Here is a 46263-nt window from a genome sequence, read left to right as displayed (position 1 = left end):
TCTTTGGCTAAAGATTAAAGTGTTGCGTCGACCCGTTAAAATCGCCGCCCATAGCGTTCCTTCAGTCGCCCGTGGTCGGACCAGTTTCCTTGCAAGACCAAGTCGCCGCAAGTTTGGCAACTTTCTAGTACGCCTCGCTTCAGCTTTTAAGGACGGTGAAGGCTCGGCTCCATCGAAATACGAGCATCAGGACAACCATGCACACGATGAGACCGATCAGGTCTCCAACTGCATATATGGCCAAAACTTTAATGATCACCTCCCAATCAATCAGATCGGAGAAGACGAGGGTTTGGCCAAGTGAGTTGATAACAGATGAAAGTGCACCCACTGCAATCATACCCTTCCACCGGAGTTTCACTGAGCCGCCGAAATAGAAATTGTAGCCGACGAAACGCGCGAACTCGAAGGTAATAAATGCGGAGGCTGCCCCAACAAGGAGGCTCTCTATCAGAGCTGGTTCAAGGAAATTCAAATCTTCGGACGGGCTGAACAGCCAAGCAGATAGGCTTGAACCGACTATAAGCGCGGGTATCGCCTTCCAGCCATACGCCCAAGTCGCAAGGACCCTGACACCGTGGGGCAGATACATAAGACTCGCAAAAACCGTCACTTCTGGCAAAAAGATGTTCTGGACCGGAGTAACAACCAGCGCGGTCAATCCATGAGCTAAGACGTAAAGAAGTACGATAATCAAGAAGTTCAAGGACGGGGCCCATTCGTTGAGGATGTCGAGATTTCTGCATTTTCACGACAGCCCGTCGTCCTAATCACATAATCAAAAATCCTGCTAGCTACCAGCAAGATCCCCGCGCACCAAATAGTGCTTCGATTTGTGACCTTCTGCTTTCTCGAGCAAGCCAAGGGAGAGTAAGGAGCGCAGCGCCCTGTGATAAGACGCCTGCGCGATCCCTGCGGTTAAATCATGCTTTCGGATTTCGTCAGACGTAACGACCTCCTCACGCGATCCCGATAAGGCATGCGCCGCGAGAAACACGTCCATTTCCACGGGTGTTAACGCGTCAAGCCCGACCTCATGCTCCATTTCGCGCAGCATGCTGCGGAGTTCGAAAACTGCCGAGAGCGTCCCAAATGATTTGTTCATCAAATTTGTCGCATTCCAAAAGACCTAAACAAGACACCCCACCTTTTAAAAATTATCATATTGACAATTGTGGCAACTTGAATGGATATTCATTAAACCTTGAATAACCGTGAGTAGATTTTCAAGGTTATTTTAGAATTTTCTTCCCCGGTCGATAATCATGACATCGACCGGGGTAATTTAACAGCCTAAAGATACTTTAGCAAAGAAAAGACTAGGCGCCAAATGTCGGCTTTGTCCCGCACAGCAGACCAACAGAAAATCGGGCCCGCGCTCTCCGGAGACCCGCTATTTTTGGTACTTCTATTCGTCGGGCTTATCAGGTTACCAAGGGATCAAGATCAGGGTGATTGCAGGGAACAATACCAGCAGAACCACGCGGAACAGATCGGATGCGACGAAAAACATGACCGCTTTGTAGGTCTCGGACATCGGCGTTTTGCGGTCCATCGCGTTGATAATGAACAGGTTCATGCCCACCGGCGGCGTGATCAGGCCCACCTCAACCACGATCAGCACCAGAATGCCGAACCAGATCGCCACCAGCTCTTCGTTGATGCGGTAAAGCGCGCCAGAGTTCACGCTGCGGATCTCCATCGCCTTGATCTGGTCGCGTGTCAGCTCAACCCCGTCGGCAAGGCTTTGTTGCACACTGGCAAGCATATCAGGCCCTAGTTGCACCCCCGCAGCAAAAGCATCAGCGGCGCGGTGGGCGTGCAAATCGGCCATGGTGACAAAGCCGAAATCAAGGCCCTGAATGACAGGCCAGAAGATCGGAATGGTCAACAAGATCATGGACAGGCTGTCCATCACGCAACCCAGCAGAAGGTAGAACACCAAAATACACACCAGCACCAACCACGGGCTATAGCCCTGCCCGCCGATCCATGCCGCAATCTCTTGCGGGACCTGGGTGAGCGCCAGAAAGCCGTTGTAGAATGCAGCGCCCAGCACAATGAAGAAGATCATCGCAGTAGAGCGCGCCGTCACAAGAAAGCTCTCAGCCAGCGTCTTACGGGTGAGGCCGCCGTTTATCAGGGCGATCAATCCGGTGCCAAAAGCGCCAACAGCCGCGCCTTCGGTGGGGGTGAACCAGCCCAGATAGATGCCGCCGACCACCAGCGCAAAGACCACTAGCACGGGCCAAACCTGCACCAGATCAACCAGCCGCTCTGCCCAAGGGACACGCCCGCGCGTGCCCGCCGAGTTTGGATAAATCCGCACGTAGATCGAGATAACCGCGACATAGCCAAGCGCAGCAAGGATGCCCGGAATGAAGGCCGCAAGAAACAGCTTGGCGATGTTCTGCTCTGTCAGGATCGCGTAAATCACCAGCACGACAGAGGGCGGGATCAGGATGCCAAGAGTCCCCCCTGCCGCAAGTGTCGCTGTTGAAATGCCGCCTTCGTAGCCGTATTTCCGCATCTCCGGCAGGGCCACTCGGCTCATGGTCGCAGCGGTGGCAAGGGATGAGCCGCAGATCGCGCCAAAGCCCGCGCAAGCACCGATGGCGGCCATGGCCACACCGCCTTTGCGGTGACCGATAAAGCCCGCAGCCGCCTTAAACAATGCCTGAGACATGCCGCCGAGCGTCGCGAAGTGTCCCATCATCAGAAACATCGGAATGATCGACAGGGAATAGCTGGAGTAGGTCGTAAAGGTTTCGGACTTAAGCCGCGCAAATGGTAGGCCAACGTCGCCTGTCACCAAAATCATCCCAACCAGCCCGGCCAGAAACATCGCTAATCCAATTGGCACACGCAGAAATATCAGTCCCAGAAGCGCCGGAAATGACAGGATGCCGATTGCAACATCACTCAATGGTCTGCTCCTGTTTCGGACGGCAGCAGCTCATGACCCGACAGGGTTTCGACCACACGCACCCCCGCGACATAGACTGCGACAACCGCTGCGACCGCGGCCGCGAACATGCTGAGCGCATAGGCCCACCAAAGGGGAAACTCCAGCAGGAAGGTCGTCTGACCCGAACGAAATTTGGTCTGCAATCCGCCGAAAAGTTGGGTTGCGATCAGGACAAACACCGCCGCAAAAAGCAGCGATGTGATCAGGCGCAAGATCCGATTAACCCGCTCTGACATCCCTTGGGTAAAGATATCAACCGACGCATGCCCGCCCGACAGGGTACACAAAGGCATGAACGCAAAGATGGCAAAGGCGATGCCTGCTTCGATCAGTTCAAAATCACCATTGATCGGGCCGATACCAAGGTTGATCGCCAACTGCGCAAACCCCGGGGCGATGCCCTCAACGAAATCAGAGTGCAGCATCCCGTTGAGCGACCTGCCCAACACCGAAGCACATGTTAGGAGGATCAATGCCGAAAGCATTATGCCCCCCAGATAGGCCATAAAGCGCGAGATTTTCATAAAGGCTGGATACATCTTGCCCCGTTCCCGAAAATGAGCGGACCAACCATGTCAGACCCCAAAAATGCAAAACGGCCGCAACACACCATGCTGCGGCCTTCTGTTGTTTAGTTGTTGGCTGTGTACTCGGCCATCAATGCGCGTGCTTCATCGATGCGTGCCTGACCGTCGATGCCCTTTTCGGCCATCTCGGCAATCCATGTTGCATAGATTGGCTGAACAACTGGCAGCCATGTGGATTTGGCTGTTTCAGCATCGATTGTGATGATGTTGTTGCCCATCTCTAAGGCCACAGCGCGTGCAGGACCGTCAGAGTCGGACTGTGTACCGCCAGCAAAGACAGAGAATTCCAGACCGGAGTTCTTGTCAATCACAGCTTTCAGATCATCAGACAGACCTTTATACACACCCTTGTTCATCGCCAGTACGAACGTGAGGTTATAAAGCGCAGGACCTTCAAATTCTGTGTGGTTCTCGACAAGCTCTGGCACTTTCAACGCGCCGGTCACTTCCCACGGAATAGTGGTACCGTCGATGACACCCTTGGACAGCCCTTCAGGAATCGCAGGCACAGGCATGCCGACAGGTGTGGCACCAGTGGCTTCCAGCAACTGGTTCACCAGACGCGAACCACCGCGGATTTTCATGCCGCGCAGATCGTCAGGTGTCTGAACCGGATCGGCTGTGTGGAACATGCCGGGGCCATGCACCCATGTACCCAGAATATGCGTGTCGTTGAATTCGTCCTGCATGTATTTGTCGAACATCTTGCTATAGGCGTAAGATGCCGCGCGGGCGTCAGCGACCATGAATGGCAGCTCGAACACTTCGGTGGACGGGAAACGGCCCGGTGTGTAGCCGACAACAGTCCAGACCACATCGGCCACGCCATCGACGACTTGGTCATACAGCTCCGGTGGAACGCCGCCCAGCTGCATGGAAGGGAAACGGTCAACCTTGATGCGGCCATCAGAGTCCGCCTCAACAGCGTCTGCCCAAACGTCCAAAATGAGTTTTGGCACGTTCGCCTGTGCGGGCAAGAATTGGTGCAGCTTAAGCGTCACTTCTTGTGCCATCGCGTTACCCGCTGTCAGCGCAAGCATCGCAACGCTGCTCAAAGCACCGAGGATTGTTCTACGATTTGTCATGTGGTTCCTCCCTTGGATCCGTTTATTCACGATGCGGATCTGCATCGCGGTTGTTAGTCGTTCGAGCGCGTGTTTCTATGACACGCCGTCTCTTTTTCTGTTCTGCTGGCGGCCCTGTCAAAGGGATCACCAACCCGTCTATATCCAGTGCCAAATCGACCCGCTTGGCAAGTGAATTGCAAGCCGCCAATCTGTTTCGATCTATTTGTGCGCTCCGCCCCTCGCCCAAAAACCTCCTGCAGTCGAATCTTGTTATTTATTGACCGACCGGTTGGTTTATGCAAGATTTTTCCAAACGGGAGGACGCGATGTCAAACACAATCACGGTGACAGACCATGGCCTCTGGGTTGAAATTACGCTCAATCCTCCTGACCGACTGAACAGCTTTAACGAAGATATGCACCTGGCTTTGCGCGCCGCATTAAGGAGCGCAGAAGGCAAGCGTGCTGTCCTTTTGACAGGTGCCGGCCGTGGCTTTTGTGCGGGGCAGGATCTGGGAGAGCGCGATCCCGCAAAAATGGACGGGCCGCCTGATCTGGGACAAACAGCACGCCAGTTCTGGGCACCACTGGTCCGACAGTTGCGCGGTCTTGAGATGCCGGTGGTATGCGCAGTCAACGGTGTGGCGGCGGGCGCAGGCTCTAGCCTCGCGCTTAACTGCGATATCGTTCTAGCGGCACATTCCGCCCGCTTCATCCAGAGCTTTGGCAAGGTCGGGCTGATCCCCGACACAGGCGGCAGTTGGCAGCTTACCCGTTTATTGGGCCCTGCCCGCGCGCGCGGCCTCACGCTTACGTCAGAGCCGCTGACCGGCACGCAGGCTGCCGAGTGGGGCCTGATCTGGAAGGCTTATGACGACGAAGACCTGATGGAGGAAGCCCGAACACTAACCGCCAAGCTGGCATCCGGCCCCACCTTTGGCTACGCGAGCACAAAGCGCGCCATAGATGCCGCCGCGACCAACACGCTGGATGATCATCTGGAGTTGGAGGCCGATCTGATGAAGGCCTGCGGAGAAAAAATGGATTACGCCGAAGGTGTCAGCGCCTTTCTCAACAAACGCGATCCAGTCTTTCAGGGCCGCTGACACCTCTCAACGAAGGATACAGCCGTGCCGCGCCCGATTGCCCAAGACCATGACGACAAACGCGCCGCGATTCTGCGCGCTGCCGCCCGGCTGTTCGCCGACGAAGGCTATGGCCGCGCGTCAATGTCCAAGGTTGCGCGCGTGTGCGGTATTTCCAAGGCCAACATTTACCACTATTACCCGAGCAAAGAGGCGCTTTTGTTCGATATGCTGGATACCCATCTGCGCTATCTGCGAGACCGGATCGGCAACCTAAGCTTTCCAAGTAGTGATCCGAACGCAAAGGTCTTGCACATGATCACCGAAGTGCTGCTGGCCTATCAGGGCGCCAACGCCGAGCATGAGGTGCTGCTAAATGCTACCAAAGCCTTGCCGCCCGAGCAGCAGAAAATTCTGCGCCAACACCAGAGCGACCTGATCGGTTACGGGCAGGCAATCCTGACCGCGATCACGCCCCCCTCTGTCGTCGCGGACCGCGACAAAATGCGCGCATTCACGATGTCCGTTTTCGGCATGCTGAACTGGCATTACAAATGGTGCCGCGATGCCGATGCGCAGACAAGGCAGGCGCATGCACAGGTTATCGCGCAGCTTGTCATCGGTGGAGCCCCGAGCCTGTCGTAAATACAACTTGGCCAAGCCGCAGCAACCTACGGAAATTACCAACACGAATCTCTTGCCTCAGTTCATATTTCATATATTCAAGAATTATGGAATATTTGCTTCTTGATCGCCTTTCAACCCTTAGCCACCCCCAGCGCATGGCGGTGTTCCGTCTGCTTATGCGACGCTGTCCTGACGAACTACCTGCGGGAGAGATTGCCGCAGCACTCGCACTTAAAGCGAGCACAGCATCGGTATATCTTTCTACGCTGACACAGGCAGGGCTGATCACAAAACGCCGCGATGGCACGCGACTACTTTATGCTGTTAACCTTGACGCCACACGCGCGGTTGTAGCCGGGTTATTCTCAGACTGCTGCCGTGGACGCGCAGACCTATGCCCACCGCAATTCGCGGACCTGCTTGGCACTCTCGCCTCATCCGAGAACAGAAAGTTCAACGTCCTTTTCGTCTGCACCGGAAACTCCGCCCGCTCGATCATGGCCGAGACCATTTTGCGGGACTTGGCGGACGACAAATTCACAGCGCATTCCGCAGGCACGGCACATCGTTCCGAACTCAACCCGTTTGCTGTCGAAATGCTGAAGTCAAAAGGGCATGACGTGTCCCACCTCCATTCCAAGAACCTGACCGAATTTCAGGGGGCGGATGCACCCATGATGGACTTTGTCTTCACTGTCTGTGACCGCGCCGCGAATGACGACTGCCCCACTTGGCGCGGTCAGCCCGTGTCAGGCCATTGGGGCATGCCCGATCCCGTCAAAGCACAAGGCTCCGAAGCGGAAAAACGGCTCGCCTTCCACCAGACATACGGCTCCCTGCACAACCGGCTCACAGCGTTCACAGCCCTATCGTTCGAGGCTTTGGACGGTGGATCGCTGCAAAAAAAAATTGATGCCATCGGCAAAGAAGCCGTCACAAAGGATCAACCAGCATGACCACATATGCCATCAACGGCCTTGGCCGCATCGGAAAACTCGCCCTGCGCCCGCTTTTGGAACGTGGCGCAAAGATCGCCTTCATCAACGACGCGGTGGGCGATCCGGCGATGCATGCACACCTGCTGGAATTCGACTCGATCCACGGGCGCTGGCCTGCTGCATTTTCTGCGGATGAGACCTCCATCACCATCGACGGCACCCGCATTCCCGTGACCGGCACCCGCAACCTTATAGAGCTGCCGCTGGACGGTGTCGATGTGGTCATCGACTGCACCGGTGCCTTCAAGACCGAAGCCAAGCTTGCCCCCTATTTCGCGGCAGGCGTCAAAAAGGTCATCGTCTCTGCACCGGTCAAGGACGGCCCCACGGCCAACATCGTCTACGGCGTCAATGACGATACCTATGATCCTGACCAACACCGCATCATAACCGCCGCTAGCTGCACCACCAACTGCCTCGCCCCCGTGGTGAAGGTGTTGCTGGAGGGGATCGGGATCAAACACGGCTCAATCACGACGATCCATGATGTCACCAATACCCAAACGATTGTGGACCGCCCAGCCAAGGACTTGCGCCGCGCGCGGTCTGCCCTGACCAATCTGATCCCGACCACCACTGGATCTGCCACCGCGATCACGCTGATCTATCCAGAACTTAAGGGAAAGCTGAACGGCCACGCGGTGCGGGTACCCCTGCTGAACGCCTCCATCACCGACTGCGTCTTCGAGATGGCGCGCGAGACAAGCGCAGAAGAGGTCAACGCCCTGTTCAAAGCCGCCGCCGATGGCCCGTTGAAAGGTATTCTGGGATATGAGGAGCGCCCGCTGGTTTCCTCCGATTACACCAATGATCCGCGCAGCAGCATCATCGATGCCCTCTCGACCATGGTCGTGAATGACACGCAGGTGAAGATCTATGCCTGGTATGATAATGAATTCGGCTATGCCAACCGTCTGGTTGATGTGGCCCTGATGGTGGGCGGCAAGCTGTGACACGTCCTGCGGGCCTTGCTGCATATATGACCGTTACGGCGGCCTATTGGGCCTTCATGCTAACCGATGGGGCGCTGCGGATGTTGGTGCTGCTGCACTTCCACACACTGGGCTTCTCTCCGGTGCAACTGGCATATCTGTTTGTGCTCTATGAGATCGCAGGCGTGGTCACCAACCTTTCCGCAGGCTGGACCGCAGCACGCTTTGGGCTGACAAAGACGCTCTATGCGGGGCTGGCCTTGCAGGTCATCGCCTTGTTGGCGCTGGCACAGCTTGATCCGGCTTGGAGCATCACTGCGTCGGTTGTCTTTGTCATGCTGGTGCAAGGGCTGTCGGGCGTGGCCAAAGATCTGGCAAAGATGAGCTCGAAAAGTGCCGTCAAAATTCTCGCGCCTAGCGATGGCGCTGGCCTGTTTCGCTGGGTCGCGGTTCTGACGGGATCAAAGAATGCGGTGAAAGGGTGCGGATTTCTGCTGGGCGCGGCGCTACTTGGGGCGGTCGGGTTTGTGCCGTCAGTGCTGGGCATGGCTGCGGTGCTTTTTGCCATGCTGATTTGCGTATTTTTCGCTATGCCTGCGGGTCTGCCTAAAGGGCGCAAGGACGCAAAATTCACCGAAGTGCTGTCCAAGAACCGGAACATCAACTGGCTGAGCGCCGCGCGCCTGTTTCTATTCGGCGCGCGAGATGTCTGGTTTGTTGTCGGCATCCCTATCTACTTTTACGCAGTGCTGTCGGACGGCAGCGAAGACGGCAACCGGGCGGCGTTCTTCATGATCGGCAGCTTCATGGCGGTCTGGACGATCCTCTATGGCATTGTGCAAGGCTGGGCACCGCGCATCCTGCGCGCAGCTTCGCGAACCGAGGCAGAAACACTGACGCAGGCGCGCAACTGGGTTGGGTTGTTGATCATTGTGCCGACGTTGCTGGCCGCTTTGGTCTGGCTTGTGCCAACAACCTCGCCCGCGCTCACAGGTGCGATTGTGCTGGGGCTGCTGGTCTTCGGGGGGGTGTTCGCCGTCAACTCGGCGCTTCATTCATACCTGATACTCAGCTTTACCGATGCCAAGCGCGTCACGCTGGACGTGGGGTTCTACTACATGTCCAACGCGGCGGGTCGGCTGGCAGGAACCCTGTTATCAGGGCTGACCTACCAGATCGGCGGACTGGCGTTGTGTCTTGGCACGGCGGCTGCAATGATCGGGCTTAGCTGGCTGGCGGTATCCCGGCTTGAACCCCAAACGCAAAAAGGCGCGATTGTATGAGCATTTTCGAGAGATACCTGTCGCTGTGGATTGCACTGGCTATGGGCGCAGGCATCCTGCTGGGTAACTTTGCGCCAGCGGTGATCACTGCAATCGCTGCGGCGGAAGTGGCCAGCGTCAACCTCGTGGTGGCTGTGCTGATCTGGGCAATGGTCTATCCGATGATGGTCGGTGTCGATCCTGCGTCCTTGCGCAATGTGGCCAAGCAGCCGCGCGGCCTGATGATCACGCTCGTCGTCAACTGGCTGATCAAGCCCTTTACCATGGCAGCCTTGGCCGTGCTGTTTTTCCAGTACATCTTTGCTCCGTGGATCCCGCCCGAGGATGCGATGCAGTACATTGCAGGGCTGATCCTGTTGGGGGCCGCGCCCTGCACTGCGATGGTATTTGTCTGGTCACAGCTCACCCGCGGGGATGAGACCTACACCCTGCTGCAAGTCTCGGTGAACGACCTAATCATGGTCATCGCCTTTGCCCCGATTGTCGCGTTCCTGCTGGGCGTGACCGATCTGACCGTGCCGTGGTCTACGCTTGTGTTGTCGGTCGTGCTGTTCATCGCGCTGCCGTTGGTGGCGGGGCTAATTACGCGTAAACAGCTCGGCTCCCTTGAGGCGATCTCCGCGTTTCAGGCGCGGGTGAAGCCATATTCCATGGTCGGCCTTATTGTCACCGTCATGATCCTGTTCGGCCTTCAGGGGCAGGTCATCGTCTCAAAGCCGTTCATCATCGTGCTCATTGCCGTTCCGATAATCCTGCAAAGCTATGGTATTTTCGCCATTGCCTATGCGGCGGCCTTTGCGCTCAAAGTGCCTCACCGTATCGCAGCCCCCTGCGCGCTGATCGGTACGTCGAACTTTTTCGAGTTGGCCGTCGCCGTCGCCATCAGCCTGTTCGGGCTGAACTCGGGCGCCGCATTGGCAACGGTCGTCGGCGTTCTGGTCGAAGTGCCGGTGATGCTGACGCTGGTGGCATTTGCCAACCGGACGCGGGTGCGCTTTACGTAAGACCGCTGTCAAACAAAGTGTTGCGTCAATGCTGTCCGAGCACTCATGCCCGGGCCGCGATCAATCGCCTGTCACTCAAAGAAAGTTGCATTGCGCCCGCCCACAACGACATCAAAGCGATAGCCCAGCTCGACGTCGCTGTCAGGTGTCTCATACGGCTGCCCGATGTTGCGCTCGAATGCGTCTCCCATGAGGATCGCCATGGGATCGCTAGCATTGTTCTCGTCTCCAGGGAAATACATCTGCGTGATCAACCGAGACGATCCACCAGTGACCGACACATGAATGTGCTTGGGCCGCCAACGCCCGATATCAGGCCGCGCCAGATAGGCACCGGGGCTGATTGTCCAGAACGAGTAACGCCCTGCCTCATCCGTCACTACGCGCCCCAGCCCGAGGAAATTTGGGTCCAGCGGCAACCCGCTGTGATCTTCGCTGTGCGTGTAGCGACCGAAGGTATTGGCGTTCCAAATCTCCAGCATCGCGCCTGCGACAGGTCGGCCCGTTTCACTGCGCAGGGTGCCCGTGACCTCGATAGGTTGGCCTTTGGCGCGCGGACGGCCCGGTGCGATGCGGGTCATATCCGCCTCGTGCTGTCGGCTCATGGCGCGCGCCGGAGCGAAAGATACAAAAGAAGCACGTGCGGCTTCGGGGATTAGACGCAACCGTTGCCGCGGTGTGCGCTGGTCAGACGTGTTGTCCGTGGGGCCGATTTCGAGCAGCCTGCCTTGCTTGTCCATATCCAACACTCCCTTAGCCTGCAAAATCATCAAAGAAGAGAGTTTCACCCTCACCGGCCATGACCACGTCGATCACATAAACCTCATAACCGTCCCGCGTGCGCCCGTCATGACGCGCGATCAGCTTAAGCTGATCTTCATCGGGCAATGCCCCCAACAACGGATCGGACGCATTGGCAGGCTCATCGTCAAAAAACAGTTGGGTGATAATTCGGCTGATCCCGTCCGAGAAGATCGTAAGCGTCATACAAGGCGCGCGGCCCGCAGTTGCCCCGGGTTTGATGCTTCTGAACTCAAACGCGCCACTGGCGGTTCGGATGCGGCCAAATCCATGGAACCAAGGATCCAGATCGGGGTGGTTCGCATTGGCAGGCGTGTCGTAGATGCCTTTGGCATTGGCCTGCCAAAACTCCAAAAGTGCGCCATTCGCCAGATCGCCGTGGCGGTCCAGCACCCTGCCAGCGATGCTCCGCCGTCCCAAGCTTTTGCTGCGTGGTGCGTTGTTGATGGCGGACCTGATGCTGGGCTGCGTACCCATCCTTTGGGCGCATGCCGTGACTTCCGTAACTGGAGAACATGCCGTGAGCGCCGTAGAGCTGCAGGCGGTAGATCACGCTTGGGCACCGCAAGGCGCGGCCCAGCGCTTTGAGGTTGATAGTCTATGTCTTGGCCATGGTCTGATTCCTGCGATCAAGACCGCGCAATTGGCCGGGGCGAAAATTCGCCATGACCCCGCTCTTGGCGGTTGGGTTCCAGTGGTCAAGACGGACGGCAGCACCGATGTCGCAGGGCTCTACCTATGCGGTGATGGTGCTGGCATTCGCGGGGCGGATGCGGCGGAAATCCAAGGCACGCTGGCGGGGCTAAGAGGGGCCAGTGATCTGGGAGCCGAGGGGCTGGCGGAGGAAATGCGCGTGCTCACCCGTGCGCACGGGGAGCGGTCAAGTTTCAGGCGGGCTATGACCGCGTTGAGCATACCGCGCTCTGGCATGGCACAGTGGAGCACGGCGCAGACCATCACCTGCCGATGTGAAAACCTGACGCGCGCTGAAATAGAAGCCGAGATCAGCGCAGGAGCCACTAGCACCAATGCCGTCAAATCCGGTCTGCGGGCCGGCATGGGGCCTTGTGGTGGCAAGTTCTGTCAGACTGCAATTGCACAAATGATAGCCAGCCAGACCGACTGCGCCCTTGGCGACATTCCCCCACCCACGCCGCGCCCGCCGCTGCGCCCTGTGCCCGTCTCGGCCATGTCCAAGGGGTTTGACTATGACGATCTCCCCATCCCGAAACCCGCACCGCTATGAGTCAGCATTACGACATAGCCGTCATCGGCGGCGGCATCATGGGATGCGGTGCAGCACTTCGGGTGGCGGAAGGTGGCATGCGCCCTATCCTGCTAGATCTGGGCGATTTGGGCCAGGGAGCTTCGGGCGTGAACGCCGGCACACTGAGCTTGCAGATCAAGCGGGTCAAACTGATCCCTTACGCGCTGCGCGGACACAAGATGTGGGAAGAGATGGGCGATGCTATCGGCTTTCGCAAAACCGGCGGCTTTACCGTGGCCTTCAACAACCGCGAGGCTGAACTGCTGCAAGAGAGGCAAACGCTCAAGGCGGCGGCAGGCGCGCCAATTGAATTTGTCTCTGTCGAGACGTTGCGCAAAGCAGAGCCTACCCTATCGCAGAAGGTAAAAAGCGGCAAGCTTTTGCGCCGAGGACAGCTATGCCAACGCCTCGCTGACGGGTCAATACTACCGCGCAAAGCTGCGCGCTGCGGGCATCCCCTACCGTGAGCGCTGCGCGGTTACTTCCATTACTCAAAGCGCGCAAGGATTCACCCTTGAGACGGCAAAGGGGCCAGTTCACGCCACCCGCGTACGGCTTGCCGCCGGCGGTTGGTTGCAGCCTGTGGCGCAGATACTGGGCGTTGAACTGCCCGTGCAGGCGCGCATCAATACCGTCTCAGTGACCGAACGGATGCCACCGATCATGTCCCATGTGATCGGCCATGCCACCGGTCTTTTAACCATGAAGCAAAAGGCCAACGGCACGGTGCTGGTTGGCGGCGGCTGGCAAGGGCGCGGCACCCCACAAACAGGGCGCGGCGACGTCACTGCCGAAAGCCTGCTGCCCAATCTGGCACTTGCGCAATTTGCCGTGCCCGCCCTTGGCGATGCCCGCGTTTTGCGCAGCTGGACGGGGTTCGAGGCCAATGTCCCCGACTTCTACCCGCTGGCAGGCGCCCTCCCGGGTGTGCCCCATGCATTCGTGCTCGGTTGTGTGCGCGGCGGCTATACCATCGGCCCGTATATCAGCAAGCTGATGGGCGACTTTATCCTTGGGCGTGAGCCAGAAATGCCCCTATTCGATCCGGGGCGCGACTTTGAGAAAGCACTGACATGACCAAAACTGACCCAAGCCGTCTGGACGGAAAGCTTGCTATCGTGACCGGAGGAGGCTCCGGCATTGGCGAGGCAACGGCACATGTCTTTGCCCAAGCAAGCGCAACAGTTGTGGTTACGGGCCGGAGGCTGGAGCCGTTGCAAGCCGTCGCAAATACAATTGGCGGTCATACGATTGCCTGCGATGTCTCCGATCAGGATCAGGTGCGCGCGATGTTTGCCCAAGCGGTGCAGATCACCGGCCGCATCGATGTGCTGCTCAATAACGCAGGCGGGCCCGGCCCGATTGCGCCGGTGGCCGAGGTCGATATGGCCGAATGGCTAACGTGCATGAACATCAATCTGGTGGGGGCGATGTATTGCCTGCAAGAGGCGGCCAAGATCATGGGAGCGCAGAAATCCGGCTCTATCATCAATATGTCCTCGCTCATGGGCATACAGGGCTATCCCATGCGTTCGGCTTATGTGGCGTCCAAATTCGCGCTCATCGGCATTACTGAATCGATGGCGCGAGAGTTGGGGCCGCTGGGCGTGCGGGTAAATGCGCTGATGCCCGGCGCCGTGTCCGGAGAGAATATGGACCGTATTCTGGCCAAGCGCGCCGCGGCAAAAGGGCGTCCTGTGGAAGAAATAGAGCGGCAGAATTATACGGATGTGGCTGCGCTGAAACGCTGGGTCACCCCCGAAGAAGTCGGCCGCGCCGCGCTTTATTACGCGTGCGATCTGTCCTCTTCTATCACGGGTGACAAGATGAAGGTGGATTGCGGGCGTTTCTGAGAGAATGCCGTCAACGCGGCGCAATCCAACCCGCATACTGCCGACGCAACAGATCCAGTTTTGGGTCAATATAGCGCGTGCAGAACGGGGCCTCGGGGTTGCGCGCGCGGTAGTTCTGAAACTGCGGATCAGAAATTTTGAACCGGTGATGGGGCAATACCTGTGTCACCAGAGGCGCTGCGAAATCGAGCGCCAACCTACTCAGCACCGCTTCGAATTCGTCAACTTGCGCCTGTGAGCAAACATAGACTGCGCTGCGGTATTTACCGCGCATCTTGTGGTTCGAGGTACTGGCATGGGTGCGCAGATGGATACCCACCAGCACCTCTAGCGGGATCACCGCCGGATCAAAGGCGATCTCGACCGCTTCTGAATAGCTATCGTTTGGTGGGTCAGATGTGATGAAGCCCTGAGAAACGCGGCTTAACCCGCGCAGTGCGCTGAACACCGCTTCGGTGCACCAGTGGCAGCCGCCGCCGAAACCGATGCGCTGCACGTCCATCACCGTTTTCCGGACGTGCAGCGCAACCGGATTACATCCGTGCCGCGATCAGGCGGATCAGTTTCTTGTGGTCGGCGTCAAAGTTGCGGATGCCTTCGGCAAGCTTCTCAGTGGCCATCGCATCGGCGTTCATTTCCCAGCGGAACAGCGCTTCGGTCATCTTGACCGGGGCGACACCGCTGGCGCTTTCAGGGGACAACACGCGGGTGAGCGTGCTAGGGTCCTTGGCCATCTCGTCTAGCAGGCTGGGCGCGATCGTCAGGTTGTCACAGCCGGCCAGCGCCTTGATCTGGTCGGTGCTGCGGAAGGACGCGCCCATCACAACAGTCTTGATGCCGTTGGATTTGTAGTAGTCATAAATCGCCCTGACAGACTTCACACCCGGATCTTCATCGGGGGCATAGCTGTCACGGCCTTCGGCCTTCTTGTACCAGTCAGTGATGCGGCCAACGAACGGCGAGATCAGGAAGGATTTCGCATCCGCACAGGCCACTGCTTGCGCCATGGAGAACAGCAGCGTCAGGTTACAATCAATGCCTTCGTCTTGCAGGATTTCCGCCGCGCGAATACCTTCCCAAGTCGAAGCCAGCTTGATCAGGATTTTCTCTTTGCCCACGCCGCGCTTGGCATATTCAGCGATGATCGCCCGCGCGCGTGTGACAGAAGCTTCGGTGTCAAAAGACAGGCAAGCGTCAACTTCAGTTGAGACGCGGCCCGGCACCAGTGCGGCCAGTTCTGCGCCCATCGCAACGGTCAGCACTTCGGTCACCTGCTCGGCGTTCAGGCCAGCGGCTTTGCCCGCTTCGATCTCGCGCTTCACCAATTCCTCTGACGCGGGGTCTTCCAGCGTCTTGAGAACAAGCGACGGGTTGGTGGTACAATCCACTGGTTTATAGGTCTTAACGGCGGCAACTTCGCCGGTATCGGCAACCACGGTGGTCATGGTGCGCAGTTGATCCAACACATTTGTCATATCATGTTCCCTTGCTTTTGCGTCCGGCGCGGGCGTACTGCCTTTGTCGAATCCGTCAGTGTTTGGTTCGGTGTAGCGGACCTGTACCCGTGAATCCATCCATGCCGCTGCGCCGCGCAGCAATCCCCGAAGATGAGGCGAGGATACTTGTGGCAAATCCACGCCTTGCCGCTACGATATTCAGAGCCACCCCTTACAAAGTGAAATCACCCCTATGTCTCGCATCAATGCCCTGACCCAAGCCGCCACTTACTTTGACAGCGGCGCCCTTCAGTCTGAACTGACCCATCTGGTGAGCTTTCGCAGCGAAAGCCAGAACCCTTCACAGGCCGAAGTTATTGAGAGTTATCTGGAAGCCGCGATGCGCCCGCGCCTGGAGGCGATGGGCTTTACCTGCACCCTCTACGAGAACCCCACCGGCCGCGGCTGCCCTTTCCTGCTAGCGCTCCGGATCGAGGATGCAGCCCTGCCCACGGTGCTGTCCTACGGCCATGGCGATGTCGTGCTGGGACAAGACGATCAGTGGCGTGCAGGACTGGACCCGTTCACATTGACCGAAGAAGGCGATGTACTTTATGGCCGCGGTGCCGCTGACAACAAGGTGCAGCATCTGGTCAATATCGCCGCCCTTGAAACGGTGCTGGCGGTGCGCGGCAAGCTGGGATTCAACGTCAAGATCGTGCTTGAGACCGGAGAGGAGATTGGCTCTCCGGGATTGGCGGAGATGATGGAGCGACATCGCGAGACGCTCAGCGCAGATGTGCTGATAGCTTCGGATGGACCAAGGCTGAGCGCGGATGTGCCCACAATGTTCATGGGCTCGCGTGGGGGCGTCAGTTTCGATCTGGCCATAGAGTTGCGTAAGGGCGCGCATCACTCGGGCAATTGGGGTGGATTGCTAGCCGATCCGGCAATGATCTTGTGTCATGCGCTGGCCAGCATCAACGATGCACGCGGCCAATTGCTAATCCCCGAATGGCGCCCGACCAGCCTTACCCCAGTAGTGCGCGAGGCCCTTCGCAAGCTGCCAGTTGGCGCAGCGGAAGGGCAGCCGCAGGTGGATACTGATTGGGGCGAGGAAGACCTCACACCGGCAGAGCGCGCCTACGGCTGGAACAGCTTTGCCATTCTGGCGATGAAGTCCGGCACCCCCGAAGCGCCGCTCAACGCGATTTCGGACAGCGCCCGCGCCACATGCCAATTGCGGTATGTGGTGGGCACCGACGCGCAAGAGGTTCTGCCCGCGTTGCGCCGCCATCTGGACGCCCATGGCTTTCACAAAGTCCGTATCGAGAGTTCGGACGAAGGCATCTTTGCAGCCACGCGACTGGACCCCGAACATCCGTGGGTTGGGTATGTTAAGGATTCAATTATCCAGACCACCGGCAAAGCGCCCCATGTGTTGCCCAATCTGGCAGGTTCGCTGCCAAATGACTGCTTCGCCGATATTCTCGGCCTGCCAACGATCTGGATTCCACACAGCTATCTGGGGTGCAACCAGCACGCACCGGACGAACACGTCCTAAAGTCAGTCTGCCGCGAAGCCATGCAGATCATGGCCGGCCTGTTCTGGGACATCGGGGAAAGCACTCCGGCGCAGGGCTAGGCCGTTTCGACTTGGGCGAATGCGGGAACCGACAATCCACCAGCGGCTAAGATATATTGGACTACGGCTTCGGCCCCTTCCCCGTGGCGCAGCGCGCAAAAGACAAACGGCAAATCGCCGCGCATGCGTTTGGCGTCGCGGTCCATCACCTCCAATGAGGCCCCCACATGAGGGGCCAGATCGGTCTTGTTGATTACCAACAGGTCGGATTTGGTGATGGCAGGCCCGCCTTTGCGCGGGATTTCCTCGCCTGCGGCGACGTCGATAACATAAAGCGTGAGGTCAGCCAGTTCAGGGCTAAAGGTGGCCGACAGATTGTCGCCGCCACTTTCGATCAGGACAAGCTCAAGATCAGCGTGGCGGCGCTGCATCTCGGCCACGGCGGCCAGATTAATCGAGGCATCCTCGCGGATAGCAGTGTGCGGGCAGCCGCCTGTCTCAACACCCATCACACGGTCTTGCGGCAGAATTTGCATGCGCATCAACGCTTCGGCATCTTCCTGTGTGTAGATATCATTGGTAATAACACCCAACGACAGATGCGGGTGCAAGGCGCGCGCGATGGCGGCGGTGAGAGTGGTCTTACCAGCCCCGACAGGGCCACCGATGCCCACCCGCAGGGGGCCATTCATTTTGGTCATGTGCGAAAAATCCTGTGGTTAAGTGTTTCATGCCGCATGGCGGCAATGTCAGAGGCGAAGGTGGCGCTCAGTAGTCCCTCCATCCCCTCGTCGCTTGCCTCGGCGCTTATCTGTGGGCACAAAAGGCTAAGCCGACGCAGCACCGCCTGCCCTTCGGTCTGGCCCAACGGGACAAGCCGCACTGCGCAAGAAACAAGGTTCGCCACGAAGGCCTGTAGGTACAACGTGGCTGTCAGCCCGGCCGGTAGATCAAGCAGCCTTGCGGCATACCCCACGGAAACCGGATGCAGGAGGTCCGGTAGGTCCACCCCCCAAATGTCACGGGTGGTTCGGGCAAAAGCACTGCCCTGCTGGGCGCTTTCAAACAAACGCTCGGCGCTGGGGGAAAACGCGCGCGCCTGTGCATCAAGCACTTCAACGCGGGCAAGATCATCACAGCTATGCGCCACATGCACAAAGATCGCGTCCGTGTGCCCCGTGCCGTGATGCAGCAGATCGCCCAACCACAACTCAAGCTGCGCAGCCGTGCTGATGCCGCCCTCCTGTATCGCCACCTCAAGCCCGTGCGAATAGGCGAAGCTGCCCAACGGATAGGCCGGTGAGAACCACTGGCTGAGGATCAGGATCGGATCAGTGGGCATGGTCGTGATCATGTGCCGTGTGTCCGTGCTCATGACTGTGGGTGCGCCCGTGCCCATAGGCGCCGCCTTCCGGCGTAAAGGGGCGCAGCACCTGCATGACCTTAGCGCCCAGATGCTCAAGCATATGGCCGATCACCGGATCATTCTGGATCAGCAGATGGTCTGTTTCGATCTGGCACGGCGTATGGCGGTTGCCGATGTGCCATGCCAACTGCACAAGGTTTTCGCCCGTGATCTCCAGCAACTCTTCCTCTGCGGCAATCACCTCGACCAACTGCCCTTCTGTCGTCTCGAAGGCATCACCGTGATTGAGCGATGTGGTCTTGGGCAGGTCCACAAGCATGCTTTGCCCATCAAGCGTCTGGATTACTTTTCGCCGTAAAAAGCGCCCGCCATAGCTGAGCTTGCAAGTGTCGGTTGCGCTGGTCCAAGTGCCTGCGAGCCGGATGGTCTGGGTGAGGTGGTCAGTCATATTAAGCTTTCAATTGCAGTGCTCTGGAAACGTAGATTTGTGAAACCTGCGCCGCCGTCAGAACATGAAGTATCGCTGCGCCATGGGCAGCACTTCGGCAGGCTCGCACGTCAGCAGGACGCCGTCGGCGCGGACTTCGTAGGTCTCAGGGTCCACCTCAACCTGCGGCGTGGCGCTGTTGTGGATCAGGTCCTTCTTGCCGATGGTGCGGGTGTTTTTGACGGCGATGGTTTTTTTGGCCAATCCAAGGGACGCGCCGATGCCATCGGCGTGGGCGGCCCCTGACACAAACGTCACCGAAGATTCCGTAAGCGAGCGGCCGAAAGCGCCAAACATTGGGCGGGAATAGACCGGCTGCGGTGTGGGAATGGAGGCATTGGTATCGCCCATCTGCGCCACAACGATGGTGCCCGCCATCAGCACCATCTCAGGCTTCACGCCAAAGAAGGCCGGATTCCACAGCACCAGATCAGCGCGCTTGCCCAACTCGATCGAGCCGATCACATGGCTCACCCCTTGGGCAATCGCGGGGTTGATCGTGTATTTAGCGATGTAGCGGCGCACGCGGAAATTGTCGTTGTCGCCGATTTCCTCAGCCAGACGACCGCGCTGCTTGCGCATTTTGTCCGCCGTTTGCCATGTGCGGATCAACACTTCACCCACACGGCCCATGGCCTGACTGTCCGATGCAATGATTGAAAACGCGCCCATGTCGTGCAGGATATCTTCGGCGGCAATCGTCTCGCGCCGGATGCGGCTCTCCGCAAAGGCGACATCTTCGGGGATGGATTTATCAAGGTGGTGGCAGACCATCAGCATGTCCAAATGCTCTTCCACGGTATTCACTGTGAAGGGCCGCGTCGGGTTGGTGGAGCTGGGTAGGACATACTCCTCGCCACAGATCTTGATAATGTCCGGCGCGTGACCGCCCCCTGCCCCTTCAGTATGGAAGGCATGGATGGTGCGGCCCTTCAAGGCCGCGACTGTATGCTCGACAAAGCCGCTCTCGTTCAGGGTATCGGTGTGGATCATCACCTGCACATCCATGTCGTCGGCAACCGACAGGCAGCAATCAATCGCCGCAGGTGTCGTCCCCCAGTCCTCGTGCAGCTTGAGCGAACAGGCACCGCCGCGCACCATTTCGATAAGCGCTTCGGGCTGACTGGCGTTGCCCTTGCCTGACAGGCCGATATTCATGGGAATACCGTCAAAAGCCTGAAGCATCCGCCCGATGTGCCACGGCCCCGGGGTGCAAGTGGTGGCCAGCGTGCCATGCGCAGGCCCAGTCCCGCCACCAAAACAGGTGGTCACGCCAGAGTGCAGCGCATCATCCATCTGCTGGGGCGCGATGAAGTGGATATGGCTGTCCATGCCGCCCGCAGTCAGGATACGCCCTTCGCCGGCGATGATCTCGGTCCCCGGTCCAATGATAATGTCGACGCCGCTTTGGGTGTCCGGGTTACCCGCTTTGCCGATAGCCGCGATCAGCCCATCCTTCAGCGCGACATCTGCTTTGTAGATGCCCGAGTGGTCCACGATCAACGCATTGGTGATCACCGTATCCACTGCCCCGCCTGCGCGGCTGATCTGGCTTTGGCCCATCCCGTCGCGGATAACCTTGCCACCACCGAATTTCACTTCTTCGCCGTATGTCGTCAGATCACGCTCGACCTCGATGATCAGATCGGTATCTGCAAGGCGGATGCGGTCACCGGTGGTGGGGCCATACATGGCTGCGTATTGCGTGCGGGGGATTTGAACAGGCATATTTTCAGCTCCTCTTGAGGCCACGTTTGCCAAGGCGTTTTGCGTTTGCGCGGGTCTTCTGGCGCAGAGGCTTGATCGCAGCGGCGGTAATCTTGTCAGGCGTTTCGCCCCGCATCATCGCATGGCCTGCGTCAGCGGCAGAACGGGTCACGGCGTGCATTTTCTCGGATACCATGCGGGCGTCTTCCGCCGACGGGACAGACCAGACGCCCGCCATGCCCATGAGGCGCATGCCAATGACCATCTGCGCCTCGGCCATCATATGGGCGACCTGCACAGTATTGGTGAGATAGGCGAAAGGATCGGGTAGTATGTCTTGGTATTTCATAGCGGCTCTCCTGAGCGCTTGACTTAATAGGCGTGGAATTCAAGCAGCATGCGGGTGCGCCGTACGGTCAGTTCGGTCATGCAGGTGCTGTAGACAAGCGGCTGGATCGAGCCGCCTTCATAAGGGCTAGCATGTACCTCGCAGGCTGCATCACGGTACCCAAGCCATGCCCGCTGGGCGGCAAGCAAGGCATCGCCCTGCCCGATGGCATCGGCAAAGGATTTGGCCGGCTTCCACGCCTCATTCAGCGCGTCATCCACTTCTTGGTACTCTTTTGCAGCACACGCGTTCATCAACTGCTGGGCTTTTGGCGCAATACACTCCGCTGCGGTCTGCGCCTGCGCGACAGGTGCTAGGACCGATCCAAGGAACATGCCTGCGGCCAAGACCAACGGGCCCATGACCTTACCGTTGAAGCCGAACACCTTTCGCGCACCGCCAATCGGGATCAGTTGCACTTCGCGGCGCTGGCCCGGCTCGAACCGCACCGCCGTACCTGCGGCGATATCAAGACGCCAACCATACGCAGATGTACGGTCAAAATCGAGCGCGGGGTTAGTTTCCGCGAAATGGTAGTGGCTGCCCACCTGAATGGGCCGGTCACCGGTGTTGGCCACAATCAGCGTGATCGCCTCTGCACCCGCGTTCAGGGTAAGCGATCCGGAGGCAACCAGTACTTCGCCGGGGATCATTTCTGCACCCATCCAATGACTGCCGCACCTGCGATCACAAACAGTCCCGTCAGCAGCGGCAGCCAGTTTGGATCCGAAATGTGGTAGTGCATGTGCGCGCCGTCGTGGGCCGATGCCAAAGAAGCCGAAAGGACGACGGGAAAAGCGGTAAATAGCGTTTTCATTTCAGGAGTTCCTCTTTGGGTTCAGCGGATCGGATTATGGACGGTCACCAGTTTGGTGCCATCAGGAAAGGTCGCCTCGACCTGCACGTCGTGAATCATCTCGGGGACCCCATCCATGCATTGATCTCGGGTGATGACATGGCCGCCTGCCTCCATCATGTCCGCGACAGAGCGACCGTCGCGCGCGCCCTCGACCACGGCATCGGTGATCAGGGCAATCGCTTCTGGGTGGTTGAGCTTCACACCGCGCGCAAGCCGCTTGCGCGCGACCTCCGCGGCCATAGCGATCAGCAGTTTGTCTTTTTCTCGGGGGGTCAGTTGCATGGGTTACAGTCTCCAGACAGCGGGTAGCGGTTGGCTGGAAAGCAATTCCAGCACAGGAATCATAAAACGGCGCAGGCTCAAGCTGTCCTCGGCCAGAGCGCGCAGTACAAGAAGGCCGGGGCTGCGCAGGCTGGCACCTGCATTCTCAGGTAAAAGAGCGCGCACCTTGGGCAGCATCTGTTCCGCCTCGGGCGCGGCGAATGCCAGCGTTGCCACAACACCCGCCCCAGCCGCCATCGCCGAACGCGCCAGTTGCGCGTGGGCATCTCCGATTAGCCGGATACCATCACGGTAGATCGGCGCGCCGTTGCGGGTAACCTGAATGCGGTCGTGCAAATGCAAATCATGCACCCGCTCTCCCATTGCGGCACGCCCGAAGACAAGCGTTTCACACAAAAGCAGCCGCGCATCACCGGTCAAGTTGATGTCCAACCTGCGCGACAGGCGGGCGCGGTCGAACAGGATGGTTTCTTGTGGCAGCCAGTTAAGCCGCGCGCCCTCGTCAACCTCGACCTTAGATCTGATCTGGCCAGTGGTGCCGTCTAACGTCCGGTAAATCCGCTCAGCTGCTTGCGTGGTGATGCTAAGCTGCGCATCTCGCGCCAGCGTCGCCGCAACCTCGATCCGGTCACCACCCGTGACACCACCAGCGGTATTGACCAACACAGCTTCGGCGTCAGGGCGAAAAATTCTGGGGAGAATACACTTGAGACATCCCGACTGGCGCAGCCGCGACAGGTGCGTACCACCATCCCGCACATGCATGGATAGCACCACAGCCCCCCTCGCCCGCGGCGGGAAGGCGCTGTGCGCAACAGGGGCCTCTGCGGGCAGGTGTAGATTATCCAGACTCATTCATCTCTCTTTGCCAAAGATGAACATAGCGGCGCAGCGGGCGGTAGCTTTTTCAGGCTAAAACGGTGCGTGTTTAAGCGCTGTGCTTAAATGTCGGGCAGTTCAGCGATCTTGCGTGATCTCAACCACCGGACGCGTGCCGCCCAAGCCCGCGAAAGCCATCTGGCGGCAGGAAAATACGATCACCTGCTGGTCTGCCGCTACGCGGTGCAGCGCGGTGAACATTGCCAAAATCCGGTTATCATCAGAATAGACCAGCGCATCGTCCAGAATGATCGGCATCGGCTTGCCCTGCCGCGCAAACAGCCGCGCAAAGGCAAGACGCGTCAGGATGGCAATCTGCTCTTGTGTGCCACCGCTGAGCATATCCAGCGGTTCGTCCGCGCCGCCCCGCGCCAGGCCTTGCGGCAAAAGAGAAGTGGGATCGAAGCTGAGCGCGGCATCCGCGTGCAACAATGCCAACAGTGGCGCCAGCTCTTGTCGGACAGGGCCAAAGTAAGCCTCTTGTGCAGCACCTCGCTTGGCACGCAACGCCTCTACCAGCAACATCAGGCCTGCGGCTTCATGCTCGAACCGCGCCGCGCGTTCCGTTGCTGCCTGTAGCAAACCTGCGACCTCGTCGCGTTTTTCTTCCACGCCATCCTCGGCACGGGCACGGATAGTTGCACCCAGATCGGCAATGCGGGTTTTCAGGCGCAAACGTTCCTCGCGGGCATTCTCAGACGCCGATGTGGCGCGGGCAAGATCGGCTTGCGCATTGGCCAGATCGGGCGCGTCTTTCTGCAAGGCCTCCGACGCAGCATTGGCATCCTCCACAGCAACGCCCGCCAGCGCACAATCGCGCGCCGCCTGCGCCTTGCGACCCTCAAATTCATCCGGATCACCATAGGTCGCCGCCGCCAGATCAAACCCGGACTGGGCGGCATCACGCAAGGCTTGCGCACGTGCCAACGCGGCGCGCGCGGCATCGCGTTTGTCGCGGCTGTTGTCGTAAGTCGCACGCGCCGCATGCTCTGCCTGTTGTGCCGCCTCTAGCTGTCTTGCGACTTCAGCTGGATCGTGCTGTGCTTTAGTCCGGCTTGTTGTTGACGCTTCGACAGCCGCCAAAGCTTGTGCAACAGCGGCTTGCAGACGTTCCAAGCCTTCGGGTGCCAGCGTCTCTTGCACGTTTTTCAGCAAGGCGATCTCTGCCATTGTGTCCCGCCGCAGCGCTGCTGAGCGGCGCGCTGTGTCCACGTTCGCCATGCCCACAGCGTCAAGCGTTGTTCGAAGCGCCGTTTTCGCCTTTTCGACAGCCGCCATGTCAGCGGCAGCGTCGCCTGGATCAAGGGTCATCCGCCCGATCCCCGGCAAATCAAAAACCGCGCGCTGGCCGACTCTGTGCGCACCCGCCTCAAGCGGAACATCCTTCGAAGAAACCTTTTGCGCCGTGTCATAATCCAGATGCATCTGGACACCGCCAGCAGCAGCCTCTGCCTGCACCCGCGCGAGATCGGCCTGCGCTTGTTCAATCTGTTCCAGCGTTTGTGGCGTCACCGTTTGTGTTGCAAGGGCTGCATTCGCCTGCTCAAGCGCGTTCCGCTTTTGCATCATCTGCGCAAGACGCGCCTGTAGCTGTTCGTGCTTTTCAACAGCATTCTTGTGCAGCGCTTCGTGCTGCAACGTCTCTTTCGCGGCCTGAGCGGATGCCAGAGCGGAACTTGCCTTCACCAAAGCAGTTTGCGCACTGTTAGTGGCCGCCTCAGCCGTGCGGACATTCTGCGCCGCTTCGGAATAGGCCGCCTGAGCTGTCGAGAGCTGAGTGCGCGCGTGCTCAAAACCTTCCGCCGCCGCGATAAGCTTGTCCAGCCGCGCCTGCGCGCCCTCCATTTCAAGGCACCGCAAAGCGACCTGATCCTGCACCTGCGCCAATTTCTCTGCATGATCCTGTGCAGTCTTGTGCGCTATTTGTGCCGCTTCTAACGCAGCGGTCAGTGCCTCTTGGGTGCCAGGGGCCTCCAGCATTTCCAAGCGCATGGCGACCTCACGGCGCTGGACCAATGCATCGGATAACTCCAGACAAACACGCTCTAGCTCCGCGTGTTGATCGGTTAGGACATGCGCTTCTTGCTCCGCCAACTTCCAAGGACCGTTTGCCTTGGGTATACCCGTTGCGGTGGCGAGACGGCCAAGCGATTGCATCGCGGCTTCGATCACGCGATCCATGCGGCGGCCACCGGTGACCATGTCGATCTCACCAGCGACCGACGAAAGCAGATCACGGCGCGCGCCCAGCAGACGCTCCTTCTCTGTCTTCTCGGCACCGCTAGTACCGCCGGGTTCCAGCGCGGTCGTGCCTTGCCGCACCCACAGCAGACCTGCCGGTCCCTCAATCCCGTTGCCCATCAACTGCGCGATCCAGCGCTCGGCCTCGTCGTCCAGCGCGATCACCGTACCGCTTGCATCTTTCACCGACGCGCGTTTTTGTGCCAAAAACGATTTTTCCAGCGTGAACAAACCCTCAGGCAATTCGATCTGCGCGCTAACCCGCACCGCCCCACCCGAGCGCGGCTGGAGCGATTTAACCTCGCGCGTTGCAGCACCGTATTTGAGAAAGAACAGCGCGTGCAGGGCGTCAAAGAATGTGGACTTACCGAACTCGTTGGCCTCCGACACCACACTGACACCATCGCCGATGGCGCTGATGGTGGCGCTTTGGCCTGCGAACTTGCGGACATTGCTGAGAGTGAGGCTGCGCAGTTTCATGCGTCTGCTCCCGCAACAAAGGAAAAGAGTTGCGCCAGTGCGGTATCCGCCACACGCCGGTCAGCTGCCGATAGATCGCCGTTCTGCGCACGGGCGGCTAGCGCCTCCGCCGTCTGGCGCAGCGCTCCGCCGGAGGGGTCGATCACTTCAAGATCGGTCGCGTCATGGGCCAGCAACACCGCATCCAGATCCTGTGTGAGGTCCAGAAAGTCGGGCGCGACGTGGGACAGTGTTGACCGTAGCTGTTGCATCTGTTGAACGCCCAACCTTCCCTGCGCGCTCACCCGAAGCAGCGTGTCACACCGCGCGACCAACGGCGGCAGAGAGGCATCAAGGATTGTGGTGCAATCGTCTTGCGGCGTCAGCTCAAGCGCGATGTGTTGCCAGCCAATTCCACCAGTGTGCACGGGCGTGACTTCGGGAACCGCACCGGCCTGCGCGATGTTGACGGCCAGAGCACTGCCGCTGTGCGGGTGTTTAAAGCTGTCAGGCTCCGGCGTGCCGGAATACCATGTGTGCGTATTGACCCTGATCTGACCGTGCCAATCACCCAATCCCAGATAATCCAGTCCGGCCTTGGCAGCGCGGTCAGGCGCTATGATCCCGCTTGGCCCTTCGGCCGCGACCGAGCCAAGGCTGCTGAACTCCTGAATACCACCGTGCCCCAGACCGATCCGCAGCGCCCCTTCGGGCGTTGGCTGGTCCATATCTACGGTTAGGTCACGCCCGGGATTGCGCGTTGTACAAGGCGCGGGCAGCACATAGGCGTTGGCCATCGCAATTGGTTGAGGCGTGAGCGCCAGCAGCAGGTTGTCCGGCTTGTCGCGTTGGATGGTTTGCCACAACTCGCTTGCGGCGAGGCTATCATGGTTGCCGGGCATAAGCACCCAAGTAATGTCCTGCTCATGCGCCATCGCATTCAACGCCTGACGCGTTACCTGCGGGGCCGGAGTTTGCTGGTCGAATGTATCGCCGGCCAACAAGACCACGGATGCTCCCTGTTCGCGGGCCGCAACCGCAAGCCGCCCCAACACCTCATGGCGCGCCTGCCGCAAACGGCCACGCACCTCTTCGCTGTGGCGGCCAAAGGGCTTGCCCAGATGCAGATCGGAAGTATGGATAAATCGGAACATTTAGAGCTTTCGAACAAGGCAACCAGAGCAGCAGTCTGGCCATTTACACAGCAGATGGTCAAGGCACGATTGCGCCTATTCGAGCTTGATCCAATGGCATAAAAATAGAGATGAACCAAATGGGCGTTCAGCGCGTTAAATCTGGTAATCGCTCTGGGGGACCGCATATTTTGGAAGACCTCTCCTCGATCCGTCGATCCTTGCAGCTACTTTGCTTGATTGCGGTTTTCGTAACAGCCTATTTCGCAAAAGACCTTGTCTTGCCTATATTACTGGGAGTGCTTTTAGCCCTCACCCTTAGCCCGGTCATGCGCACACTTGGGCGTGCGGGTGTGCCAAGCAGCATTGCGGCTGTACTGCTGGTAGGGATGACTGGCGTCGTAATTATAGCCGTCATCGGCGGATCTACAGGCACCGTGGCGCTTTGGTCGGATGATCTGCCGGTCATGGGCCGCCAGATCGAGAGCAAGCTGCGCGGCGTATCGGACACAGTCGAAACCGTGCGCCGCGCTACCGAAGAAGTAGACAAGATCAATGCCGCCCCCGTTGGGACACAAGAGGTGGTAGTCAAACAACCCAGTCTTCTGAACAGCGCTATGAGCACCAGCGTTAAGTTGGGCGGGACAATCGCCGTGACGCTGGTGCTTGCAACATTCCTGCTGGCGTCCGGCAACATATTCTACATCAAACTGGTTCAGTCGTTTCAGACTCTCACCGGCAAAAAGCGCGCCCTCTCGGCCGTTTATGATGTGGAGCGGCGCGTGTCGCGGTATCTTTTCACCATCACAATCATCAACGCGGTTCTTGGTGTTTGCGTCGGAAGCCTGATGTGGATTATCGGTCAGCCCGGTGCGCATATCTTCGGGATCGCGGCATTTCTGCTTAACTTCCTGCCCTATATCGGCGGGGTCACAGGGGCAGCCATTGCGGGCGCCTAGCATTAATCACCTTTGACAGCGTCGGATACGCCATGCTTGCCCCCGCTGGCTACATGTTCCTTACCTCGGTCGAGGGGCAATTCATCACCCCCTGGCTGGTGGGCAAACGGTTGGAGCTTAACACCGTTGCGGTGTTCTTGACGGTTGTTGTCTGGGGTTGGTTGTGGGGCATTGCCGGCGCGCTGATTGCCGTGCCGTTTCTAGTCGTCTTCAAGGTTGTTAGCGAAAACGTCGAGGCCTTGAAAATCTTTAGCAATTTCCTTGATAACAGAGGTCAGGACGCCGTTCGTTTACCGGAAGAAGAAACACGCGCCCCCTGAGAGGGAACGCGTGTTCCAAATGCACTTCGCCGGAGGCCGCTGGCCTTAGCTCGCCAAAGACGGCAGCCAAAGCACGATGCCCGGGAAGGCAACGAGCAGAGCGATCGTGACCGCATCGGCGAGGAAGAACGGGGTTACCCCTTTGAACACATCCTGAACGGTCAAATCATCCCGGACACCGGCCACAACGAAACAGTTGAGACCGATAGGCGGAGTGATCAGACAGAACTCTGCCATTTTGACCACCAATATCCCGAACCAGATCGCACACATCGGGCCAGACATGCCAAAGGCACTGTCGATGGCGGCGACATTCTCACCACCGTTGAGCGCCATGACAGCGGGATATACCACTGGCAATGTCAACAGCAGCATCCCGATGGCATCCATGAACATCCCCAGCACAGCGTAAGCCAGCAGAATGCAAATCAGGATAACAATCGGCTGCATCTCAAGCGAGGTGATCCAGCTGGCAAAAGCATCAGGCAATTCGGCGAACCCCAGAAAGCGCACATAGATCAGCACGCCCCAGATGATGGTAAAGATCATCACGGTCAGCTTGGCTGTCTCCAACAGTGCCTCTTTGAGCTGGCCCCAGCGCATGCCGCGATAAAGCGCCACCAAGAAGACGATGAACGCGCCCACGGCGCCGCCCTCTGTCGGGGTGCCCCACGCATCGCCGAACGGGTTGTAGACAAAGAAGATGATGATCACGACGACCGCAACGATGGGCAAGGCAGGCGGCAGGCTTTCAAACCGCTGTTTCCATGTGAAACCCGTTACAGGCGGGCCCACGTTCTTCCAGATCATCGCGATCCCGATGATCAAAGCCGCATAAACGATGGCTGAGAACACGCCGGGGATGAAGCCGGCCAACAGCAGCATGCCCACGTCCTGCTCAACAATGATCGCATAGATCACGAGGATCGCTGAGGGCGGGATAAGCGAGGCCAGTGTGCCACCAGCGGCCACAACACCAGCCGCGAACTGCTTGTTATAGCCGATCTTAAGCATTTCGGGGATAGCAATGCGCGCAAACACCGCCGCAGTTGCCACAGAGGCACCGGACACCGCAGCGAAGCCCGCTGTCGCAAATACGGTCGAAACCGCCAACCCGCCCGGCACCCACGCAAACCAGCGCTTGCAGGCTTCGAATAGGGCGGTGGTCAGCTTGGCGTAATATGCAAGATAACCGATCATGATGAAGACAGGGATAAGGCTCAGCACCTGCGCGCTGACTTTGGAGTGTGGCGTCAGACCTGCAATCTTTGTGCTGATCTCGACCGCTTTCCAGAACCGTTCGGGATCATAGTCGAACCCGTTCCAACGCAACCAGACCAGACCTATATAGCCCGCCAGACCCGCAGCGAATGCCACGCGCATGCCCAACACGACCATGCCCAACATCCCGATTGAGACGTAGATACCAATTTCAATAGGTTCCATCAGTCAGCCCCTTCGAGAATTTTCGCTTCGGCCATCGCCTGCTCTGCAACCGTGAGCGACAGCGGCACGGCAACGGGGTTTTCAAGCCCCAACACCAGCGCACGGCAATAGCCCCACGCCTGCAACAATAGGCGCAAGGTCAGCACCCCAAAGGCAACTGGTACGACCAGTTTACTGGGCCAGATCGGCAGGCTCACATCAATCGAACTGTCGCGTGAACACCAAGGGCGGGCACAGTCGAACGAGCGGTCAAAGTGTTCCCATGCGCCGTAGGTCAGACCAACAATCAGCAACAACATCAGCAAAACCGAGATCAACTCAAATAGCCACAAGACGCGGCCTTTGAGTGCATTCACCAAGATGTCCATGCGGATGTGCGTGCCGTCTCGGGCGACATAAGAGACGCCCATAATCGCAATCACCGGCATCGCAGCTTCGATGTAATCCACGTAGCCCATCAGCGGGCTACCGAAGAATTTCCGCGCCGTGACCGAATAGGCCGCCAGAAACATCAGTGAGAAAATCGCAAGGCCGCTCAGCAGCGCGCAAAAGCGTTCTACCGGTAGCAACATGCGGTCGAGTTTGCTTAGTAAGCTGGAATCTTCCAGCACCGCAGCTGAACCTGCCATGGGCTCACCCCCCTTATTCAATTACGGAAAAAGGCTGCGCAACCCAGCATTCAGGGGTGCGCAGCCTATGTGTTTTAGGTCAGGGGCGCATATCGCCCCGGCTCCCGATTAGCTACCGCTTTTTGCGTCAGCCAGTGTTTTCACAACCAGATCATAGAGTTCCTGACCTGGAATGCCTTGTGCTTCCATGTCCGCAATCCATTTGTCACGGATCGGGTCAGCCGCTGTTGTGCGGAATTCGGCAAGAACTTCGGGCGCGATTTCGACTTTGGTCACGCCTTTCTCTTCCAGAACCGAATCCCAGCGCTTCAGCAGCTCGCCGTAGTTAGCAAGGTAGTGATCCAGCGCTTCGTCAACAGACGAATCCAGCGCTTCGCGTTCGGCGTCCGTCAGGCTTTCGTAGGCGTCGATGTTGACGACCACAGGGCAGTTCACGGTGCCGGGGTTCAGGTTCGCTGTCCACCAGTCCGCTTCGTTGATCGTGCCAAAGCTCAGGTGTGCGTGCTGGGCGAATGCCACTGTATCAACAACACCGGATTCCATCGCTTGGAATGCCTCGGAGGACGTCACGGACGTAGGCACAGCCCCAACAGCAGCGAATGCATCACCGATACCGCCGGTGGCACGAACGCGCATACCTTCAAAATCAGCCAGCGTGCTGGGAGCATCGCCTGTGCCGACAAGGTTATACTGTGGCATTGGTGACGTCATCAGCAGCTTTGCATTCCACTGCGCCATTTCTTCGGCAGCCGCGGGGTGGGCATAGACAGCTCTGGACACGGCCAGCTCTTGCTCAAGGTTCTCGACGCCGAGGAAGGGCAGCTCGAGAACTGTCACAACGCGGTTTTTGTCACGGTGATAGCCGGCACAGAACTGCGCCATCTCGAATGCACCGATAGAGATACCGTCGAGGTTCTCACGGTTCTTGGAGAGGCCACCATAGCTCACGTTCATGGTGAATTCGCCGTTGGTTTTCTCTGATACCAGCTCAGCCAGCTTTTCTACGTGCTCTGTGAAGGCGCGGCGCTTGCCCCAGACAGATACATTCCATTCGGTAGCCGCTGCTTCAGATACAAAAGCAAAGCTCAGGGCGCAGGCGGCTGCGCCGCTCAAAAAGTTATTCATTGGAGTCTCCCGTTGATGCACGCCTTCTTTGACGCGCTTGGGTGGTAAGTTAGCGGCTAGCACCCCTACTGCCAAGCCCCTGTTTCACCGTACTGATCCGAATGCGGCCGCTTCATATTTACAGGCTTTACTGAAATTCGGAAATTTATTTACATAAACTCCGACCCACCCCACCCTTGAATATTCCCTTACTCTCTTCCAGCCCCTAAGCTGCGCTCAAACACTGGCAAGACTGCGCGAAACAAAAAGACGCAAGCTGCCCCTCTGGAGGAGACATTTCCATGTCACAAACTGCAAAAACCTACCCGCCCCACGCCGATCTTGCGGCAGCCGCCCACGTGGATGCTGCTAAATATGATGCGATGTACGCCGCTTCAATGTCCGATCCTGACAGCTTCTGGAGAGAGCAAGCCGACCGCGTGGACTGGATGAAGCCGTTTACGCAGGTGCAAGATGTGGATTACACACTTGGTTCGGTGAAGATCAACTGGTTCGCCGATGGGCAACTGAACGTGGCCGCCAACTGCATCGACCGCCATCTTGAGACACGCGGCGACCAGACCGCGATCATATGGGAGCCGGACAGCCCCGAAGAAGCAGCCAAGCACATCACCTATAAGGATTTGCACGCAGGCACCTGCAAAATGGCCAACATCCTCAAAGATCTGGGTGTGACGCGCGGCGATCGTGTCATCATTTATATGCCGATGATCCCCGAAGCTGCCTATGCCATGCTGGCCTGCGCACGGATCGGTGCGATCCATTCGATCGTTTTTGCGGGTTTCTCCCCCGATGCTTTGGGTGCGCGTGTCAATGGCTGCGGCGCCAAGGTTGTCATCACTGCCGACCATGCGCCGCGCGGTGGCCGTGCTACGCCGCTCAAGACCAATGCCGATCAGGCGCTGCTGCACTGCAAGGACACCGTGAAATGCCTTGTGGTGAAACGGACTGGCGGCCAAACCACATGGGTTGAGGGCCGCGATTACGACTATAACGCACTGGCCGTTGACGCATCCGATACCTGTGAACCCGAAGCGATGGATGCGGAAGATCCGCTATTCATCCTCTACACATCGGGGTCTACCGGTCAGCCAAAAGGCGTGGTGCATTCCACAGGCGGCTATCTGGTATATGCCGCGATGACGCATGAGATCACCTTTGACTATAAGGAAGGGGATATCTTCTGGTGCACCGCCGATGTGGGCTGGGTCACTGGCCACAGCTATATCGTGTATGGCCCGCTGGCGAATGGCGCGACCACGGTTATGTTTGAAGGTGTGCCGACCTATCCAGACGCCAGCCGCTTTTGGCAGGTCTGCGAGAAGCATAAAGTGAACCAATTTTACACCGCCCCCACAGCGATCCGTGCGCTGATGGGTCAGGGCGATGATTTCGTCAAAGGCATTGATCTAAGCAGCCTGCGGATCCTCGGCACGGTCGGCGAGCCCATCAACCCAGAGGCGTGGAACTGGTACAATGAAGTCGTCGGCGGCAATCGCTGCCCGATCGTCGACACATGGTGGCAGACCGAAACCGGCGGCCACCTTATGACCCCCCTGCCCGGCGCACATGCGACCAAACCCGGCTCTGCCATGAAGCCGTTTTTCGGGATCAAGCCAGTTGTGCTAGAACCCACAACGGCAGAAGAGCTGACAGGCAATCCTGCTGAAGGCGTGCTGTGCATTGCAAGCAGCTGGCCCGGCCAGATGCGCACGGTTTGGGGCGATCACGACCGCTTTGAAAAGACGTATTTCGCCGATTATCCCGGCTATTACTTCACCGGTGACGGCTGCAAACGTGACGAAGACGGCGACTACTGGATCACAGGCCGTGTGGATGATGTGATCAACGTATCTGGCCACCGGATGGGCACAGCCGAAGTTGAATCCGCTCTTGTGGCACATGCCAAAGTGGCCGAGGCCGCCGTGGTAGGCTACCCACACAAGATCAAGGGTCAGGGCATCTACTGTTATGTCACTCTTATGGGCGGCGAAGAGCCAACGGACGAGTTGCGCACGGAATTGCGCAATTGGGTCCGTACCGAGATAGGCCCAATTGCGTCACCCGATCTGATCCAGTGGGCACCGGGTCTGCCGAAAACACGCTCCGGCAAGATCATGCGCCGCATCCTGCGCAAGATTGCCGAGAACGATCACACCACGCTGGGCGACACCTCAACGCTGGCTGATCCATCCGTGGTGGATGACCTGATCGAGAACCGCATGAACAAATGATCCTTCGCTCACCGCTAACTGAAAGGCGTCCCTAGCGGGGCGCCTTTTTTCATTGCTGCAACGCTGGGGTGACAATCAGTGCGCCTCTTTCCTTTGGCAGAACCACGCTATGTAAGGCGGTAATAACGTAGCTGGTAAATCACAGAGCTTTAGCGCTGTAGGTCAGCGCACTAGACAAACCGCAGCGCCCGTGGCACCGCTCGCCCCTATGGAGACGAATATGAAAAGCTTTGTGCCTGATCCGGCCCGCACCACAGACCTGCGCCGTGCGCTGGGGCAGTTTGGCACGGGTGTCGCGCTGATTACCGCGGAGACGGATGCAGGGCCGCTGGGAATGACCGCAAATTCTTTTTCATCGGTCTCGCTCGATCCTCCGCTGGTGCTTTGGTCTGCGGCGCGGTCTTCCAAACGGCACGATGCGTTTGCAGCGGCATCCGCTTTTTGCATCCATGTTTTAAGCGCCGAGCAAATGCCGCTGGCGAAGCACTTTGCCGCGCAGGGTCATGACTTTTCCCCATACCTTTGGGACTCAGGCCCCAATGGAGCCCCAACCCTGCACGGGTGCCTCGCGATCTTCCATTGTAACGCCTATGCCGTCCACGCCGCAGGCGATCATTCGATCATCCTGGGCCAGATCACATCGGCCGCGATCCAGCCCGAAGAAAGCGACGGGCTGCTTTTCAAGCGGGGCCGGTTTGGCCGCTTCACACCGGATCAATAATCTTTTTCAAAGAATAGGCCGATGGATGAATTCCCGTCCGAGCCGAGCGTCGCCTTACCGATAAGGTGATCCGATATGTCGATGTTCAATGAAACTTCACCGGTGCCGTCAGAGGCGGCAGTGACGTCTGTATAAACATTGTCGCTGATGTATTTACCCACGCGCAGGGCGGTCTCGCCGCTGTCAGTTGTTGTCACATCCAGATCATCCAGACCAAAACGGTCGCGCAAGTCACCGACCATGCCGGTGCCGCCACGCCCCGCCAGTGTCGCCACTGCGTTGGCCAGTTGCAGCGCCTGAAAAGCAGAAATCTCGGACAGGTTCCGCCCGAATAACAGTTGCGCAAGGACTTCGTCCTCCGGGCCCGCAGGTGAGCTTTCGAAGCTCACCACGGGCTCGTCAGCGGGGCCTTCAACGATGATACTTGCGGTGCCTGCTTGTGTCGAAGTGGTAGAGACAAACCGGATATAGGGGATCAGATTGCCCTGAAACTCAGCCGATCCTTCCTCCAGATCAAACCGCTTACCCAGAATATCCAAGCGCCCGCGCTCAAGCTCGAACCGACCTGCGGAGATGATGTTGCTGGTGTCGCCCGTGATCCGCAGGTTACCGCCCAGCTCTGCATCAAGGCCGCGACCGCGTACAAAAATGCGCCCCGGGGCATTCACCGAAATGTTGAGGCTCAGACCCGAACCGGAGGCGCCACTTTGAACCGGATCCCTCGCCGCGCCCTCTTCCAGAAGGCCCGCACGGCGGCGTGTAGCAAGGTTGTCGCCCGGCGCGCCCACGTGGTTGATTGGCGGGATGTCCCCAATGCTTGTGAGGCCAGTGGACGGCACAGTGACGTTCGTTTCGCCGATGGTGATATCACCGCTCAAACCAGCGCCGCCCGAAAGCGGGCCGGAAAGACGCAGCTCGCCGTTGAGCGATGTGCGGTAGAGACGCGGATCAATCAACACAATATCACTTAGCCGGACATCCAGATCGGCAGGCAACCCGCCATCAAGCCCGACAGCGCCGCTGATCGCAAGTCGCCCGCCTGCAGTGGCGTTCGCGGTGACGTCAATCGCGGCACGGCTGTTGGCGATTTGCACGTTCGCGTTGATCCCTTCCAGCCCCACCCTCAGGTTGGGCGCGGTGAGCGTTGCATCAGATGTCTGGATGGTCCCGCTCAGTGCACCAAGCCCTGCCGCCCCGTTCAGCACCAGATCAAACCGCGCCAGACCCTGCAGGCTGCGCGGCGCGATGAACGGCCCCGCAAGGCCCAAGGGCGCATTGCCGTTGATTGCGATGTTAAGCTGACCATCATCACCCACCAGCCCTGCCACGGTGGCCTGCATGCCGGCAGGACCAGTGGCGGAGGTGTCAATCTGCCACCCACTCCCGGTTTTGGCGGCATTACCATTCACACTCAGCGGGCCGTTCAGTTTGGGAATAATTGCAGCAAGGCTGGGCACCGCAACGTTGAAATCAACCAGAGCGTCCGGGCCCGTCACAACACCGCGTGCAGACGCCCGGCTGCTATAAGGACCAGTCGCGTTGGTATCTACGGCAAGCCCATTGGGCGTCTGGCGCAACGTACCTGTTGCGGCCAGCGGACCATCTACTCCGGGAACCAGGGGCGCCACATTCGGCATACGCACGTCAAAATCAAGCGATATGTCTGGCCCTGTCGCCAGCCCCTCAACCAGCGCCCGCGCGCCGTAAGGCCCGCTGACCGATGTGTCGATGAAAAAGCCTTCATCAGTTTGGCGCACCTGCCCAGTCGCACGCAAGGGGCCGTTCACTTGGGGCACCAACGGCTGCACGTTGGGCACCGAGAGGTCAAACTTCACATCAATCGCCGGTGTCAGCGCGCCATTCACCGAAACATTCGCATTATATGGACCGGAGGCGTCCGTCTCGATCACAAAGCCGCTGTCCGTCTGGCGCAGGCGACCTGTTGCCTTGAGCGGGCCGTTCACTTGCGGCGCCACCACCGAAACCTCTGGCATGGCCAAATCGAAGCCGATGTTAAGCGCAGGGGTGACCAAACCGTTGATCCGCGCAGTCGCGTCATAAGGACCGGAGGCATTCGTTTGCAGCAACCAACCCTCGGGCGTCTGGCGCAGCGTGCCGTCGGCGCTCAACGGGCCTTCCACAGCAGCGACAAAACGGGACAGATCAGGCACCTTCGCAGCAAAATCTAACGCGGCGTCAGGACCCGTTGCCAGACCGTCAACCGTCAATGCTGCCTCATATGGGCCGTCAGCGTTTACATCAACCAGCCAACCTGCACCGTTTTCGACCGCGTTCGCCTTGAGCGTCACACGGCCTTCGTATTGTGGCAGCACTGTCGCGATATCGCGCAAGACCACATCGGCATCCACACGGCTGGAAGCCGATGAAAGCTCGGCTGATCCGGTGAAAAGAATCGCGGCATTGTTCAACTCAAGCCCGCGCAGGAAGGTGCCGTTGACGTTGCGGATGGCGTTCATCTGCACATCGGTCCGGCCCAACAGCAGCGCGTCTGCTTGCGCAATGCCCGTCTTGATATCGTCCGCCGTGCCGACGGCTTGTAGATCGAACTCACCGCTTAGCGGTGTCACGTTGCCTTTGAGCGCCAAAGAGGTGGCACCATCCAGCTCACGTCCTGCAAGGGCAGAAAAACGACTGAGATCGGTGGCCTCAAGTGTCGCATCGATCTCTGTCTCCAGCCCCTCGCCCAGACCATTGAAAGCAACGTTGCCCCTGAGGCTATAGTCGCTGCCTTCAAGATCGAGGGTGCTGATCCGGAAAGGTTGGCCCTCGGTATAGTTGATCTCAGTTATGCCTTTGATGCTCTCGCCCAGCGCCTCTGCTAGTGCGGCATCCGCTAGGGCAACGCCTTGCGCTGCAAACTGGACAGCCCCATTTAACTGCCCGACATTGCCCAGCGCCCCAGTCAACGTGCCGGTTGAGCGCAAAGTTGTCTGCGCCACTTCTGCCGCGCTGGTGCTTAGACCTGTGATGTCGAAAACCGCCTCATAGGCGTCGTCATTTTGCACGTCATAATCAATGTTGAGCGCGATCCGGTCCACTTTGGCCCCACCACCGCCCGGCAGCAAAACCGCCGCGCCGTCTGCGCGGGCCACTGTGCCTTCGATATCTATGAGAGCGGGCCATTTCTTATCTGACAACAGCAAGCGGCCTGACAGATCAACGGCCGCTGCTTTGAGGTCAAAAGCCTCCAACGCAATCGCTCCGCCTGCCTCGATCAGCGCATCGGCTGTCAGGCTGACATCAGGGCCAAAAAAGGCGCGGTACTGCGGCACGACCACAGCCGTAATGTCCCCGCTGATGTCGGCGATGATCCGGCGGTCGGGGTCGGATGCATTGCCTTGGGTGATGAGCTGCACCTGACCTGCAAGCCGTTCCTGCCCGTCAGTGTCCAGCTTAAGATCGGTCGTCAAATCATTCAGCGGGCCATTTGCCTTGACCGTCAGCACGACGGAAGGGTTTTCAGGAATCTCCAACAGTGTCGAGACGATGCCGCCCTCGTCCTCGGTTAGTTCCAGCAGCAGATCAAGCGTATCGGCCCCGCTTGCCAGCACTGCCGTCAATCCGAAAACACCCCGCTTGCTGTCTGTCCGGTTCGCCTTGAACGCCAGATCCAACCCGTCATCGTTAAGCGTCGCATTCGCGTTCATCTGAAGCTGGACAGCCTCGCCCACCAAAGGCGCGCCGAGGTTCACCTGCGCGATAGTGATCGCTTTGATATCAATCGCAACCGGCAGTTCGGGAAGCTTGGGGAGCGTGAAGGGCGTGGCCTCTGCATCCGGCAGCGCCTGTTCTTCGCCTACCGGCAGGCGGGGAATGTCGATGCGCCCCGCGCTCAGTTCTTCGACTTCAAGCCGTCCACGCAGCAGAGCAGAACGGTTCCAGTTCAATACGACATCCTCTAGCGTCAGCCAGATGCCATCGCTATCCGAAATCGTCATCCGGTCGAATGACGCCGCAGAGCTAAGTGCCCCCTGAAATCCGTCAAGACTCACCTGTCGGCCAGCCCCGCTCAGCAGTTCCTGTATCTTGCTGATAAGAAATCCCTTTTCCTCTTCATTGGTATGCGCTGCCGCAGGAAGCGAAAGAAACAGCGCAAGCGCCAGCAGTGCAAAACGGATGATATGCATCAAAACGACTGCCCTATGCCGATATAGACCTGAAGGTTGTTGCCTGTTTCCGGCCCCGAAGTGGGCACGGCCACATCCAACCGGATCGGGCCGATAGATGTATTGTAGCGCAGTCCAAGCCCCACACCGGAGTGCCACGTGCCCGAGCCATCATAGAATTGCTCTTCGCCGATATAACCCGCATCGGCGAAACCCACGATGCCGATGCTATCGGTCACCCCGACACGCACTTCTGCCGACAATCCCGCAAAACTGCGGCCACCAATGGTTGCTGTGCCGACAGGGACGCCAAGTGACTGATAATCCTGACCGCGCACAGTGCCGCCACCACCGGAATAAAACAGATAATCCGCCGGCGCCTGCGCCAGATCGGGTCCATAGACCGAACCGAGCTGACCGCGCAGGGCAAAGGTCACAGGGCTGGCACTGCCGAAAGTCTTGTAGCCCCGCGCATCAACAAAGCTGCGCACGCCATTGTCGGAACCTGACAACGCCACAAACGGCATCACGTTGGCTTTGAGATAGTAGCCAGTTGTAGCGTTCAGCCGGTCATCGCGGTAATCAAACTCGGCGCTGAGCGGCATGGTTAGCAAAGTATACTTGTCCTCGCCAAACACATCGCGCGTTTTCGCCGTGCGCAGACCAAGGCCTAAGGTATAGGTGCGCTTTTCGGTCGCGATCCGCTTGATACCAGCTTCCAGATCAAGCTGGCGGGAAAAGTAGGAAACCTCGTCCAGTTGCTCAATCTTCGCCAGCGCGTAAAAGTCCGTGTCTTCGTTAAAGGTGGCAGGGCGTTCGAACCGCGCGGAAAGAGTATAATCTGTCCCGCCCGAGTTACCGCCAATGCCTGCGATCTTGGCGTCAAAGCGCAGACGCTCGGCGCCACCCAGAAAGTTACGGTGCAGCCAGAACGCGCTGAGCGTCAGACCTTCCAGCGTAGAAAGCTCGGCGCCAAATCCGAGACGCCGCTTCGGAGCATCCGTGATCTGGGCGATGACGGGCAGCGTGTCATTTGGGCCGAACTGCTCTGCCTCATTCAGCGCCACCGCACTGAAAGCACCGGTGCGGCGCAGACGTTCGGTCGAAAGGCGGATTTCTTCGGGGGTAAAGACCTCCCCTTCCGGCAAACCGGCAATATCAATGATGCGTTCACGGCGGACATCGCTTTCGCCCTTAATGACCAATGGGCCGAAACGCAGACGCGGGCCGGGATCAAGGGCAAGGTCGGCGCTGATGATGCGGTTGGGATGGTCTGCCGTTAAATCCTGCTTGGTCAGGGCGGCCTTTGCATGCCCCTGCGCGCGCCAGCCAGCTACGCCTGCCGAAACTGTACTTTTCAATACGCCAAGGCTGGCAGTTTTGCCTTCGGTAAAGCCTTCGGGAAGCTCCGTATTCGGCGCCAGCGGCGCAATGCGGGTGCGGCCAAAGCGGAATTTCGGGCCCGGCTCGACGCTGATGTTCACTTTGGAGATATTGCCGGGGGGCTGGACCGGCGGAATAGCCGCGGCTCCGCGCCCATCAACCGCAATATTGATCACGCCGCCAAAATATCCATTATCATAAAGAACAGCCAACAGACGTTTATAATCAGCCTGCGCGGCAGCGAGTATTTCTGCTGTGGTGGGAGGATTGTCTTCTAACAGCGTTTGCTCGACCAAAAGGGAGCCAGCGCGGATATCGTCGCGCAGATCATCGTTCTCGATCCCGGTCACCTGAACGTCGGCACTATGCGCAGCCGCCGCGGCCATCCACACAACAGCCGATGCTACCGCAGCGCGACGCACTCTCGACAGAGCAACTACCTTCACCCTCAGACCCTCAAACTGTTACCGCAGCATTCCGGTTCGCTTTCTGCGCACTCTTGAATCTGTGATTTTGACACACAATTATTCTTTCTGTTTAACCTGTCAGTACCGACAGGCGCAAACCACTTGTTGCAGCAAAGCTTCCTTCATCCCCAATATATCGCGCGAAAGCGCAAATAGGCGACTTACCGCTTAGAGTAAACTCCGAGATAGAGTGATCGACGCCAGAATCCACCAAGCCCTCCCTCCGCTAGGCACGGCATGCTGAATTGACAACGCGCGGCTCCGGTCTCCAAAGACTAACGCTCATTATTCATCGGGAAGTGGACTATCTTGTTCAGACGTCATCTGTTCGCCAGCACTGCCAGCAACAACAGCATCACTCTGGAGGAAGAAGTTGCATGGAGGATCGAGGCGGCCAAGCCGTCATTGACCAAGCCAAGGCTTTGATTACAAAATACGGTGGCTAATGTCATACATAGGACCGAGGGGCGCAATTCGCGTCCCTTCGACATCTTGGGGAGACGGATGATGACGGTATTGATTGCGGGCGGTGGCATTTCCGGTCTGGCATTGGCGCTAAGCTGCCATCAGGTGGGCATCCCCTTTCAGGTCTTTGAGGCTTCTACCGAAATGCGCCCTCTAGGTGTCGGCATCAATCTGCAACCGACCGCCGTGCGCGAACTCTTCGATCTGGGACTGGTCGACAGTCTGGACGAAGTCGGCATCCGCCTCAAGGATTACGGGATGTATACCAAGATGGGCCTGCACGTCTGGACTGAGCCACGCGGGCTTGAAGCAGGCTATGACTGGCCTGCGTATTCCGTCCACCGCGGCCGCCTGCACATGCTGTTGTATGAAGAAGTCCTTCGTCGTGCAGGCCCTGACGCCGTTCAAACGGGTTGGCGCGCCACCGGTTTTGACACGCAGGGCGACGAGGCAGTGCTGATGCTTGAGAACCGCGAAGGCGAGACCAAAACCGCCCACGGATCCGTTTTGGTCGGGGCAGACGGAATTCATTCGGCCATCCGCCGCCAGATGCAGCCGCACGAAGATGAACCACAATGGAGCGGAGCCATCTTATGGCGCGGCACCACCGTGGCAAAGCCGTTCCTGTCAGGTGCCTCTATGGCGCTGATCGGTCATGATGGACTGCGCTTTGTCACCTACCCGATTTCAAAGCCTGATCCCAAAACAGGCCTCGCCGTCATCAACTGGATTTGCAACCTACAGCATGATCCTAGCATCAAATTCCGCAAGGAAGACTATAGCCGCAAGGCCAATCTGGACGACTTCCTGCCCGCGTTCGAGCAGATCCGCTATGACTGGCTTGATGCGCCCGCCCTGATCCGCGGCGCACAAGAGGTGTTCGAATATCCGATGGTGGACCGCGATCCTCTAGAAAGCTGGACAGTCGGGCGCACGACACTGATGGGCGATGCGGCGCATGCGGCCTACCCTGTCGGCTCAAACGGTGCAGGCGCGGGCATTACAGACGCGCGCAAACTGGTTGCGGCCTTCCTTGACTACGGGCTCACCCCCGAAGCATTACTGGCCTATGAGGCCGAAATGCTGCCCGTCACCACCAAAATCATCGTAATGAACCGCACTGCAGGACCGGACAAAATCCTCGACATCGTCGAGAAACGTTGCGGTGGGCAGTTCGACCACATCAACGACGTCATCCCACATGCAGAAATGGCCGAACACGCCGCGACCTACAAACGCATCGCGGGCTACGGCATTGCCGAGACAAACGAACGCCCCCCAATCATCCCCGCCGGCGCGCGCTTTGTCTCTAAAGCAGCCTAAGACACGCCGGAGGTCACTGGAAAACTCGGGGGCGTGAAATCCGTGAGTGGAAGTAACGCAATGAGGTTTTGCTTAAGGTCGCAGCCGTTTTCACCAATGCTCCGCGGGAAATGGTCGTCGATCACACTTTGATGGCACAGCGGCAGGGAGGCGGTTATAGCGCCTTCATCCGCGATGTATCTGCGCGCGGAATCGTCGGCTGACGTGGCAAGCCCACGTTCTACCTAATTTTGCCGTTTGCGAACTGCCGAACCTTACTTGCGGTATATCAGCGGCGGCTTTTTCCGCGCTATCGCTGATTTATTCGTGGACGGATGAGCAGTGGTTCACCTGCCAACCCTCACGACTTACCCAGATATGAAATCGACGGCGGCCAGACCGTCGCAGCTCAGCACACAGCTTTTTTGGCCGACCGCGCAGGTCCATTTCCCCGAGGGACTTCGGCGCGGGGATAAACACACAGATCCTCCAAAAAGACATCATCTCGCTTTGTCCAAAAATAAAACCCAATCGTATTCAACAAATCTAATATGATTAATTCAGATCAATAAACTCTCTTCCGGACCAAGCTAAATCATGGGTGAGGTTCAGTTCTTTCATTTAGGGCTGAAAGCTTCTGACGACTTATTTTGGAGAAAAACAACATGTGCGCAGACAAGGTTTTAAATCTGACACCGACGTTTACGTCGTCTCATACATTCAGTACTGACGATATTACCGGAACATTCAGTGGCATCACGCAAGGTAGCGTGGAAGATGGCGAGGCCCCGGTGATCGACTTCACCGCTATTCCGATTGTCACAAAGGAGGGCGTCAGCCTTTACCCGGTGAACAGCGAGTTCGGATATAACGTTACGGACTTTGTCGGCGCGATTGAGAAGGATTATGTGGACGACCCGGCCTATGAAGAAGGCTATGTTGGCGATCTGAAGGGTGAAGGCGGAGAGCAAGTCGGTATTGTCATCTCGAACACTCCGACAGATTTCTTCAAGACACCGGCACTGCTGGGCACATGGCTCGCAGGTTTGGGGGGCAACACCGTCAAGGCCTCGACCGAGCACTATATCGTCATGCAGAACATCCTGTCTGACCAGCACTTTCCCGAGGATCCGGACGCGGTCTATCAACTCGATGACAACCTCAGAATGGTTGGTGGCGATTATGACGGACAGTACATTGTTGATATTCTGCCGCAAGTCGGCGACGTGAACGGCGATGGCGTCACAGATATCAAGGATATCCTGCTGCCCAATGAGACCACGATCGATTCGAATATCGCCGTTGGCGATGACTATTCGGTTACAATGAAAGACGATGGCAAGCTTCTGTACCGCTGGGGCAACACCATTAAGAAGCCCAATGACATCCGCATCGAGGCAACTCTGGATTTGCCGGACGAATGGTCAGAGCCTGATAACGCGAATAACGGGTTGATTCCGCTTTTCCGGGTCACGCAGGCAGAACTGGTCACAAATCACACGATCACCAACAACCCAAATGATCAGATCCGCCCTGAGGATTTCGAGAACGAATCCGCTACAGGCACTATTCCTACTTATGAGATTCTGGCTGATGGCAAATGGGTGACCACTGACGACTACTATGCTGGTGATGGTACGCTCTATCCTGCGGGAACGGTACTCAGGGATCCGGCTCTTGCTGACACCTTAGTAGGCACGACGATTGCTGCGACTGGCGCGACATCGTCAGACCTCGAAGGCGGCTACACCAATGCTTGGTACACAACAATGGACCGCGAGCCTTTTGAAGCATCGCTGACCCCCGATGGCACCGAATATATCGTCGGGCCGCGCTGGCGCCTGCAGTCTGACAAATACGGTCAGGATTTGCCCAGCGTCGACATGCCACTTGATCCCAGCCTGCCACCCCCTCCTACCAATGACGAGCTGAAATACGAAGTTGGTACTGACACAACAACTGTGATCAATCTTCTTGATTGGGCGCAGCCCGTTTCGCCGCTGTCGATCAGCGCTGGTTATCAGCACATGTCGGGAACGGTAACGGAAAATGGCCTGAACATGACCGAGGGTTTCGACGTTGCCTTTTACGTGAAAGGCGACATCAAGCCCGCCACTCTCTACAATACAGAGCTGGTAATGACCTATGAAGAGCTGACAATCCACGGCTCGGGCGGCTTCATTACCGGACAAGACGGATCCGACTATCTGGTCGGCCAAGGCGGCAACACTTTCATCGGGGATGCGAACACCAGCGAAGCGGCTGAGGATCTGTTCGTACTGTCCTATGGCGCCGGCGACAACTGGACCCAGATTGTCAGCAGCTCGGTTCTTGATTTCCAAGTCGGACTGGACACGCTTGGTCTCATCGACTTTGACGTGACGGAGGATAATTTCGAAGAGCTGGTGGGTCAGGTCGTGATCGACGGCGATCTGCATATTTCACTAAACAGCTTCGAAATCGTAGTGCTAACGGGCGTTGCGCAAACGTTGGACTATGAGAACTTCTTGATCCTGAACCGCTTTATTGACGAGCGTATCGTCGGCACCGAGTTTGACGACTATCTGGTCGGTGACCAGTTCGACAACGTGATCAACGGCTTGGAAAGCAATGACACCATTTTGGGTCTGGAGGGGGATGACCTTCTTCGGGGCGGCACAGGGGATGATGTCATTTTCGGGGGCGACGGGGTCGACAGGCTTTCGGGCGACGCCGGAGCGGACCAACTGAATGGAGGAGCCGGCCGTGATATTGCCGTCTACGCAAGCTCCACATCTGGTGTCACCGTTAACCTTGAGACCAACGTAAACACCGGTGGTGACGCCGAAGGTGACACATTGACCGGCATTGTCTCAGTGACAGCTTCGGACCATGACGACGTGATCACCGGCAATGCCAGAGTCAACTTACTTACCGGTCGGGTCGGCAACGACACCTTGTCTGGTGCGGATGGCAACGACGTCTTGAACGGCGGTGCAGGCGCTGATGTGTTGAATGGCGGCAACGGCGTAGATACCGCCAAATACACAGCATCCTCCGCTGTGGTCATCAATTTGGAAACTGGTGAAGCAACAGGCGGCGAGGCGGAAGGTGATAGCCTGAGCGGGATAGAACGTATCGCGGGCTCGAAGTTCGCTGATGTTCTCACCGGGGATAGCATGAACAACCTACTGTTGGGCGATGCCGGAGACGACACGCTGAACGGTGGCGAAGGACACGACGTCCTCATTGGTGGTGTTGGCGCGGATGTCCTGAACGGTGGTGACGGCAATGACCGGGTGGACTATACGCGCTCGGCCAGCGGCGTCTCAATCAACTTGGACACAGGCGCAGTGTCCGGCGGCGAAGCCACAGGTGATATCCTGACCAGCATCGAACGCATTTTCGGGTCCAATTTCGCCGATACGCTTGTCGGTAGCGCTGGCTCCAACACGCTCAAAGGTCTTGAAGGAAACGACATCCTTGACGGCGGTGACGGAAATGACGCCCTGTTCGGGGACGGCGGTCAGGACGTTTTCATCTTTGGTTCAGGGAGCGATACACTGGACGGCGGTGACGGCGAAGACTTCGCCCTCTTTGCCGGAGCTCAGAGCGATTTCACCATCGTCAATGAAAGCAACGGGTCCTGGCAGATCACGGAGCTCTCATCCGGTGATATCGATAGTCTGATCAGCATCGAAACGCTGGGCTTCTCTGACGGCTATATCATCGCCTAAACTAAGCTTAAGCGACGAACGAACTGAAGTGGTCCTGCTTTTTAGGACAGTTTTGCGGCTTGGCTAAGATGCATC

Annotated in this window: 42 protein-coding genes and 1 pseudogene; 17 read left to right on the top strand and 26 right to left on the bottom strand. The window is 58.2% G+C overall.

All coding sequences use genetic code 11. From position 1 onward, the window contains the following. Window positions 1–139 precede the first annotated feature (139 nt). From V7730_RS13430 to V7730_RS13410, 5 genes are all read right to left on the bottom strand, one after another. Window positions 140–706, bottom strand: coding sequence for a hypothetical protein (locus tag V7730_RS13430; protein WP_335748107.1), 567 nt, complete (start codon window positions 704–706; stop codon window positions 140–142). A gap of 84 nt (window positions 707–790) precedes the next feature. Then, window positions 791–1105, bottom strand: a complete 315-nt coding sequence (locus tag V7730_RS13425) for a hypothetical protein (RefSeq protein ID WP_335748106.1) — start codon at window positions 1103–1105, stop codon at window positions 791–793. A 324-nt stretch (window positions 1106–1429) separates the two neighbouring features. Beyond that, the gene (locus V7730_RS13420) at window positions 1430–2926 is read right to left on the bottom strand and encodes a TRAP transporter large permease (RefSeq protein WP_335748105.1); all 1497 of its coding nucleotides are present in this window, start codon (window positions 2924–2926) and stop codon (window positions 1430–1432) included. Then, window positions 2923–3507 carry a TRAP transporter small permease gene (locus V7730_RS13415; protein WP_335748104.1) on the bottom strand — a complete coding sequence of 195 codons (585 nt, stop codon included), beginning with the start codon at window positions 3505–3507 and terminating at the stop codon, window positions 2923–2925. The genes V7730_RS13420 and V7730_RS13415 overlap by 4 nt, the downstream gene beginning before the upstream one ends. Before the next feature lie 92 nt (window positions 3508–3599). Next, window positions 3600–4640: a TRAP transporter substrate-binding protein gene (locus V7730_RS13410; RefSeq protein WP_335748103.1), complete on the bottom strand. Its 1041-nt coding sequence runs from the start codon at window positions 4638–4640 to the stop codon at window positions 3600–3602. Between the two features lie 308 nt (window positions 4641–4948). On the opposite strand from V7730_RS13410, the gene paaG reads away from it, so the two are divergent. The 6 genes from paaG to arsB all read left to right on the top strand — a co-directional run bounded on the left by paaG (window position 4949) and on the right by arsB (window position 10551). Beyond that, on the top strand, window positions 4949–5728 hold the full coding sequence (gene paaG / locus V7730_RS13405; protein ID WP_335748102.1) for a 2-(1,2-epoxy-1,2-dihydrophenyl)acetyl-CoA isomerase PaaG: 780 nt from the start codon (window positions 4949–4951) through the stop codon (window positions 5726–5728). Window positions 5729–5752: 24 nt separating this feature from the next. Continuing rightward, entirely contained in the window at window positions 5753–6352 is a 600-nt protein-coding gene (locus V7730_RS13400; protein WP_335748101.1) for a TetR/AcrR family transcriptional regulator, read from the top strand. An 86-nt stretch (window positions 6353–6438) separates the two neighbouring features. Further along, window positions 6439–7290 (top strand): arsenate reductase/protein-tyrosine-phosphatase family protein, encoded by an 852-nt coding sequence (locus V7730_RS13395; protein ID WP_335748100.1) that lies wholly within the window; start codon window positions 6439–6441, stop codon window positions 7288–7290. Beyond that, window positions 7287–8285 carry an ArsJ-associated glyceraldehyde-3-phosphate dehydrogenase gene (locus tag V7730_RS13390; protein WP_335748099.1) on the top strand — a complete coding sequence of 333 codons (999 nt, stop codon included), beginning with the start codon at window positions 7287–7289 and terminating at the stop codon, window positions 8283–8285. The genes V7730_RS13395 and V7730_RS13390 overlap by 4 nt, the downstream gene beginning before the upstream one ends. After that, on the top strand, window positions 8282–9547 hold the full coding sequence (gene arsJ, locus V7730_RS13385) for an organoarsenical effux MFS transporter ArsJ (protein ID WP_335748098.1): 1266 nt from the start codon (window positions 8282–8284) through the stop codon (window positions 9545–9547). Before V7730_RS13390 ends, arsJ begins: the two co-directional genes overlap by 4 nt. Continuing rightward, a complete protein-coding gene (gene arsB, locus V7730_RS13380; protein ID WP_335748097.1) occupies window positions 9544–10551 on the top strand; it encodes an ACR3 family arsenite efflux transporter in 1008 nt (335 codons plus the stop codon). Before arsJ ends, arsB begins: the two co-directional genes overlap by 4 nt. 71 nt (window positions 10552–10622) lie before the next feature. Here arsB and V7730_RS13375 read toward each other — a convergent pair whose 3' ends face one another. Further along, on the bottom strand, window positions 10623–11291 hold the full coding sequence (locus V7730_RS13375; protein ID WP_335748096.1) for a dioxygenase family protein: 669 nt from the start codon (window positions 11289–11291) through the stop codon (window positions 10623–10625). Between the two features lie 13 nt (window positions 11292–11304). Beyond that, entirely contained in the window at window positions 11305–11772 is a 468-nt protein-coding gene (locus V7730_RS13370; protein WP_335748095.1) for a dioxygenase family protein, read from the bottom strand. Between V7730_RS13370 and V7730_RS13365 the strand changes: the two genes are divergently transcribed. Genes V7730_RS13365 through V7730_RS13350 form a run of 4 tightly spaced genes read left to right on the top strand, consistent with a single transcriptional unit; the run spans window position 11756 to window position 14472 of the window. Then, window positions 11756–12598: an NAD(P)/FAD-dependent oxidoreductase gene (locus tag V7730_RS13365; protein WP_335748094.1), complete on the top strand. Its 843-nt coding sequence runs from the start codon at window positions 11756–11758 to the stop codon at window positions 12596–12598. The two genes, V7730_RS13370 and V7730_RS13365, sit on opposite strands and share 17 nt — an antisense overlap. Next, complete coding sequence (locus tag V7730_RS13360) at window positions 12595–13086, top strand: NAD(P)/FAD-dependent oxidoreductase (RefSeq protein ID WP_335748093.1); 492 nt, start codon at window positions 12595–12597, stop codon at window positions 13084–13086. The genes V7730_RS13365 and V7730_RS13360 overlap by 4 nt, the downstream gene beginning before the upstream one ends. Beyond that, complete coding sequence (locus tag V7730_RS13355; protein ID WP_335748109.1) at window positions 13031–13696, top strand: NAD(P)/FAD-dependent oxidoreductase; 666 nt, start codon at window positions 13031–13033, stop codon at window positions 13694–13696. Before V7730_RS13360 ends, V7730_RS13355 begins: the two co-directional genes overlap by 56 nt. Continuing rightward, window positions 13693–14472 carry an SDR family NAD(P)-dependent oxidoreductase gene (locus V7730_RS13350; RefSeq protein WP_335748092.1) on the top strand — a complete coding sequence of 260 codons (780 nt, stop codon included), beginning with the start codon at window positions 13693–13695 and terminating at the stop codon, window positions 14470–14472. Before V7730_RS13355 ends, V7730_RS13350 begins: the two co-directional genes overlap by 4 nt. Window positions 14473–14482: 10 nt before the next feature. Here the strand turns inward: V7730_RS13350 and V7730_RS13345 are convergent, their stop codons facing one another. Continuing rightward, window positions 14483–14974 carry a peptide-methionine (S)-S-oxide reductase gene (locus V7730_RS13345; RefSeq protein WP_335748091.1) on the bottom strand — a complete coding sequence of 164 codons (492 nt, stop codon included), beginning with the start codon at window positions 14972–14974 and terminating at the stop codon, window positions 14483–14485. Between the two features lie 31 nt (window positions 14975–15005). After that, complete coding sequence (gene tal, locus V7730_RS13340; RefSeq protein WP_335748090.1) at window positions 15006–16103, bottom strand: transaldolase; 1098 nt, start codon at window positions 16101–16103, stop codon at window positions 15006–15008. Between the two features lie 58 nt (window positions 16104–16161). Between tal and V7730_RS13335 the strand changes: the two genes are divergently transcribed. Beyond that, window positions 16162–17553 (top strand): M20 family metallopeptidase, encoded by a 1392-nt coding sequence (locus V7730_RS13335; RefSeq protein ID WP_335748089.1) that lies wholly within the window; start codon window positions 16162–16164, stop codon window positions 17551–17553. Here the strand turns inward: V7730_RS13335 and ureG are convergent. From ureG to V7730_RS13275, 12 genes and pseudogenes are all read right to left on the bottom strand, one after another. Next, on the bottom strand, window positions 17550–18194 hold the full coding sequence (gene ureG, locus V7730_RS13330) for an urease accessory protein UreG (protein WP_335748088.1): 645 nt from the start codon (window positions 18192–18194) through the stop codon (window positions 17550–17552). The two genes, V7730_RS13335 and ureG, sit on opposite strands and share 4 nt — an antisense overlap. Further along, window positions 18191–18847, bottom strand: coding sequence for an urease accessory protein UreF (locus tag V7730_RS13325; RefSeq protein WP_335748087.1), 657 nt, complete (start codon window positions 18845–18847; stop codon window positions 18191–18193). The genes ureG and V7730_RS13325 overlap by 4 nt, the downstream gene beginning before the upstream one ends. Then, window positions 18825–19307 (bottom strand): urease accessory protein UreE, encoded by a 483-nt coding sequence (locus tag V7730_RS13320; protein WP_335748086.1) that lies wholly within the window; start codon window positions 19305–19307, stop codon window positions 18825–18827. The genes V7730_RS13325 and V7730_RS13320 overlap by 23 nt, the downstream gene beginning before the upstream one ends. A gap of 57 nt (window positions 19308–19364) precedes the next feature. Then, a complete protein-coding gene (gene ureC / locus V7730_RS13315) occupies window positions 19365–21074 on the bottom strand; it encodes an urease subunit alpha (protein WP_335748085.1) in 1710 nt (569 codons plus the stop codon). A 4-nt stretch (window positions 21075–21078) separates the two neighbouring features. Next, the gene (locus V7730_RS13310) at window positions 21079–21402 is read right to left on the bottom strand and encodes an antifreeze protein (RefSeq protein WP_335748084.1); all 324 of its coding nucleotides are present in this window, start codon (window positions 21400–21402) and stop codon (window positions 21079–21081) included. Between the two features lie 23 nt (window positions 21403–21425). After that, the gene (locus V7730_RS13305; protein WP_335748108.1) at window positions 21426–21695 is read right to left on the bottom strand and encodes a lysozyme inhibitor LprI family protein; all 270 of its coding nucleotides are present in this window, start codon (window positions 21693–21695) and stop codon (window positions 21426–21428) included. A gap of 96 nt (window positions 21696–21791) precedes the next feature. Then, window positions 21792–22094 (bottom strand): annotated as a pseudogene (locus V7730_RS13300) (urease subunit beta); the annotation flags it as partial. After that, on the bottom strand, window positions 22091–22258 hold the full coding sequence (locus V7730_RS13295; protein ID WP_335748083.1) for a peptidase M23: 168 nt from the start codon (window positions 22256–22258) through the stop codon (window positions 22091–22093). The gene V7730_RS13295 and the pseudogene V7730_RS13300, both read right to left, overlap by 4 nt. Before the next feature lie 21 nt (window positions 22259–22279). Beyond that, window positions 22280–22582, bottom strand: a complete 303-nt coding sequence (locus V7730_RS13290; RefSeq protein WP_335748082.1) for an urease subunit gamma — start codon at window positions 22580–22582, stop codon at window positions 22280–22282. Between the two features lie 3 nt (window positions 22583–22585). After that, window positions 22586–23437, bottom strand: a complete 852-nt coding sequence (locus tag V7730_RS13285; RefSeq protein ID WP_335748081.1) for an urease accessory protein UreD — start codon at window positions 23435–23437, stop codon at window positions 22586–22588. 102 nt (window positions 23438–23539) lie between these two features. Continuing rightward, complete coding sequence (locus V7730_RS13280; protein WP_335748080.1) at window positions 23540–26182, bottom strand: AAA family ATPase; 2643 nt, start codon at window positions 26180–26182, stop codon at window positions 23540–23542. Then, window positions 26179–27315: a metallophosphoesterase family protein gene (locus V7730_RS13275; protein WP_335748079.1), complete on the bottom strand. Its 1137-nt coding sequence runs from the start codon at window positions 27313–27315 to the stop codon at window positions 26179–26181. Before V7730_RS13275 ends, V7730_RS13280 begins: the two co-directional genes overlap by 4 nt. A 260-nt stretch (window positions 27316–27575) precedes the next feature. On the opposite strand from V7730_RS13275, the gene V7730_RS13270 reads away from it, so the two are divergent. Both V7730_RS13270 and V7730_RS13265 read left to right on the top strand, forming a co-directional pair. Beyond that, a complete protein-coding gene (locus V7730_RS13270; protein WP_335748078.1) occupies window positions 27576–28253 on the top strand; it encodes an AI-2E family transporter in 678 nt (225 codons plus the stop codon). A gap of 32 nt (window positions 28254–28285) precedes the next feature. Next, window positions 28286–28573: an AI-2E family transporter gene (locus V7730_RS13265; protein WP_335748077.1), complete on the top strand. Its 288-nt coding sequence runs from the start codon at window positions 28286–28288 to the stop codon at window positions 28571–28573. Window positions 28574–28618: 45 nt separating this feature from the next. Here the strand turns inward: V7730_RS13265 and V7730_RS13260 are convergent, their stop codons facing one another. The 3 genes from V7730_RS13260 to V7730_RS13250 all read right to left on the bottom strand — a co-directional run bounded on the left by V7730_RS13260 (window position 28619) and on the right by V7730_RS13250 (window position 31773). Beyond that, window positions 28619–30019 carry a TRAP transporter large permease gene (locus V7730_RS13260; protein WP_335748076.1) on the bottom strand — a complete coding sequence of 467 codons (1401 nt, stop codon included), beginning with the start codon at window positions 30017–30019 and terminating at the stop codon, window positions 28619–28621. Continuing rightward, a complete protein-coding gene (locus tag V7730_RS13255) occupies window positions 30019–30648 on the bottom strand; it encodes a TRAP transporter small permease subunit (protein ID WP_335748075.1) in 630 nt (209 codons plus the stop codon). Before V7730_RS13255 ends, V7730_RS13260 begins: the two co-directional genes overlap by 1 nt. A gap of 108 nt (window positions 30649–30756) precedes the next feature. Next, complete coding sequence (locus V7730_RS13250) at window positions 30757–31773, bottom strand: C4-dicarboxylate TRAP transporter substrate-binding protein (RefSeq protein WP_335748074.1); 1017 nt, start codon at window positions 31771–31773, stop codon at window positions 30757–30759. A gap of 281 nt (window positions 31774–32054) precedes the next feature. Here V7730_RS13250 and acs point away from each other — a divergent pair, with 281 nt between their 5' ends. Together acs and V7730_RS13240 are read left to right on the top strand one after the other, a co-directional pair. Further along, window positions 32055–34007, top strand: a complete 1953-nt coding sequence (gene acs, locus V7730_RS13245; protein ID WP_335748073.1) for an acetate--CoA ligase — start codon at window positions 32055–32057, stop codon at window positions 34005–34007. A gap of 220 nt (window positions 34008–34227) precedes the next feature. Continuing rightward, window positions 34228–34728 carry a flavin reductase family protein gene (locus tag V7730_RS13240; protein WP_335748072.1) on the top strand — a complete coding sequence of 167 codons (501 nt, stop codon included), beginning with the start codon at window positions 34228–34230 and terminating at the stop codon, window positions 34726–34728. On the opposite strand, the gene V7730_RS13235 is transcribed toward V7730_RS13240, so the two are convergent. Both V7730_RS13235 and V7730_RS13230 read right to left on the bottom strand, forming a co-directional pair. Further along, on the bottom strand, window positions 34722–38876 hold the full coding sequence (locus tag V7730_RS13235; protein WP_335748071.1) for a translocation/assembly module TamB domain-containing protein: 4155 nt from the start codon (window positions 38874–38876) through the stop codon (window positions 34722–34724). The two genes, V7730_RS13240 and V7730_RS13235, sit on opposite strands and share 7 nt — an antisense overlap. Next, entirely contained in the window at window positions 38876–40684 is a 1809-nt protein-coding gene (locus tag V7730_RS13230; RefSeq protein ID WP_335748070.1) for an autotransporter assembly complex protein TamA, read from the bottom strand. Before V7730_RS13230 ends, V7730_RS13235 begins: the two co-directional genes overlap by 1 nt. A gap of 528 nt (window positions 40685–41212) precedes the next feature. Between V7730_RS13230 and V7730_RS13225 the strand changes: the two genes are divergently transcribed. Continuing rightward, window positions 41213–42493 carry a flavin-dependent oxidoreductase gene (locus tag V7730_RS13225; protein ID WP_335748069.1) on the top strand — a complete coding sequence of 427 codons (1281 nt, stop codon included), beginning with the start codon at window positions 41213–41215 and terminating at the stop codon, window positions 42491–42493. 644 nt (window positions 42494–43137) lie between these two features. Then, window positions 43138–46188 (top strand): calcium-binding protein, encoded by a 3051-nt coding sequence (locus V7730_RS13220; protein ID WP_335748068.1) that lies wholly within the window; start codon window positions 43138–43140, stop codon window positions 46186–46188. Window positions 46189–46263: the final 75 nt, after the last annotated feature.

The sequence above is a fragment of the Sulfitobacter sp. genome (assembly GCF_036961165.1).
GTDB lineage: Bacteria > Pseudomonadota > Alphaproteobacteria > Rhodobacterales > Rhodobacteraceae > Sulfitobacter.
This window is presented reverse-complemented; position numbering and strand designations above follow the sequence as displayed.

What these genes read in the sequence shown, in the direction of transcription:
- V7730_RS13250 (WP_335748074.1), bottom strand. Translation starts at nt 31,773, where the DNA reads ATGAATAACTTTTTGAGCGGCGCAGCCGCCTGCGCCCTGAGCTTTGCT.
- V7730_RS13410 (WP_335748103.1), bottom strand. Translation starts at nt 4,640, where the DNA reads ATGACAAATCGTAGAACAATCCTCGGTGCTTTGAGCAGCGTTGCGATG.
- V7730_RS13390 (WP_335748099.1), top strand. Translation starts at nt 7,287, where the DNA reads ATGACCACATATGCCATCAACGGCCTTGGCCGCATCGGAAAACTCGCC.
- V7730_RS13360 (WP_335748093.1), top strand. Translation starts at nt 12,595, where the DNA reads ATGAGTCAGCATTACGACATAGCCGTCATCGGCGGCGGCATCATGGGA.
- V7730_RS13325 (WP_335748087.1), bottom strand. Translation starts at nt 18,847, where the DNA reads ATGATCACGACCATGCCCACTGATCCGATCCTGATCCTCAGCCAGTGG.
- V7730_RS13365 (WP_335748094.1), top strand. Translation starts at nt 11,756, where the DNA reads ATGCTCCGCCGTCCCAAGCTTTTGCTGCGTGGTGCGTTGTTGATGGCG.
- V7730_RS13320 (WP_335748086.1), bottom strand. Translation starts at nt 19,307, where the DNA reads ATGACTGACCACCTCACCCAGACCATCCGGCTCGCAGGCACTTGGACC.
- V7730_RS13220 (WP_335748068.1), top strand. Translation starts at nt 43,138, where the DNA reads ATGTGCGCAGACAAGGTTTTAAATCTGACACCGACGTTTACGTCGTCT.
- ureC (WP_335748085.1), bottom strand. Translation starts at nt 21,074, where the DNA reads ATGCCTGTTCAAATCCCCCGCACGCAATACGCAGCCATGTATGGCCCC.
- ureG (WP_335748088.1), bottom strand. Translation starts at nt 18,194, where the DNA reads ATGACCAAAATGAATGGCCCCCTGCGGGTGGGCATCGGTGGCCCTGTC.
- paaG (WP_335748102.1), top strand. Translation starts at nt 4,949, where the DNA reads ATGTCAAACACAATCACGGTGACAGACCATGGCCTCTGGGTTGAAATT.
- V7730_RS13425 (WP_335748106.1), bottom strand. Translation starts at nt 1,105, where the DNA reads ATGAACAAATCATTTGGGACGCTCTCGGCAGTTTTCGAACTCCGCAGC.
- V7730_RS13305 (WP_335748108.1), bottom strand. Translation starts at nt 21,695, where the DNA reads ATGAACGCGTGTGCTGCAAAAGAGTACCAAGAAGTGGATGACGCGCTG.
- V7730_RS13395 (WP_335748100.1), top strand. Translation starts at nt 6,439, where the DNA reads ATGGAATATTTGCTTCTTGATCGCCTTTCAACCCTTAGCCACCCCCAG.
- V7730_RS13310 (WP_335748084.1), bottom strand. Translation starts at nt 21,402, where the DNA reads ATGAAATACCAAGACATACTACCCGATCCTTTCGCCTATCTCACCAAT.
- V7730_RS13260 (WP_335748076.1), bottom strand. Translation starts at nt 30,019, where the DNA reads ATGGAACCTATTGAAATTGGTATCTACGTCTCAATCGGGATGTTGGGC.
- V7730_RS13275 (WP_335748079.1), bottom strand. Translation starts at nt 27,315, where the DNA reads ATGTTCCGATTTATCCATACTTCCGATCTGCATCTGGGCAAGCCCTTT.
- V7730_RS13285 (WP_335748081.1), bottom strand. Translation starts at nt 23,437, where the DNA reads ATGAGTCTGGATAATCTACACCTGCCCGCAGAGGCCCCTGTTGCGCAC.
- V7730_RS13350 (WP_335748092.1), top strand. Translation starts at nt 13,693, where the DNA reads ATGACCAAAACTGACCCAAGCCGTCTGGACGGAAAGCTTGCTATCGTG.
- V7730_RS13235 (WP_335748071.1), bottom strand. Translation starts at nt 38,876, where the DNA reads ATGCATATCATCCGTTTTGCACTGCTGGCGCTTGCGCTGTTTCTTTCG.
- V7730_RS13240 (WP_335748072.1), top strand. Translation starts at nt 34,228, where the DNA reads ATGAAAAGCTTTGTGCCTGATCCGGCCCGCACCACAGACCTGCGCCGT.
- arsB (WP_335748097.1), top strand. Translation starts at nt 9,544, where the DNA reads ATGAGCATTTTCGAGAGATACCTGTCGCTGTGGATTGCACTGGCTATG.
- V7730_RS13255 (WP_335748075.1), bottom strand. Translation starts at nt 30,648, where the DNA reads ATGGCAGGTTCAGCTGCGGTGCTGGAAGATTCCAGCTTACTAAGCAAA.
- V7730_RS13295 (WP_335748083.1), bottom strand. Translation starts at nt 22,258, where the DNA reads ATGAAAACGCTATTTACCGCTTTTCCCGTCGTCCTTTCGGCTTCTTTG.
- acs (WP_335748073.1), top strand. Translation starts at nt 32,055, where the DNA reads ATGTCACAAACTGCAAAAACCTACCCGCCCCACGCCGATCTTGCGGCA.
- V7730_RS13290 (WP_335748082.1), bottom strand. Translation starts at nt 22,582, where the DNA reads ATGCAACTGACCCCCCGAGAAAAAGACAAACTGCTGATCGCTATGGCC.
- V7730_RS13225 (WP_335748069.1), top strand. Translation starts at nt 41,213, where the DNA reads ATGACGGTATTGATTGCGGGCGGTGGCATTTCCGGTCTGGCATTGGCG.
- V7730_RS13335 (WP_335748089.1), top strand. Translation starts at nt 16,162, where the DNA reads ATGTCTCGCATCAATGCCCTGACCCAAGCCGCCACTTACTTTGACAGC.
- V7730_RS13375 (WP_335748096.1), bottom strand. Translation starts at nt 11,291, where the DNA reads ATGGACAAGCAAGGCAGGCTGCTCGAAATCGGCCCCACGGACAACACG.
- V7730_RS13415 (WP_335748104.1), bottom strand. Translation starts at nt 3,507, where the DNA reads ATGTATCCAGCCTTTATGAAAATCTCGCGCTTTATGGCCTATCTGGGG.
- V7730_RS13265 (WP_335748077.1), top strand. Translation starts at nt 28,286, where the DNA reads ATGCTTGCCCCCGCTGGCTACATGTTCCTTACCTCGGTCGAGGGGCAA.
- V7730_RS13345 (WP_335748091.1), bottom strand. Translation starts at nt 14,974, where the DNA reads ATGGACGTGCAGCGCATCGGTTTCGGCGGCGGCTGCCACTGGTGCACC.
- V7730_RS13280 (WP_335748080.1), bottom strand. Translation starts at nt 26,182, where the DNA reads ATGAAACTGCGCAGCCTCACTCTCAGCAATGTCCGCAAGTTCGCAGGC.